This is a genomic window from Bifidobacterium sp. LH_424 (assembly GCF_056356895.1).
Genome location: NZ_JBKEVC010000005.1, coordinates 57672 through 115342 on the forward strand (window position 1 = coordinate 57672; position 57671 = coordinate 115342).

At 65.5% G+C, this 57671-nt stretch carries 39 protein-coding genes, 1 tRNA gene and 1 pseudogene (1 of these 41 only partly in view); 16 read left to right on the forward strand and 25 right to left on the reverse strand.

The genetic code is table 11. From position 1 onward, the window contains the following. Positions 1-223 precede the first annotated feature (223 nt). Both AC1AYP_RS05835 and AC1AYP_RS05840 read left to right on the forward strand, forming a co-directional pair. Positions 224-1798: a glycoside-pentoside-hexuronide (GPH):cation symporter gene (locus AC1AYP_RS05835; protein ID WP_476547108.1), complete on the forward strand. Its 1575-nt coding sequence runs from the start codon at positions 224-226 to the stop codon at positions 1796-1798. A gap of 255 nt (positions 1799-2053) precedes the next feature. Next, positions 2054-3070: a LacI family DNA-binding transcriptional regulator gene (locus tag AC1AYP_RS05840; RefSeq protein WP_101622142.1), complete on the forward strand. Its 1017-nt coding sequence runs from the start codon at positions 2054-2056 to the stop codon at positions 3068-3070. A 224-nt stretch (positions 3071-3294) separates the two neighbouring features. On the opposite strand, the gene AC1AYP_RS05845 is transcribed toward AC1AYP_RS05840, so the two are convergent. Beyond that, positions 3295-3963 (reverse strand): endonuclease III domain-containing protein, encoded by a 669-nt coding sequence (locus AC1AYP_RS05845; protein WP_101622143.1) that lies wholly within the window; start codon positions 3961-3963, stop codon positions 3295-3297. Positions 3964-4423: 460 nt separating this feature from the next. On the opposite strand from AC1AYP_RS05845, the gene AC1AYP_RS05850 reads away from it, so the two are divergent. Next, the gene (locus tag AC1AYP_RS05850; RefSeq protein ID WP_476547110.1) at positions 4424-5005 is read left to right on the forward strand and encodes an IS607 family transposase; all 582 of its coding nucleotides are present in this window, start codon (positions 4424-4426) and stop codon (positions 5003-5005) included. Then, on the forward strand, positions 4998-6296 hold the full coding sequence (gene tnpB / locus AC1AYP_RS05855) for an IS607 family element RNA-guided endonuclease TnpB (RefSeq protein WP_476547168.1): 1299 nt from the start codon (positions 4998-5000) through the stop codon (positions 6294-6296). The genes AC1AYP_RS05850 and tnpB overlap by 8 nt, the downstream gene beginning before the upstream one ends. A gap of 489 nt (positions 6297-6785) precedes the next feature. Here tnpB and AC1AYP_RS05860 read toward each other — a convergent pair whose 3' ends face one another. Then, positions 6786-8057 (reverse strand): VanZ family protein, encoded by a 1272-nt coding sequence (locus tag AC1AYP_RS05860; protein ID WP_101622146.1) that lies wholly within the window; start codon positions 8055-8057, stop codon positions 6786-6788. A gap of 189 nt (positions 8058-8246) precedes the next feature. Here AC1AYP_RS05860 and AC1AYP_RS05865 point away from each other — a divergent pair, with 189 nt between their 5' ends. Next, positions 8247-9446, forward strand: a complete 1200-nt coding sequence (locus AC1AYP_RS05865) for a LacI family DNA-binding transcriptional regulator (protein ID WP_476547112.1) — start codon at positions 8247-8249, stop codon at positions 9444-9446. Positions 9447-9688: 242 nt separating this feature from the next. On the opposite strand, the pseudogene AC1AYP_RS05870 reads toward AC1AYP_RS05865, so the two are convergent. Further along, positions 9689-11023: pseudogene (locus AC1AYP_RS05870) on the reverse strand (ABC transporter substrate-binding protein). Between the two features lie 165 nt (positions 11024-11188). On the opposite strand from AC1AYP_RS05870, the gene AC1AYP_RS05875 reads away from it, so the two are divergent. Further along, positions 11189-12217 (forward strand): LacI family DNA-binding transcriptional regulator, encoded by a 1029-nt coding sequence (locus AC1AYP_RS05875; RefSeq protein WP_476547114.1) that lies wholly within the window; start codon positions 11189-11191, stop codon positions 12215-12217. Positions 12218-12824: 607 nt separating this feature from the next. Here the strand turns inward: AC1AYP_RS05875 and AC1AYP_RS05880 are convergent. From AC1AYP_RS05880 to dnaA, 8 genes are all read right to left on the reverse strand, one after another. Then, positions 12825-16100 (reverse strand): bacterial Ig-like domain-containing protein, encoded by a 3276-nt coding sequence (locus tag AC1AYP_RS05880; protein ID WP_476547115.1) that lies wholly within the window; start codon positions 16098-16100, stop codon positions 12825-12827. Between the two features lie 913 nt (positions 16101-17013). Further along, positions 17014-17604 carry a DUF3566 domain-containing protein gene (locus tag AC1AYP_RS05885; protein WP_476503284.1) on the reverse strand — a complete coding sequence of 197 codons (591 nt, stop codon included), beginning with the start codon at positions 17602-17604 and terminating at the stop codon, positions 17014-17016. Positions 17605-17660: 56 nt separating this feature from the next. After that, a complete protein-coding gene (gene gyrA, locus AC1AYP_RS05890) occupies positions 17661-20387 on the reverse strand; it encodes a DNA gyrase subunit A (RefSeq protein ID WP_476547117.1) in 2727 nt (908 codons plus the stop codon). A 203-nt stretch (positions 20388-20590) separates the two neighbouring features. Continuing rightward, the gene (gyrB, locus tag AC1AYP_RS05895) at positions 20591-22693 is read right to left on the reverse strand and encodes a DNA topoisomerase (ATP-hydrolyzing) subunit B (RefSeq protein ID WP_420796381.1); all 2103 of its coding nucleotides are present in this window, start codon (positions 22691-22693) and stop codon (positions 20591-20593) included. A gap of 262 nt (positions 22694-22955) precedes the next feature. Continuing rightward, a complete protein-coding gene (locus tag AC1AYP_RS05900; RefSeq protein ID WP_034525641.1) occupies positions 22956-23426 on the reverse strand; it encodes a DciA family protein in 471 nt (156 codons plus the stop codon). Continuing rightward, complete coding sequence (gene recF, locus AC1AYP_RS05905) at positions 23423-24691, reverse strand: DNA replication/repair protein RecF (protein ID WP_476547119.1); 1269 nt, start codon at positions 24689-24691, stop codon at positions 23423-23425. The genes AC1AYP_RS05900 and recF overlap by 4 nt, the downstream gene beginning before the upstream one ends. 272 nt (positions 24692-24963) lie before the next feature. Next, positions 24964-26088 (reverse strand): DNA polymerase III subunit beta, encoded by a 1125-nt coding sequence (gene dnaN, locus AC1AYP_RS05910; RefSeq protein ID WP_476503279.1) that lies wholly within the window; start codon positions 26086-26088, stop codon positions 24964-24966. 822 nt (positions 26089-26910) lie between these two features. Beyond that, on the reverse strand, positions 26911-28485 hold the full coding sequence (gene dnaA / locus AC1AYP_RS05915) for a chromosomal replication initiator protein DnaA (RefSeq protein ID WP_476547120.1): 1575 nt from the start codon (positions 28483-28485) through the stop codon (positions 26911-26913). A gap of 315 nt (positions 28486-28800) precedes the next feature. On the opposite strand from dnaA, the gene rpmH reads away from it, so the two are divergent. The 8 genes from rpmH (at position 28801) to AC1AYP_RS05955 (ending at position 34562) form a co-directional block, all read left to right on the forward strand. Further along, the gene (gene rpmH / locus AC1AYP_RS05920; RefSeq protein WP_034525651.1) at positions 28801-28935 is read left to right on the forward strand and encodes a 50S ribosomal protein L34; all 135 of its coding nucleotides are present in this window, start codon (positions 28801-28803) and stop codon (positions 28933-28935) included. A gap of 37 nt (positions 28936-28972) precedes the next feature. Beyond that, entirely contained in the window at positions 28973-29347 is a 375-nt protein-coding gene (gene rnpA, locus AC1AYP_RS05925; RefSeq protein ID WP_476503277.1) for a ribonuclease P protein component, read from the forward strand. A gap of 25 nt (positions 29348-29372) precedes the next feature. Further along, positions 29373-29672 (forward strand): membrane protein insertion efficiency factor YidD, encoded by a 300-nt coding sequence (gene yidD / locus AC1AYP_RS05930; protein ID WP_476547170.1) that lies wholly within the window; start codon positions 29373-29375, stop codon positions 29670-29672. After that, complete coding sequence (gene yidC / locus AC1AYP_RS05935; RefSeq protein WP_476503276.1) at positions 29669-30682, forward strand: membrane protein insertase YidC; 1014 nt, start codon at positions 29669-29671, stop codon at positions 30680-30682. The genes yidD and yidC overlap by 4 nt, the downstream gene beginning before the upstream one ends. A gap of 132 nt (positions 30683-30814) precedes the next feature. Next, positions 30815-31330, forward strand: a complete 516-nt coding sequence (locus AC1AYP_RS05940) for a Jag family protein (protein ID WP_034525659.1) — start codon at positions 30815-30817, stop codon at positions 31328-31330. Between the two features lie 67 nt (positions 31331-31397). Continuing rightward, positions 31398-32066, forward strand: a complete 669-nt coding sequence (rsmG, locus tag AC1AYP_RS05945) for a 16S rRNA (guanine(527)-N(7))-methyltransferase RsmG (RefSeq protein WP_476547122.1) — start codon at positions 31398-31400, stop codon at positions 32064-32066. 260 nt (positions 32067-32326) lie between these two features. Beyond that, the gene (locus AC1AYP_RS05950; protein ID WP_476547171.1) at positions 32327-33271 is read left to right on the forward strand and encodes a ParA family protein; all 945 of its coding nucleotides are present in this window, start codon (positions 32327-32329) and stop codon (positions 33269-33271) included. A 1-nt stretch (position 33272) separates the two neighbouring features. Further along, a complete protein-coding gene (locus tag AC1AYP_RS05955; protein WP_476547124.1) occupies positions 33273-34562 on the forward strand; it encodes a ParB/RepB/Spo0J family partition protein in 1290 nt (429 codons plus the stop codon). Between the two features lie 317 nt (positions 34563-34879). On the opposite strand, the gene AC1AYP_RS05960 is transcribed toward AC1AYP_RS05955, so the two are convergent. The 6 genes from AC1AYP_RS05960 to AC1AYP_RS05985 form a co-directional block, all read right to left on the reverse strand. Continuing rightward, positions 34880-35251, reverse strand: a complete 372-nt coding sequence (locus tag AC1AYP_RS05960; protein WP_476547126.1) for an endonuclease domain-containing protein — start codon at positions 35249-35251, stop codon at positions 34880-34882. 334 nt (positions 35252-35585) lie between these two features. Then, complete coding sequence (locus AC1AYP_RS05965; protein ID WP_476547128.1) at positions 35586-36920, reverse strand: NAD(P)/FAD-dependent oxidoreductase; 1335 nt, start codon at positions 36918-36920, stop codon at positions 35586-35588. A gap of 255 nt (positions 36921-37175) precedes the next feature. Further along, a complete protein-coding gene (locus AC1AYP_RS05970; RefSeq protein WP_476547130.1) occupies positions 37176-39167 on the reverse strand; it encodes a protein kinase family protein in 1992 nt (663 codons plus the stop codon). 230 nt (positions 39168-39397) lie between these two features. Then, on the reverse strand, positions 39398-41044 hold the full coding sequence (murJ, locus tag AC1AYP_RS05975; RefSeq protein WP_476547132.1) for a murein biosynthesis integral membrane protein MurJ: 1647 nt from the start codon (positions 41042-41044) through the stop codon (positions 39398-39400). Continuing rightward, entirely contained in the window at positions 41041-43320 is a 2280-nt protein-coding gene (locus AC1AYP_RS05980; protein WP_476547134.1) for a DUF6049 family protein, read from the reverse strand. The genes murJ and AC1AYP_RS05980 overlap by 4 nt, the downstream gene beginning before the upstream one ends. Further along, on the reverse strand, positions 43317-44393 hold the full coding sequence (locus AC1AYP_RS05985) for an NUDIX hydrolase (RefSeq protein WP_476547173.1): 1077 nt from the start codon (positions 44391-44393) through the stop codon (positions 43317-43319). Before AC1AYP_RS05985 ends, AC1AYP_RS05980 begins: the two co-directional genes overlap by 4 nt. Before the next feature lie 34 nt (positions 44394-44427). Between AC1AYP_RS05985 and AC1AYP_RS05990 the strand changes: the two genes are divergently transcribed. Beyond that, positions 44428-45837, forward strand: a complete 1410-nt coding sequence (locus tag AC1AYP_RS05990; protein WP_476547136.1) for a CCA tRNA nucleotidyltransferase — start codon at positions 44428-44430, stop codon at positions 45835-45837. 194 nt (positions 45838-46031) lie between these two features. On the opposite strand, the gene AC1AYP_RS05995 is transcribed toward AC1AYP_RS05990, so the two are convergent. The 7 genes from AC1AYP_RS05995 to AC1AYP_RS06025 form a co-directional block, all read right to left on the reverse strand. Further along, positions 46032-46664: a LytR C-terminal domain-containing protein gene (locus AC1AYP_RS05995; RefSeq protein ID WP_476503266.1), complete on the reverse strand. Its 633-nt coding sequence runs from the start codon at positions 46662-46664 to the stop codon at positions 46032-46034. Positions 46665-46711: 47 nt separating this feature from the next. Continuing rightward, positions 46712-47614, reverse strand: coding sequence for a 4-(cytidine 5'-diphospho)-2-C-methyl-D-erythritol kinase (locus tag AC1AYP_RS06000; RefSeq protein ID WP_476547138.1), 903 nt, complete (start codon positions 47612-47614; stop codon positions 46712-46714). After that, on the reverse strand, positions 47611-48558 hold the full coding sequence (gene rsmA / locus AC1AYP_RS06005; protein WP_476547139.1) for a 16S rRNA (adenine(1518)-N(6)/adenine(1519)-N(6))-dimethyltransferase RsmA: 948 nt from the start codon (positions 48556-48558) through the stop codon (positions 47611-47613). Before rsmA ends, AC1AYP_RS06000 begins: the two co-directional genes overlap by 4 nt. A gap of 37 nt (positions 48559-48595) precedes the next feature. Next, on the reverse strand, positions 48596-50137 hold the full coding sequence (locus tag AC1AYP_RS06010) for an aggregation-promoting factor C-terminal-like domain-containing protein (RefSeq protein ID WP_476532559.1): 1542 nt from the start codon (positions 50135-50137) through the stop codon (positions 48596-48598). Between the two features lie 268 nt (positions 50138-50405). Then, positions 50406-50479 (reverse strand) — tRNA-Thr (locus AC1AYP_RS06015). A 228-nt stretch (positions 50480-50707) separates the two neighbouring features. After that, complete coding sequence (locus AC1AYP_RS06020; protein WP_476547141.1) at positions 50708-51685, reverse strand: DsbA family protein; 978 nt, start codon at positions 51683-51685, stop codon at positions 50708-50710. Between the two features lie 126 nt (positions 51686-51811). Then, positions 51812-54199: a protein kinase domain-containing protein gene (locus AC1AYP_RS06025; RefSeq protein ID WP_476547143.1), complete on the reverse strand. Its 2388-nt coding sequence runs from the start codon at positions 54197-54199 to the stop codon at positions 51812-51814. Between the two features lie 204 nt (positions 54200-54403). Here AC1AYP_RS06025 and AC1AYP_RS06030 point away from each other — a divergent pair, with 204 nt between their 5' ends. Further along, positions 54404-57283: a glycoside hydrolase family 3 protein gene (locus AC1AYP_RS06030; RefSeq protein WP_476547145.1), complete on the forward strand. Its 2880-nt coding sequence runs from the start codon at positions 54404-54406 to the stop codon at positions 57281-57283. Between the two features lie 215 nt (positions 57284-57498). Here the strand turns inward: AC1AYP_RS06030 and AC1AYP_RS06035 are convergent, their stop codons facing one another. Further along, positions 57499-57671 carry the end of a hypothetical protein gene (locus tag AC1AYP_RS06035; protein WP_476512127.1) on the reverse strand. It continues 1429 nt past the right edge of the window, so 173 of the gene's 1602 nt are visible here — the last part of the coding sequence; its start codon lies beyond the right edge, outside the window; its stop codon occupies positions 57499-57501.

Below are 57671 nucleotides of genomic sequence, written 5' to 3' on the forward strand. Positions count from 1 at the left end.
CCAACGCAACATCACACACGACACCGCACACGACACCACACACCGCACCACCAACACCAACCTCCGGCAGCACGCCAACACACTCGCGACACGCCTTACCGACAGCCGTTTTTATAACGATATTTAGTTATGATTTTACTTATTCCAAGTAATGCGATACACTCAATCGCATCTGTCCGGACAACAACGTCCGGGCGGCTTCACCGTCGAAAGAAGGCACAGGATGTCCGCCACGCCCACGGAACCCACGCATACGCCATCAACCCAGCAATCCGATCCGCAACGACCGGCAGCACCGAACCCGAACCAATCCGCCACGACCGCCACGACCGCCACGACCACCGCGCCAACGATCCACAAAGGGCGTCTCGCCGCCTACGCGTTCGGCAACTTCGGCCAAGCGCTCTTCTACAACGCGCTGAGCACCTACTTCGTGGTCTACGCGACCACGTCGCTGTTCGCCGGCATCGACAAGGCCCTCGCGGCCAAACTCATCGGCGTCATCACCTCGCTCGTGATGATCATCCGCATCGCCGAGATCTTCATCGACCCGCTGCTCGGCAACCTCGTCGACAACACCACCACGCGGATCGGCCGGTTCCGCCCATGGCAGTTCATCGGCGGCACCGTCTCCGCCATCCTGCTGCTCATCATCTTCACCGGCATGTTCGGCCTGGTGAACGTCAACACCACCGCGTTCATCATCACGTTCGTCATCGTGTTCATCGTGCTCGACGTGTTCTACTCGCTGCGTGACATCTCCTATTGGGGCATGGTGCCGGCCATCTCCTCCGACTCGCACGAACGCTCCGTCTACACCGCCGCCGGCACGCTGTTCGGCTCGCTCGGCTACAACGGTCTGACCATCGCCGTCATCCCGATCACCACGATGTTCGCGATGGACCACACCACGCAGACGCAGGGCGGTTGGACCGCGTTCGGCGTCATCGTCGCGCTCATCGGCATCCTCACCTGCTGGACCGTCGGCTTCGGCGTCAAGGAGAACGACAGCGCGCTGCGCAGGAAGGCCGAGGCGAACGGCAACCCGCTGCAGGCGTTCAAGGCACTCGGCCGCAACGACCAGCTGATGTGGACCGCCCTCGCCTACCTGTTCTACTCGTTCGCGAACGTGGCCACCGGCGGCGTGATGGTGTACCTGTTCAAATACGTCGTCAACCGTTCCGACCTGTTCTCGATCACCGGCATCATCCCGTTCGTGGCGGGCATCCTGCTCGCGCCGCTGTTCCCGATCGTCACGCGCCGCGTCCCACGCAAGGCCGTGTTCCTCACGGGCGTCGCGATGATGGGATGCGCCTACGTGCTGTTCATCATCGCGCCGACCAACATCACGGTCGTCATCACCGCGCTGGTGCTCTTCTACGCGCCGCAGACGCTCATCCAGATGACCGGCATCCTGTGCCTCGAAGACTCCGTCGAATACGGACAGCTCAAGACCGGCCGCCGCAACGAGGCCGTGACGCTCTCCGTGCGCCCGATGCTCGACAAGATCGCCGGCGCGTTGTCCAACGGATTCGTCGGCTTCGTGGCCGTCGCCGCCGGCATGATCGGCACGGCCACGGCCGGCGACATGACCCCGGCGAACATCGCCACGTTCAAGGGGTTCGCGTTCTACATGCCGCTCGCGTTCATCGTGATCAGCTTCCTCACGTTCCTGTTCGGCGTGAAGCTCAGCGAGAAGGCGCATGCCCGCATCGTGCGCCAACTCGAGGCCGGCATGGGCGGCGACGGCGAGCCGGAATACGGCAAGGAGATCGCCAAGGCCGCGTTGCTCGGCTAGCGAGGTACCTACCGTCAAGGCCGCGTGACGTCGGTTCGATCCCCGTCGATCACGGTCGGTTCCCAGACTCTCACGGTTCCCTCCTTGGTGTGCCACGGTTTTCCGTTGCACACCAAGGAGGGAACCGTGCTAACGAGGGAGGGAACCGTGACAATCGATGAGCCCGGTGCGCCCGCGCGCGACGCCGTGCGATATGATGGGATTAGTAAACGAATTTACCTGTGATTCCGCAAGGGAGCGTACTGAACAACCATCATGGTCACGATCAAGGAGATAGCGAAGCAGGCCGGCTTCTCACCGGCGACGGTCTCCCGTCTGCTCAACGGCGACCCGACGTTCTCCGTCAAGGAGGAGACCCGCCGACGAATCCTCGAGGTGAGCGAGCGCCTCGGCTACGACATGCAGGATCGCCGCGGAGGCATGCCGGCGCTGCGTGACGTGGCCGTGCTGTCCTCGCTCGCCGACGACGAAGAACTGCAGAACGCCTACTTCGCCGAACTGCGCGACGTGCTTCTCGCCGCCGCCGAACAGCGCCGCGTCACGCTCACGTTCCGTTCCGACATCGACCGGCTCATCGAGGAGGCGGACCAGTACGACGGATTCATCTCCATCGGACCGGAGATCCACGCCGCCGAAAGCCTCTCCCGATTGCATGACGCGTTACCGCACGGCGTGTTCATCGACGTGAATCCGGCCCCGAACCTGTTCGATTCGGTACAGCCCGATCTCGCGCAGACCGTACTCGACGCGATCACCGAGGCGCGCCGGCGCGGCATGACGCGCATCGGATTCATCGGCGGCGACGGCTATTCGATGGGCGACTACGAGTATCCGGAGGATAGCCGTTCGATGGCCTACCGCAACTGGTGCGAACGGCTCGGACTTGACACGACCGGATTGTATTTCGTGGGCGGCAAGACCAGTGTGACCACCGGACGCGAGCTCGGACGACGGATCATCGCACAGGTTGGAGACCTGCCCGACTGCTTCATCGTGAGCGCCGACCCGATCACCGTGGGCGTGCTCCAGGAGTTCACGCAGGCCGGCATCGTCGTACCGCGCGACGTGGAACTCATCTCCATCAACAACCAGTCGATCGCCCGCTACACGTCACCGCCGTTGACCACCTATGCCATCGACCTCAAGGCCATGGCGCACACCGCGCTCAGCCAACTCGTCGAATCGGTGAGCTACGGCGGCGACACCAAGCGCCACACGTTCCTCTCCACCAAGCTCGTGGTCCGGGGCAGCTTCACCCCGGCAGGGAAGTGAGACTACATGTTCAAACCTTCGGGGCATCTCAACAGCAGTTTCACCCCGGCGGGGAGTGAGGGCACGCGGGCACGCCCCGCTCTGTAGCGAACGACACGCATAGGCCCGTCTTTCGCTACGGAATCGGCGGCGCACTCCACCCAGCGGGTGCACCGCTCCACGACTCCGCATACAGATCGCCCGCGGCGATATGGGCGCAGGGAACCGACAAACCGCGGTCGGCTCTAACGCCAGCCGGCAAGGAAGGAAGCGGCCTTTGCCCGGTCATCACGGTAGGCCTTGCCGAACTCGTCGATGAGGCCGTGGAACTCCTGAAGCTGTGCGACGTCGAGCCCGGAGGCGAGCACCACGGGCGAGAACGCCTTGTGGAACGCCGGATACCCGGCCGGCACGGCGAACCCAAGGAAGGCGAACAAACGCCGAGCATAGGTGTCGGCGACGAACGCGCGTCGGGAGAACACGTAGAGCATCAGGTCGTCGGCGGTCTCACCCCCGATGCCGAACAACGACAGCAGCTCGGCGCGCAGCGCGTCGTCGGGCACGCCGGCGACGCCACCCGGATCGGCGCCGCACCGATCGACGTACCAGCGGCTCAGCGACCGTAGCGTCCGGGCCTTGTTCCGGTAGAAGCCGGACGAACGGATCAGGTCCTGCAACGCCTGAGAATCCGGTTCCACAGCAGCGATGGCGTGCGGCTCCAGCATGCCCGCCGCCTTCAGCGCCTTCAACGAGCGGTCGACGTTGCCCCATGCGGTGTTCTGCGTGAGCACCGCGCCCACCATGATCTCGAACGGCGTATCCGCCGGCCACCAATCAGTGGGACCCAGCTCCCGTTCCATCACCGCGTACAGCCGCCCGATATCTTCGGGATCCGGGCAACGATAAGACGTCATGATCTGACCGCCATTTCATTTGCAGGAACGATCCACAGGAATATGGCCATGTGGATAGGTGATCCTGTAGGTGATCTTGACTTCGTCTCCGATCATACGGCAATTACCGGGGCCGGTTTGATACCGCGCCCGACATCATGATTCTCGATCGGGGACCGCATGGACTTCGCCCTGCGGCTCTAGGCCCTCACATCCACCGCCGCTGTCGCGGCATGACACCGGCACCGTGACCGCGGCAGCCCCTCGCCAAGGCAATCTTCCCATAAAGGCAGCTTCCCCATAGAAGCAGCCCCATAAAGACGGCATCCCCCATAAAGGCATTCCCCATAAAGGCAACCCCCATAAAGGCATTCCCCATAAAGGCAACCCCCATAAAGGCATTCCCCATTCTCCTATAAGGGTTGTGAACTGCTGAGGCTTTGGTTTGTTTTGCCTTGTTGGTGTGTGGTATGATTTGCCTGTGCGTGCGAAGGAATGGGCGGCTCGTGAGGGTTTGAACGAGCAGACGGTGTGGAAGTGGTGCCGTGAGAACCGTATGCCTGTTCCCGTGGAGAAATCCGGGAGCGTGTGGCTGGTCCACGACCCGAAGTATGAGAAGACGGATATGCCGGCGACCGGTTCGCGCGTCGTGTGCTATGCGCGTGTCTCGTCCTCCGATCGGAAAGCCGACTTGCAGCGTCAGGCGGACCGGTTGAAGGCGTTCGCCATCGATCTGGGGGCAGGGGACATCGAGGTCGTGTCGGAGACCGGTTCCGGCATGAACGACAAACGTCGCAAATTGAACCGCATCCTCGCCGACCCGACCGTGGGCACGATCATCGTGGAGCATCGGGATCGTCTGGCCCGTATGAACGCCGGACTGGTCGAATCCGCGTTGAACGCGCAGGGACGACGACTGATCGTCGTGGACGATTCGGAGCTTGACGACGACTTGGTGCGTGACATGACCGAGGTATTGACCTCGTTGTGCGCCCGACTGTACGGGCGGCGCGCGGCGAGGAGCAAGGCGAAGGCCGCGTTGAAGGCGGCGCATGATGCTTGAGGCCGTCAAGGTGGCGTTGGACCCGACGCCCATACAGGAACGGTTGCTGTCGTCGCACGCGGGAGCGGCTCGGTTCGCGTACAACGCGGGCCTCGCCCACGTCAAAACCGCCATCGAGGCCGGGGAGAGGCCGGAATGGTCCCTGTATGCGCTGCGCCGCTGGTGGAACGCGAACAAGGACAAGCTGGCCGTGGATGCGGACGGGAGACCGTGGTGGCGGGAGAACTCGAAGGAGGCGTACAGCAGCGGGCTTGAATCGTTGGCGGACGCCCTGTCGAACTGGTCGAAAAGCCGCAAGGGCGAACGGAGGGGACGCAGGGTCGGCTTCCCGAGGTTCAAGGCGAAGGACCGCGCCACGCCACGGTTCGCGTACACGACCGGCAGCTTCGGCCTCGTCAAGGACGACCCGAAAGCATTGCGACTACCGCGTATCGGCCGCGTGCACTGCATGGAGGACATAATGAGACGCGTGGACGGGGCCAGAGTGCTGCGCATGACGGTCTCGTGCCGCGCGGGACGCTGGTACGCCTCATTGACCGTCGAACGCGCCGACCCGACGGCGAAACGAACCCCGCAGGGAGGGGCGGTCGGCGTCGATCTGGGCGTCAAAACGCTCGCCACGCTCTCGGACGGCACCGTCATCGACAACCCGCACACGCTCAGAACGGCCGAACGCCGGCTGAAACGCGCGCAGAGAGCGTTGAGCCGCAAGACCAAGGGGTCAAAGCGACGTCTCAAGGCGCGAAACAAGGTCGCCCGCATCCACGCGCGCATCACGAACCAGCGGCGCGACCTGCTGGACAAGCTCACCACCTGGCTCGCCGGAACATACTCGGACATCAGCATCGAGGATCTGAACGTGACGGGCATGGTCCGAAACCACCGGCTCGCCAAGGCCGTCGAGGACGCGTCCTTCGCCGAACTGCGACGCCAACTCGAATACAAGACCGCGAGAACCGGTACAAGACTGCATGTGATCGACCGCTGGTATCCGTCCAGCAAAACGTGCTCGGACTGCGGGAGCGTGAAAGCCAAGCTCTCCCTCGCCGAGCGCACCTACCACTGCGAGAAATGCGGTCTGACCCTGGACCGTGACCTGAACGCGGCCATCAACATCATGGTCGCCGGGAGTGCCCCGGAGACCCTAAACGCGCATGGAGGGGACGCAAGACCCGCCGTCCATCAGGATGGAAGGCAGACCCCCGCGAAGTGCGAACCAAGCAGCCGGGCGACCGGCGTCAGACTTGGAGCGGACGGCCGCAAGACCGTCCTGCAAACTAGAACAAACTAGCTTGCAACGGCAACCTCCCCCAAACGCGTTGGTTCCGTGCCAAGCTTGGCACGCATATGATGCTGACGGAGCGTTGGCGGCGGAAGCATGCCAGCCTTGGCACGGAACCAACGCGTAAGAGGGGCCATCCGGCACCACCGTGCCAAATTTGGCACGGAATCAACGGCGAGAGCCTTCCAACGAGGGGAGCGTGCCAAGCTTGGCACGGATGCGACGGTAAGACGCCTTTCAACGAAGGAAGCATGCCAGCCTTGGCACGCAAGCAACACAACCGGCACAGAACCAACGGAGACGGCACGGAGCCAACGGACGGGTACGAAACCGACGGAGACGGGTACGAAACCGACAGAGGTGGTACAGAACCGACGATTCCGATCATCACGCCGGTATGGCGCCGCAGCCGGGTCACCCATGTCAAATCAGCGCCGTCAATCCCACCCGTTACGGTATGGCGCCGCAGCCGTATCTCCCGCCGAGCCACCAGACATATCACCCAGTCGTATCACCCGCCGAACCGCCAGCCGTATCGCCCGGAATGAGGTCCCACGGCATACGACGGAAAAGTACGGCGAAGGCGAACAGGATGATGAAGCCGATCATGGAGGTGCGCAGCAGCCCGTTGCCGGCCATCAACGAACCGGATGCGGCGGCGGCCACGGCCGAGGCGCCGTCCGAAGCCAACGCCCCGGAAGCACCATCCGTCCCGGAGACTCCAGAGACTCCAGAGACTCCAGAGACTCCAGAAACCCCGGACATATCCGCCGATCCGGCCGCCACGAACCCGGTGATCGCCATGACCGTCAGCACGCCGAGCACCACCGTGCGCACCGCATAGAACGCCACGCGAAGGCCGCCATGCCGCGGCACCGTCTCGATGGTCATATGCGTGAACATGCCACCGAGCGTGGCTCCGCGGTGCGCGAGCGGCACGAGCAGCTCGAACACGAGGAACGCGAGCGCCGCCGCGGTCGGCGCGATCGCGTTCATCCAGCCGATGCCCACCGTGATGCGCCCGCCGAACAGCGCGAAATCGCCGTTCGCGAGCGGCGTGGCGAGCGCGTGGAACAGCAGCACGACGGCCATCGTGAGCGGGAAGTACGCGGCCACAACGAGCATCATGTCGATGACGAACGTGACGGCGCGGTGCAGCGCTCCCGGCCGCGTATTCACCTCGTCGCGGCCCGGAAGCGCGGCGGCCGGCACCCATGCGCCGAACAGTTTCGCGATGCCGAGGCCGACGATCGCGCCGAGCGTGTTCGTCATCAGATCGTTGACGTCGAACTGGCGGTAGGCGCACGGGTAGAGTCCCCAGAATCCGGTGAGCTGCGATGATTCGATGAACAGCGACATGGCGAACCCGCCGCCGACCACCGCCCACCAGCGCCAGCGCAGCCAGCGGGCGAGCACGAAACCGAGCGGCACGAAGAACACGACGTTCATAACGAGCTGGAGCAGCCCGTACAGGCCTCCGTACTGGAGGTCCTCAAGGAAGCGCAGCGGGTTGAGCTGCGGCGCGTAGTCGCCCACGTGCGCCACGCAGAAGGCGTCCGGATCGTCGGGCATCGGGTAGAGCGTGAACGCGATGAGACCGGTGAAGTACAGCACGCTCAGATAGGACGCGCCGACCGACAGCGCGCGCAGGCGATGGTATCGGTGGTAGAGGCCGGCGAGAATCGGCAAGGTGAGTACAAGCGCGACCAGCGGCCACAGCAGCAGCGCGATTGCGAACGACGTGGAGAAATAACCCAAATAGCCAAGCATCGCGCCCCACTATAGCGGTTCCGCTTCCTCGAACGATGGGAACCGCCCGGCCACACGCGCGGGATGACAACGGTTTCACCCCATCGTTATCATGGGCGGCAGCGGCATGATTTCCCGTATGCGAGACGCACAACCGACGCCCACGCGGACCGAGACTGCCGCGATGACAACCGAGACGCGAGGAGCAGTATGAGCGCGAAACGGAATGATTTCAATCACAGGCCCACTATCTACGATGTGGCCGAGCGCGCCGGAACCTCGTATGCGACGGTCTCCCGCTATCTCAACGGGCGCAGCGGCGTGGCCGCGAGCACGGCGAAACGCATCGAGCAGGCGATCAAGGACGTCGACTACACGCCGAGCGCGGCCGCGCGGTCGCTCGCGCAGCAGCGCACGCATCTCATCGCATTGATCATCCACGCGCGATCCGAGGACATCATCACCGATCCGAACATCATGCAGATCATCGCCAGCGCGAATGCGCGCGTCACGCGTGAGGGATGGCAGATGGTCACGTTGATGAGCGAGAACGACGGCGAGTCGCGCGCCAATATCGAACGGCTGGTGTCCGGCGGATTCGCGGACGGCTACCTGCTGTACACGATGGAGGAGGATGACCCGCTTCTCCCGCTGTTCGAACGCCGCTCGATGCACGCGGTGATCTCCGGCACCGGATACCGTCAACAGCCACCGTTCGTGTCGGTGGATGTCGATAACGCCGCCGCGATGAGCGAGCTCATCCGGTACGTGTTGACGGGGGAGACGCACTCCACCGGCGGTGACGCGGATGATGCGGACACCACGGACACCACTGCCGGCGACGCGACGGCGGCATTGCGCCGCACACGCCCCGCCTACATCTGCGGCCCGTTGAACATGCCGGGCGCCCCCGAGCGTCTCGCCGCGTTCCGAGCCGTCACCGGCGAGCTGCTGCCGGACAGCGCCGACTCCCTGCCCGTCCACTACGCGGCGGACTGGAATACGACGAGCGCCGCCGCGGCCGTCCGCGCATGGGCGGAGGACGGCACGTTGACGACGCGTGACGCGATCATCTGCGCGAACGATACGCTCGCTGTGGGCGCGATCGAGGAGCTGCACCGGTTGGGGTACGACGTGCCCGGCGACGTGGCGGTGTCCGGGTTCGACAACAGTTCGGCGGCCACGTCGATCACGCCGCAGCTGACCACGGTGGATCAGCATATGGAGCGTCGCGGATGGGTGATGGCGGGACTGGTCATCGACCAGATCCGCGATGCCGACAAGAACGGTGACAGGAACGGTGACAGGAACGCGAGCGCGGATGACGCGGGGAACACGGATGATGCGGGCGCTGCACCGTCGAAGACCGTGATGCTCGCCACCGATCTGGTAATCCGCGAATCCGCGTGAGCCTCGCGCGTGACAATCACGGACGGTCCACAACCGTCACGGTTCCCTCCACAACCATCACGGTTCCCTCCTTGGTTTGGCTCGTTGTTCCGCGACCAACCAAGGAGGGAACCGTGATAACGAAGGAGGCCGGACCCCGGAGGAATGGGACCCGGCCTGATGTGAAGGAGCTTCAGGAGAAGTCTGGAGGGGGAGCGGCGCCGAGGCACCGCCCCGGTTGAACCGGACGGGCGTGACCGGCGTCAGCCCTGCTTGACGGTGAAGCCCTGATCGCTGCCGTACTTGGCGAGCGCCTTCTGGAAGGCCGCGAGGCCCTTCTCCAGCGTGGTGGACTTGTCCGTGTAGGCCTTGCCGACGTAGTCGCCGTAGATGCTGTTGGCCTGGCCTGCGTAGGGGAGGAACTGGAAGGATTCGGTCACCTGGTCGGCGGCCTCGGCGAGCACCTGGTTGTAGTCCTGGTCGCCGAAGTAGGCGCGCACCTCATCGGAGCCCTTGAGGAAGTCGGCGTCCTTGAGCGTGACCTTGTCGGCCGGGAAGGCGCCGCCGTCGGTGCGGATCTTGATGCCTTCCTTGCTGTGGTTGGCGAACTCGATGAACTTGTACGCGGCGTCCTGGTTCTTGGAGGCGGCGGTCACGGCCAGCGCAGAGCCGCCGTTCTCGCCGTTGGACGGCTTGGAGGCGTCCCAGTTCGGCTGGAGGGCGACGCGCATGTTGCCCTTGGCGGCCGCGGAGTTGGAGACCAGGTTGGCGGGCATCCACGCGCCTTCGAAGATGGTGGCGATGGTGCCGTCACCGATGCCGCGGTTCCATTCGTCGGCCCACGTGGCGACCTTCGTGTTGATGAGGTCCTCGTCGATCATCTTCTGCCAGAAGTCGGCGACGGTCTTCACCTGCGGATCGGACGTGAAGTTGATGGTGACGTTCTCGCCCTTGGACTCGTACGGCTTGGCGCCGGCCTGCCACAGGAACGCGGTCATCACCTTGATGTCGCCGGCGTCGGCGGTGATGTAGTAGTCGTCGCCGAGGGCGCGGATCTTCTTGGCGTCCTGGTAGTACTCGTCCCACGTCTTCGGGGCCTCGGTGATGCCGGCCTTGTCGAACGTGGCCTTGTTGTAGAACATGGCCTGCGGACCGGAGTCCATCGGCAGCGCGTACACGCCGTCGTTGAGGCTCACCGAGTTCCAGGTGCCCGGCGTGTAGAACTTGTCGTAGCCGGAGGTCTTGTCCTTGATGTTCGCAAGCTGGCTCTGCTCGCCGATCACGAACTGCGGGACGGTCATGTATTCGAGCTGGACGACGTCGGGGATGCCGCTGCCGGCCTGGATCGCGTTGTTGAGCGAGGTGACGGTGGTGTCCGCCTTGCCGGTGTTGTTGAAGTCGATCTTGATGTTCGGGTACTTCTTCTCGAACGCCTTGATGACCGGCTTGAGCGTGGGCTCCCACGCCCACAGGTTGAGCGTGACGTCGCCGTTCGCGTCGCCGGCGGAACCCTAATCGGAGCCGCCGCACGCGGCCACGGAAACCAGCATCGCCGCGGCGCCAACCACCGCCACGGTCTTCTTCAGCGAAAACTTCATGTCAATCGCCTTTCTCTTCCTTGAGGCTTCGGCCGACACTCTCGTGTGACCGATTACGCTTCCGTAGTATACACTGAAGTGTGACCGGTCACACGTGCGTGCGTGTCGCATCGACGAGGAGCGAGAGCGCGCGGGAGCGAAGGCGCAGGAAAGGAATCACCTACGATGGCTTACATGACAACAGCACCCAAACGGGCCACCATCCGCGACGTGGCGCGGATCGCCGGCGTCTCCTACGGCACGGTCTCACGCTACCTCAACGGCAACGAACACGTCTCCAAGGACGCAGCCGCGCGCATCTCGGCCGCCATCAAGGAGGCGCATTACGCGCCGAACAACGCGGCCCGCTCGCTCGCCCAGCAGCGCACGCAGACCATCGCGCTCATCATCCAGGTCGAGGCGAACGAGACGCTCGTGCAGGCCAGCGTCTCCGAGGCGATGGCCGGCGCCAACCAGGTGCTCGGCGACGCCGGTTACCAGATGGTCACCCTCATCGCGAACTCCGCGGACTCGACGAGGCGCATCACGCAGCTCGTCAACAGCGACTTCGCCGACGGCTACCTGCTGTTCTCGCTGAGCGAGGACGACAGTCTCGCCAACGCCTTCCTGAACGTCCGGCGGCCGGTCGTGCGCGCCGAGGTGAGCGACCGCGGCGACCTGCCGTACCCGGCCATCGACTTCGAGAACAGGGAGGGCCAGCGCGCGATCACGCGCTACGTGCTGGAATCCGGGCGCAACCGTCTCGTCTACGTGTGCGGCCCCGGCTATTCACCCACGGCCGGCAACCGTCTCGACGGGTTCCGCGACGCGGTGGGCGACGCCTACGACGATCGCCGCGTGTACTACGCCGACGATTGGGAGATCACCAGCGGCGAGATGGCGGCCGTCGCGTTCCAGCCGATGCTGGACGACATCGACGGATTCGTCTGCGCCAACGACAGCATCGCCATCGGCGTCATCAACCAGCTCACCCGTCTCGGACGCCGCGTGCCCGACGACATCGCCGTCACCGGATTCGACGATTCGCCGCTCGCCCTGCTCACCAATCCGAAACTCACCACGGTGCGGCAGGATTCGCAGCTGCACGGCCGCGAGATGGCCGAGACGCTGCTGCGCATGCTGCACGGCGACGACGTCCCGTCCTACTACGTGAAGCTCCTCCCCACCTCGATCGTCACCCGCCAGTCCGCGTGACGAAACCCCCTCAGTCCGGCCTGCGGCCGGCCAGCTCCCCCTAAAGGGGGCGCAGAGAGATGGCCATGCGCTTCATCGCATGTCGCTTTCCCTTGCGCCCTTGAGGGAGAGCTGTCGCGCAAAGCGCGACTGAGGGGGTTCACCCCGACTACGCCCGACATCTAGACGACGCACCCCTCGACGCAGGAAGAGCCTGATTCCGCATCGAGGGACAACGAAACGTGCCCCTCGACGCGGAATCATGTGAGATTCCCGTCGAGGGGCAATATTCTTCCGGCGAGCGCATCGACGCGTCACCGAAAACGTTGATATTCCAACATTTGAAAATCAATGCCGTCAGTCGCGTCGACAGAACGTGCCCCTCGGCGCGGAAAAGACTCGATTTCTCGTCGAGGGGCAAGAAAACTCGTCCCTCGACGCGATATAGTCCCGATTTCCCGCCGAGGGGCACGCCATACCCACGCAAGACCCCCTCAGTCCGGCCCGAGGCCGGCCAGCTCCCCCTGAAGGGGGCGCAGAGAATCGAGCATGTCGGTTTTCCTTGCGCCCCCTTGAGGGGAAGCTGTCGCGCGAAGCGCGACTGAGGGGGTCATCGCGTCATCGTCGGTCAGTCGCGACGACGGAGGGCGAACAGCGCGACGGCGGCGAGCGCGAGCAGCGCGGTCACGCCGGCCGCGAGCGCGACGGCGGAGCCGGTCGCGGAGAGGCCGGAACCGGAGCCGTTGGAGGCGTTGCCGGATGTCGCGGAATTGCCGTTGACGGAACCGGAGCCGGAACCAGCGTTACCGGAACCATTGCCCGCGTTACCGGAGCCACCCGCGTTACCGCTGCCGCCGCCCTCACCGGACGACTGCGCCTTGACCTTGACCGTGAAGGTGGCGGGCTTGAGGTTCTTGCCCGCGTCCTTGCCGGTGTAGGTGACGGTGACGGTCACCGCGTCCGCGGCCTTGGCTGAGCTGAAGCCGGTGAGCAGGTACTCGTCGGCGGTCAGCACGCGCGTGGTCTTGTCGGACAGGGTGGCGGTCACTTCGAGGCCGGCCGGGTCGAACGCGTCGCCGACCGTGTACTCGGTCTTCGCGGGCTTCCTGGTCACGGCGATGGACGTGACGGTGGCCTGCTCGGGCGTCACCGCCTTCGCCTTGACGGACACCTCGAAGGAGGCGGTCTTCGTGGCGTCGTCCTTGAGGGCGACGGTCACGGTGACCTTCCTGCCGGCGAGCGCCTCGGCGAACGGCTTGGTCAGGTCGACCGCCTTGCCGTCCGGGTCGGCGCCGGTCAGCGTGTAGCCGTCTTCCGTGACGTCGGCCGTCTTGCCGTCGGACAGGGTCTTCGCGACCTTGAGGCCGGACGCGGAGAAGGTGTCGCCGACCGCGTAGTCGGTCTTGGCCTCGCCGGCGTCCACCGTGATGCCGGTCACGGTCGGCTCGGGTTCGGGCTCGCCCTTGGCGGTCACCGTGGTGCCGTCGAAGATGGCGGTGTAGTCGCCGCGGCCGTTGTTCGACGTGGCGAAGACGCCCACGTCGAGCTTGTCGGCTGCGTCGGAGCCAATCGTGGCCGTGCCGAGGCTCGTCCACTCGGACGCGGACGCGCCGGCGAGACGGTAGAAGCCCTCGATCTCGGTCGCGCTGTTGCGCACGAGCTTGAGCGCGATCGGGGTATCGACCGAGGTGACGGCGTCGGTCGCCTTGGCGGATTCCTTGTCGATGTAGCCGTTGTCGTCCGAGTCGGTCTGGAAGTAGCTGCCCTTGAGGCTGGCGACGAGCAGCGCGTAGCCGTGGGCCGTGCCGCGGCCGGACGCGCTCAGATCGTTGCGCACGATGATGCCGGCGCGCGGGTCCTCGTTGTTGCCGGCCTGGGACGAGACGATGGTCGTCTCGATGGAGTCGCCGACGCCCAGCTTGGCGGGCTGGTAGATGGTGGACAGGTTGTCCTTGTTCGTCCACGCGCCGGTGTTGGAGGCGTCGGTGATGCGGAACAGCCCGTCGGTCTCGCCCTGCGCGAACGCGCCGGCGTTGCCCCAGCTCGTGGTCTTCCACGGGTCGGAGACGGCCTTCGCGCCCTCGGTGGTCGAGGTGTAGCGCACCGTGTACACGCGGGTCTTGGCCGGGTCCGTCTTGGAGGCGACCGTGATGATCGCGCGCGCGATGTTCGCGTCGACGCTCACCGTCGTGTCGGCGGCGTTGGCGGCGACCGCCTTGACGGTCGGGACCTTGCCCCACACGCCGGTGTCGACCGTGTAGGAGGTGGTGCCGCCGTTGAACCCGTCGATGGCCTTGCCGTCGATGGTGATCGAAGCGAGGTTCAGCGGGTTGTCGGCGGACTGCTCCCAGTAGCTCACGTCCCAGCCGTCGCTGTACGTGGCCGGATCCTGGGTGGCGGGGTTCTGCATGGTCAGCGCGCCGGTGGTCTTGTCGATGGTGATCGGCAACCACACGTACGTGGAGTCGGACTTGCCGGAATCCCAGCGGTCACCGATGTAGATGAACTTGCCGGGCTGGATCTGGAACACGGAGGCGGTCTGCGAGCCGAACGTCGTGCCGCGGGTGTCGCCCACGGAGAGCAGGCCGTCCGCGCCTTCCGGCAGGTTCGCGAAGTTCGTGTTCTCGTACTGGTCGTCGGCCTTGACGCCGCGGATCCAGGATCCGAACACCGAGTCGGCCGTGTAGTAGGTCTGCTTGTTCGGGGCCCAGCCGGTGGCGCCGGAGGCGATGATGTAGTACTTGCCGTTGGCCTTGAACATGGCGGGGGCCTCGAGCATGCCGCGGTCCTTGACGATCACGAAGTCCTGTCCCGCGACCGGGGCGCCTTCGCCGCCGTCGGCCAGCGTGTACGGGTATTCGCCGTTCTCGGAGTACTGCAGGTCGATGTCCTTGACCTTCGACGTGTCCTTCGTGGTCTTGACCACGTTGGTGTAGTCGTCGTTCAGCTTGGCGATGTACAGCGTGCGGTTCTCCTCGGAGGAGTACACGAGGTACGCGGTGCCGTCGGCGTCCTGGAACACGGTCATGTCGCGCGAGCCGCCGGGCACGGCCGCCTTGTGGCCGGTCGTGTAGTCCTCGCGGTTCGGCAGACGGAACGCGCCGGTCAGCTTGAACGGGCCGGTGGGGGAGTCGGAGACGGCCACCGCGGCCAGCGAGCGCGCGTAGTTGGAGGTCGATTCGACGGTCGGGGAGCCGTCGGCGTGCCACCACATCACGTACTTGCCGGTCTTCGCGTTGTACAGCACCTTCGGACGTTCGAAGATGGCGTTGGCGGTGTCCTTGACGCCGTCGCCGTCCTCGTCGGTGTTGGTGTTGAGGTAGAACGCGATCTTCTTGGCCTTGGCCTCGTCGAACGTGCCGTCGGCCTTCTTCAGGCCGTACAGGTCGGTGAAGTAGCTGTCGTCGGCGAGCTCGCCGTCATAGTAGATGGATCGCATCGCGACGCCCTTGTCCACCCAGTTCATGCCGTCGGTGGAGCGGTAGACGTGCACGCCGTGCGAGTTGTAGTAGCCGGAGGAGCGGTCCTCGCCGTACCAGTAGTAGACGGTCCGGCCGTTCTCCTGGACGGGCACGACCTGGCCGCCGTGCGCCTGGATGTGGTGGCCGGTGGTCGACTCGTCGGAGTCCTTCGCGTACCAGAGCGGCTGGAAGTAGTTCTTGTCCTTCGAGCCGGGATCGGCGATCGCCTCGAACTTCGTGTACGTCGGCACCTTGTCGGTGGCCGGCACATCCGTCGCCGGCGGGTTCGGCTTGGTCGTCTCCTGCGCTGCGACCACGGTCTCCGCAGACACAGCGGCAGGTGCGGTCTGCGCCGCCTGGGCGCTCAGAGGCAGGGCGAGCACGCCGGCCGACAGCAGTGTGGCCGCCGCGATTCCCCCTCCGAACAGTTTTCTGATGATCATGAAAGATCCTCCTTGTTCCTTCCTCGTCATCGAATCGTGCCGGCACCGGACATATCCTTCCCATGTCCGCGTTGATACCGCGCGAATGATAACGCAACCAACAATGGTTGCCCTTATCATAACCCAAGATTGTGACCGCTTACAACCCTGCTATTTCGCCGAATCACACATCCCCATACCTTGTTCTCCTTCAGGGGGAACCGTCCGGCTTCGCCGGGCTGAGAAGCGTCCTCGGAGGAGGACACCCCTCGATAGCCGATTCGTCCTGATTCACGCCGAGGGACAGGCATCTTGCCCCTCGGTGAAGAATCGTTTCGAATCTCCGTCGTCGAATCTCCGTCGAGGGACGCGTTTTCTTGCCCCTCGACGCGAAATCACATGTCATTCACGCCGAGGGGCAAGAATCGCCGGCGATGCCGATCGCCACGAATCACCAAAACCCTTGTTTTCCAACGATTCTGCGCACCACCGATACCGCCCACGCCGCCGGGCGCCGCCCCTCGACGCGAAATCACCTGCGAATCGCGTCGAGGGGCAAGAAAACTTGTCCCTCGACGCAAGTTCAGACCGATTCCTCGCCGAGGGGCAGGATTTCGGCTGAACGATTGTCCCTCGACATGGAAACACCCCCGGTTCTCATCGAGGGACGAACGGACAGGCTGCACCATGCCGCGGAGGAGCGATCGGCGGACTTCCTTCCGCAATTTCGAGCCCCCCCTCAGTCGGCTTCGCCGACAGCTCCCCCAAGCATGGGGGAGCAGGCATCCCCGCCCCCTTATGCCCAATACGACCCCGCATACGCACACACTCCACACGCTCTCCCCACACAGCCTGCATACGACGAAGGGCCCGCCGAAGCGGGCCCTTTGCGTTGCGAAACCGGTCGGATACCGGCCTATCCGTCAGCCGGCGATCAGTCGTCGCCGAGCGTCACGTGGACGCCTCCGACGAGGGAGCTGACGACGTTGTAGATCGCGGCGACGACCACGGTGAGGATCGTGACCAGCACGATCTCGACGATGGAGAAGATCGTCACGGCGGACAGGACGGTGGGCAGGGAGAACACCTGCGCCAGGTTGAAGCCGTCCGCGTTGAGGCCGGTGGAGGCGACGATCTGCGTGATCTGGTCGAACACGCCGACCACGTTGAGCAACAGCCAGACGAGGGCCGCGGCGATGATCTGGATGAGCGCGCCGGCGATGGACATCATGAACGACACCTTCGCCACGCTCCACACGTTGAGTCGCGTGAGGGACAGGTTCATGCGGCGGGCGCGCGGGGTGCCGCGGCGCACGGCCGGACGGACCTTGATGCCGCCGGAGACGCCGGCGGACGGCTGCGCCTTGGATTCGGCGTGCTCGCGTGCCTGGGATTCATCGATCAGCGGCTTGTTGGATACGGAACGGGCCACGCGCGGCGCATGCTCCTGCTCGGCTTCGGGCCGCTCGGGCAGCTTCACTTCCGGCACGCGCTCCTCGTGCAGCTCTTCTTGGTTGTCGCTCATGTTGCTCCTTCACGATTCGCTGAATCTCTAGAGAGACTAGCAATCTTCGCAGACGATTACGCCTGCTCCGGCCCGTTGTTCACAGTCTCCGCGCCGGCCGCCTCGACGGCGGCGCCGGCGGCGGAGTCGGCGGTCGTTTCCGCGGCGTCCGTCGCGTCCGCGCCGGCGGGCGTCTGTCCGTCGGCGGGCTGCTCCTCGTCGTCCGTCTCCTCGTTGCGCGCGATGGAGATGATCTCGTCGCCCTTGTCGGGCTTGGCGAGCGTGACGCCCTGCGTGTTGCGGCCGGTGCGCTTGACCTCGGCCACGGCGGAGCGGATCACCTTGCCGGACTTCATGATGGCGAGCACCTGGTCGTCCTCGGAGACGACGACCGCGCCGACCAGAGAGCCGCGTCCCTCGGCGAGCTGCACGGCCTTGATGCCGAGGCCGTTGCGGCCCTGGAGACGGTACTCGGAGATCGCGGAACGCTTGGCGAAGCCCTCGTTCGTGACGACGAGCAGGTCCTTGTCGGTCTCGGACGGCACGACGTCCATCGCGAGCAGCTCGTCACCGTCGCGGAACTTCATGCCCTGCACGCCGGCGGTCTGGCGGCCCATCGGGCGCAGCTGGGCGTCGTCAGCCTGGAACTTGAGGCTCATGCCGAGCTTGGAGACGAGGATGATGTCGTCCTCGGCGTTGCACAGCGCGGCGCCGATCAGCTCGTCCGCGGCGTCGCCGTTCTCGTCGGCCATGAGGCGCACGGCGATGAGTCCGCCCTGGCGCGGCGAATCGTATTCGGACAGCGCGGTCTTCTTCACCTTGCCGGAACGCGTGGCGAGCACCAGGTACTTGGCGACCTCGTAGTTCGGGATGGACAGCACGGCCTGGATACTCTCGTCCGGGCCGAACTGCAGCAGGTTCGCCACGTGCTGGCCCTTCGAGTCGCGCGAGCCCTCGGGCAGCTCGTACGCCTTGAGGCGGTACACGCGGCCCTTGTTCGTGAAGAACAGCAGCCAGTTGTGCGTGGACGTGAGGAAGAAGTGGTCCACCACGTCGTCCTCGCGCAGCTTGGCGCCCTTGATGCCCTTGCCGCCGCGGTGCTGCGCGCGGTATTCGTCGGCCTTGGTGCGCTTGACGAAGCCGGAGTGCGTGACGGTGACGACCACGTTCTCCTCGGGGATCAGGTCCTCCTCGGTCATGTCGCCGGAGAACGGCAGGATGCGCGTGCGGCGGTCGTCGCCGTACTTGGCGACGATCTCGTCGAGCTCGTCGCCGACGATCTTGCGCTGGCGTTCCGGCTTGGCGAGGATGTCCGCGTAGTCGGCGATCTTGCGCATGAGCTCGTTGTGCTCGTCGAGGATCTTCTGCCGTTCGAGGGCGGCGAGGCGGCGCAGCTGCATCGCGAGGATCGCGTCGGCCTGCACCTGGTCCACGTCGAGCAGCTCCATCAGGCCGGTGCGCGCGGCGTCGGCGTCGGGGGAGCGACGGATCAGGGCCACGACCTCGTCGATCATGTCGAGGGCCTTGAGGTAGCCCTGCAGGATGTGGTCGCGCTCCTCGGCCTCGCGCTTCAGGTACGCGGTGCGGCGGGCGATCACGTCGAGCTGGTGGGCGACCCAGTGGCGCACGAACGCGTCGAGGGAGAGCGTGCGCGGCACGCCGTCGACGAGCGCAAGCATGTTCGCGCCGAACGTCTGCTGCAGCTGGGAGTGCTTGTACAGGTTGTTGAGCACGACCTTCGGCACGGCGTCGCGCTTGAGCACGAGCACGAGGCGCTGGCCGGTGCGGCCGGACGTCTCGTCGCGCATGTCGGCGATGCCCTGGATCTTGCCGTCGCGCACGGCCTCGCGGATGGACACGACGAGACGGTCCGGGTTCACCTGGTACGGCAGTTCGGTGACGACCAGGCACATGCGGCCCTTGATCTCCTCGGTGTTCACGACGGCGCGCATCGTGATCAGGCCGCGGCCGGTGCGGTACGCCTGCTCGATGCCCTTGTGGCCGAGGATCGTCGCGCCGGTCGGGAAGTCGGGGCCCTTGATGCGGGCGATGAGCGCGTCGAGCAGCTCCTCGCGGCTCGCGTCCGGGTGGTCGAGCGCCCAGTGCACGCCGTCCGCCACCTCGCGCATGTTGTGCGGCGGGATGTTCGTCGCCATGCCGACGGCGATGCCGGACGAGCCGTTGCACAGCAGGTTCGGGAAGCGCGCGGGCAGCACGGTCGGCTCCTGCGTCTTGCCGTCGTAGTTGGGCACGAAGTCGACGGTCTCCTTGTCGATGTCGCGCACCATCTCCATCGAGAGCGGCGCCATGCGGCACTCGGTGTAACGCATGGCGGCGGCCGGGTCGTCGCCGGGGGAGCCGAAGTTGCCCTGGCCGTCGACGAGCATGTAGCGCATCGACCACGACTGGGCCATGCGCACGAGGGTGTCGTAGATCGCGGAGTCGCCGTGCGGGTGGTACTTGCCCATCACGTCGCCGACGACGCGGGAGCACTTGTTGTAGCCGCGGTCGGGGCGGTAGCCGCCGTCGTACATCGCGTAGATCACGCGGCGGTGCACGGGCTTCAGGCCATCGCGCACGTCCGGGAGGGCGCGGTCCACGATGACGCTCATCGCGTACGCGAGGTACGACTCGCGCATCTCGACCTGGAGGTCCTTGCGCTGGATGCGTTCGCCGGTCATCAGGCCGTAGTCGGTGTTGTCGGCCTCCTGCGGGCTCAACGGCTCCATCGAGCCGTCGCCGGTCGGCTGGCCGTCGATCTGGCCCTCGTTCAGGCCGTCATCGTTGTTGTTCTCGTCTGCCACTTACGTTTCCTTTGTCTTCGATTCGCTCCCGTGAAGGAAGCTGTCAGCTGCCCTGCGATTTGCTCCCCCTTTGAGGGGGAGCTGTCAGCGAAGCTGACTGAGGGGGTTTCGGCGTGAGCCCCGCGGACGGACCCCCTCAGTCCGCCTGCGGCGTCCAGCTCCCCCTAAAGGGGGCGCAGAGTTGCGGGGATTCAGTCCCCGCGCTACGCGTCGATCCAGGCGGCGTTGCGGGCGTTGCGCTGGATGAAGAGGCGGCGGGGTTCGACCTCGTCGCCCATGAGCATCGAGAACGTCTCGTCGGCCGCGGCGGCGTCCTCGATCTGCACCTGCTTCAACACGCGGTGTTCCGGGTCCATGGTCGTCTCCCACAACTCCTGGTAGCTCATCTCGCCCAGACCCTTGTAGCGCTGGATGCCTTCGCCCTTCGGCAGCTGGCGTCCCTTCGCCTTGCCTTCGGCGAGCACGCGGTCGCGCTCGGAGTCGGTGTACACGAAGTCGTGCGGGCCCTTGGTCCACTTGAGGCGATACAGCGGCGGCATGGCCACGTACACGTATCCGGCGGTGATCATCGGGCGCATGTAGCGGAAGAACAGGGTGAGGTTCAGCGTGGCGATGTGCGCGCCGTCCACATCGGCATCGGCCATGATGATGACCTTGTGGTAGCGCACCTTCGACAGGTCGAAGTCCTCGCCGTAGCCGCCGCCGACCGCGGTGATCAGCGATTCGATGGTGTCGGACTTCATCATGCGGTCGAGGCTGGCGCGCTCGGTGTTGAGGATCTTGCCTCGCAGCGGCAGGATGGCCTGCGTGATCGGGTTGCGCCCCTGAATCGCGGAGCCGCCTGCGGAGTCGCCCTCCACGATGAACAGCTCGCACTCCTCCGGGTTCGAGGACTGGCAGTCCTTGAGCTTGTCCGGCATGCCGGCCGACTCGAAGATCGACTTGCGGCGCGTGTTCTCGCGCGCCTTCTTCGCGGCCAGACGTGCGCGGGACGCCTCGATGGCCTTCTGGATGATGTTCTTCGCCTCGCCCGGATGCGCGTCGAACCAGTCGCCGAGCTTGTCGGTCATGACGCGCTGCACGAAGGTCTTCGCCTCGGAGTTGCCGAGCTTGGTCTTCGTCTGGCCTTCGAACTGCGGGGTGGTGAGCTTGACGGACACCACGGCCGTCAGGCCTTCGCGCACGTCGTCGCCGGACAGGTTCTCGTCCTTGTCCTTGAGGATGTTCTTCTCGCGCGCGTAGCGGTTGACGAGCGAGGTGAGCGCCGCGCGGAAGCCCTCCTCGTGCGTGCCGCCCTCGGTGGTGGAGATCGTGTTGGCGAACGTGTGCACGGCCTCGGAGTAGGCGGTGGTCCACTGCATCGCGATCTCGGCGGAGATGCCGAGCTTGAGGTCCTCGGCGTCGAAGTTGATGACCTCGTCCTCGACGGGCGTCGCCTTGCGGGACTTGACGAGGTAGTCGACGTAGTCCTTGATGCCGTTCGCGTACTGGTAGGTGACGCTCTGGTGCAGCTCCTCGGCCACGTTGTCGCCGTCGCCGGCCACCTCGTCGCCCGCCTGGTCGACCTGACGCAGGTCGGTCAGCGAGATCTTGAGGCCCTTGTTGAGGAACGCCATCTGCTGGAAGCGGGAGCGCAGCGTCTCGAAGTCGTAGACGGTGGTCTCGAAGATCGCCGGGTCCGCCCAGAACGTGACGGACGTGCCGGTGGACTCGCCCTCGGCCATCGGCTCGCCCTTGGCGAGGCGGTCGGTCGGGTGCTGGTTGATGTACGTCTGCGTCCAGTGGAAGCCCTGACGGCGCACCTCGACGTCCACGCGCGTGGAGAGCGCGTTGACGACGGAGATGCCGACGCCGTGCAGGCCGCCGGAGACCGCGTAGCCGCCGCCGCCGAACTTGCCGCCGGCGTGCAGCTTGGTCATGACGGTCTCGACGCCGGAGACGCCCTCGCCGGGCACGATGTCGACCGGGATGCCGCGGCCGTCATCGACGACGCGGATGCCGTTGTCCGGCAGGATCGACACCTCGATGTGGCTCGCGTAGCCGGCGAGCGCCTCGTCGACGGAGTTGTCGACGATCTCGTACACGAGGTGGTGCAGGCCGCGCGGACCGGTCGAGCCGATGTACATGCCCGGGCGGATGCGCACCGCCTCCAGGCCTTCGAGCACCTTCAGGTCGGAGGCGTCGTAATGCTCGGGGGTCATCGACTCGTCGAGCTCGCCTTCCTGCAGTTCGGTGGTGTTGATGTGTTCGTCCGCGGCCTTGAGCTGTTCTTCCTTGCTCTCGGCATTGTCCAACGAATCCGCCACAGGGCTTCCTTCCTACATGTTCCCTGCATGTTCTTCACGCGAAGGGTTGTTTCGCGGGCCTATGCCCCAAAATCGCCCGTTACGGGGTCATGGAGCGTTTCGGCCATACTGCGGGTAATTCTACTCGTTTTTGCCGACGAACGCCATAGCACCCCGTAGAAACGCGTTTAGGGGCATATCGGAGACGAAGTCCCTTCCTGTCCGGTCTCTCCCCCACCCGCTTCGCGGGAGCCCCCCCTCGTCAGAGGGGGCCGAGATTTGCCTACCGCCGCCGCGCCCACTTGCGCGTGTATCCGGCGGCCGGGCCGACCACGCGGATCCGTTCGACCGTCAATCCCTCCAGATTGCGCCGGATCGTGCTTTCCAGCTGCGGGATCAGGTAGGTGAGCTGCGTCGCCCACACCTGCGATTCGGTGCCGATCGTGAGCACCCCGTCGCGCAGGGCGATCACGTGCGAGTGCTGCGCGATGGCGGGTCCGACGACGCGGTCCCAGTGGTTGTTGAGTTCGGAGAGCTTCAAATGCGGAATCCAGTCGCCGTTGCGCGCGATCAGGTTCGCGACGCCGCCGAGCCGCGCCGGGTCGCGCCCGGGCTTGCCGAAGCTCTCCCACGCGGCCTCGGCGCGTGCGGCGCGCGCCTTGCGCGACGATTCGCGCGCCGCGTAGCGCTCGAACACCTGCGCCGGCAGTTCGCGCGGGTCGAGTTTCAGCGTCACGGCGATCGGCGGCTTCATCGCGTCGCCGCCGCTTCCGGCGTCGCGCCTGCCGCGGCGTCGCCGGCCTCCGCCGCACGCCGCAGCTCGTCCACGTCGATGACGTTCACCGTGCGTCCGGCCGCGCTCTCCGGCATCGCTGGGATGTCGCCAGCCGCGGCCACGGTGATGAGCACCTGGTCCTGGTGCATCGCGAAATCGAGGATCTGCTCGCGCCGCGACTCGTCCAACTGCGCGAACACATCATCGAGGATGACGACGGGCTTCACGCCGCGCTCCTCGGTGACCGCCTCGAACAACGCCATCTTGAGCGCCAACGCCATCGTCCACATCTCGCCGTTCGACGCGAACTCGCGCGCCGGGACGCCGTCGAGCGTGACGGCGAGGTCGTCGCGCTGCGGCCCGATGAGGTTCACGCCGCGCGCCACCTCGCCCGCGTACAGGCGCTGGAAATGGGCGGCGATGGCGGGACGCGGGTCGAACGCGGCGTCGCCGTCGTGGCCGGCCGGAACGGCCGTCGCCTCGGCGAACGACGGCGCGTAGGCGAGGCCCGCCTCGCCGCGCCCGGACGCGAGCCGCGCGTAGATCGCGGCGAACGGGCCGGCGAGACGGTCGACGATGCGCGCCCGCACGCGCGTGAGCTCAAGTCCCGCGTCGATGAACTGGCCGGTCCAGATCTCCAGGCCGCTCAGGGCCGCGTCGAACGCGCCCTCGCGGCTCTGGAGCTGCTTGAGGAGCGTCGCGCGCTGCCGGGCGATGCGCGTGAAGCGCTGCTGGCGTTCCGCGTACCGCGGGACGAGCAGCGCGCCCGCCTGGTCGAGGAAGTTGCGGCGCGTGGCCGGGTCGCCGGCGACGAGACGCTGGTCGTCCGGCGTGAACGCGACGGACGGCACCTCGCCGACGATGTCGCGCAGGTAGCGGGAGGGACCGGCGTCGACGCGTGCGCGGTTCGCGCCGCGCGCCGCAATCGTCGCCTCGTAGGTGACGGTGCGCGCGGGCGTCGCGGCGGCGGTGCCGGCGTCGGCCGCAGCCGCGCCGTCCGCCGCGCGCCCGTCGCCGTCCGTCACGTTCGCGCGGATCGTGGCCTTCGTCGCGCCGCGCTCGACGAGCGGCAGCGACGACGACGTGCGGTGGCTGGTTCCGGTGGACAGCACCTCGACCGCCTCGACGATGTTCGTCTTGCCCAGACCGTTCGCGCCGTGGAGCACGTTGACGCCGGGCGCGAAGTCGACCACCAGCTGCCCCCAGGAGCGGTAGTGGTCGAGCGCGAGGCGGGAGACGTACATGGGATTGCGGCCTTTCGGTGTGGGGTGATCGGCGGGGATTCGGCTGGAATCGCGGGTGATTGATGGGCGATTGGCGGATGATTGACGGGGACGGGGGAGTGGGGCGAAGTGGGGCATGCGCCAGGATGTTCGGTTTTGTGCGTTTCGCGGGGACTTGTGCGGATTGGGAAGGCCGGAGCGTGGGGCCCCGGCCGTGGTATCGATGATGATATTTGTTACGGCGGGCGAATTTGCGATATCGCTAACGCTACCGCAAGCGCCGCCGTTTCCGGTCAGCTGTTGAAGCGCATCGGGACGAGCAGGTAGCGGTAGTCCATCGACTCGTCGGAGTCGGCCTCCTGCTGGCCGTTGAACTCGACCGGCTTGACCGCGGTCGTCATCTTCATGCGGATGAACGGTTCGGTGATCGCGCTCAGACCCTCGATCAGGTAGGACGGGTTGAACGCGACGGTGATGTCGTCGCCGTCCATGTCGATGTCGAGCACCTCGGTGGCCTGCGCCTCGTCGATCGCGCCAGCGGACAGCGTGACCTCCTGGCCGGAGAACACCATGCGGATCGGGGCGTTGCGCTCAGCGACCAGCGCGACTCGCTTGATCGCGGCGATCAGCGACTGGCGATCGACCACCGCCTGAATCGGGTAGTCGTCGGCGAACAGTCGGTCGACCGCCGGGAACTCGCCGTCGATGAGCTGCGAGGTGGAGGTGCGGCCGGCGTTCTCGAAACCGAGCAGCGAGGGGGAGTCCACGTCGAAATCGACGACGACGTTCTGGTGCTCGTCGAGCGAACGGGCGATGTCGCGCAGCAGCGAACCGCGCACCAGCGTCGTCGTGTTCACGTCCATGTCGTTCGGAGTCCAGGTGAAGCTGGCACGCGACAAGCGGAAGCGGTCGGTCGAGGTCATGATCACCTTGTCGCCGTCGAACTGCATGCGCACGCCGGTCAGGACCGGGCGGTTCTCCTCGCGGGAGACCGCGACGCACGCCTGGGCGACCGCCTGCACGAAGGTCGGGGCGTCGACCTGGCCGAGTTTGCCCGGAATTCCAGGCAGATCCGGGTATTCGGCCTCGGGCATGAGCTGCAGCGTGAAGGTCGACTTGCCGGAGGTGATCGTCATCGTCGAGCCGTCGGTGGCGAGGTAGGTCTTCTCGCCGGGCAGCGACTTGGTGATGTCGGCGAGCAGCTTGCCGAGCACGAGCACCGAACCGGCCTCGTCGACGCCGGCCTCGATGTGGTGACGGGCGGAGATCTCGTAGTTGAACGCCGACAGCTGTAGCGTTCCGTCGACCGCTTCGAGCTTGATGCCGGCGAGGATCGGGTTCGACGGGCGGGCGTCGATGACCCTGGTGGTCCACGCGACGGCGTCCGCCAGCGCAGAGGAGTTGATTTCGACCTTCATGGTGCCTGCTTTCGTTTCGTTTTTCGTCGTTTTCGTTCGTCACACGCGATTCTCCCGGACGGCTCCTTGCGCGAATCCCGCACGATGCGTTGTGGCGAACGATTTTCGGCTTTTTCCTGAGCTGGGATTCATTCTAGGCGATTGCGCCCCGCGCTTCGCTTCGCTCGCGCGGAAGGTGACGTTCCCACTATGGTGAGTCAAGAGAACACGTAAGTAGTAGTCGTAATAAGGCTTGTGGATAGTGTGGAAAACCCTCGCTGAGGGCTTGTGGCGTCTCGTTTCGGCGGCAGTGGAAAAATGTGGATAACTCATCGAGATATTGTGGATAAATCGGCGAGTTATCCACAGGCTTCGGGTCTCTTTTCGGTTTTCCACATTCGATGCGGGTTCATCCACTGGTTATCCACATGAAAACGGGCGGTCATCCACCGGTTTTCCACTGAGGTTACCCACATTTGTGAATAAGTATGTGGATAACTTTACCCCACTTTTTCTCGTGCTACGGAGTGTCGCGGGGTGATTTCGGCCGAGAGAATCGATTCTGGCGAACGTTTTCAATGCATTTTTCGGACGCGTCTCGACGGATCGCGAATTCGTTCGCCACACGCGATCGAGCCAGCCAAAGGTCGACGATGACCTTCGTCGGAACACTGCGCGCAATCCATCTTGGCCCCCTCTGACGAGGGGGCTGTCGGCCGAAGGCTGACTGGGGGAGAGACCCCCGTATCAAGGTGAGAAACCCCGCGCGATACAGCTCCGTGAACTACCCCTCAGTCGCGCTTCGCGCGCCAGCTCCCTGACAAGGGGAGCCGAGAGCCGATCCTACTTCTGCTTGAAGTCGGTGTTTCCCTGTTTCAGCCTGACGGTCAGTTCCATCACGTAGTTGTAGATCTCCTGACGGTCCTGCATGCCGTTGGAGATGCGGTCGCAGGCGTGCATCACCGTCGTGTGGTCCTTGCCGCCGAACACCTTGCCGATGTCGACGAGGCTCAGACTGGTCATCTCGCGCGTGAGGTACATGGCCACCTGCCGCGCGATCGCGATGTTCTTCATGCGCGACTTGCCGACGATGTCGTCGAACGACAGATGGAAGTACTTCGCCACCTGGCTGATGATGTCGGTGGGCTTCACCTCCACGTCGGTGGTGAAGAAATCCTGCAGCGTCTGCTCGGCCATCGTGCGCGTGACCGGCTGGTTGCTCAAGCTGGCGACGGCGGTGACGCGGGTCAGCGCGCCCTCCAGCTCGCGGATGTTCTCCGTGAAGCGTTCGGCGATGAGATCGAGCACATCGTTGGGGATGTTGCTGTGGTTCATCGAGGCCATCATGCGCAGGATCGCGATGCGGGTCTCGAGGTCCGGCGGCTTCACGTCGACGGTCAGACCCGAATCGAAGCGCGAGATCAGTCGCGCCTCGAAGCCCTTGAGGTTCTTCGGCGCGACGTCGGAGGCGATGACGATGCGCTTGTTCGCCTGATGCAGCGCGTTGAACGTATGGAAGAACTGCTCCAGGGTGGCCTCCTTGCCGCCCAGGAACTGGATGTCGTCGATGAGCAGGACGTCGACCTCGCGGTAGCGCCGGTTGAATTCGGCGATCTGGCCCTGGTTCTGGGTCGTGTTCTGCAGTGCCTCGATGAACTCGTTCGTGAACTCCTCGGAATTCACGTATCGCACCTTGAGGCTCGGGTCCTTGACGAGCGCGTAGTTGCCGATCGCGTTGAGCAGGTGGGTCTTGCCCAGACCGGAACCGCCGTAGATACACAGCGGGTTGAAGTCGCGGCCCGATCCCTCGGCCACGGCGAGGGCGACGGTGCGGGCGAAACGGTTGGAATCGCCGGGGACGAACGTGTCGAACGTCGCGTTCTTGTTGAGGTGGGTCTCCGGATCGCGGGCCACCTTGTTGCGGCTCATCGGGTATCCGGCGGCGGTCGCCATGTCAACCGGGGTCGGAATCGTGGCCGGCATCGAGGTCGGCACGTTCGGCACCGGACCGCGCGAACCGAACGGCTCCTTGCCGAGATCGGCGATGGACGGCGGGTTCTCGGCGTCCATCGCGCCTCCCCGCTTCGATGCGGAGGCGCGGCGCGACGGCGCGATGTTCTCCGTCTTCGGTGTGGACGGTCGTCGCGGCGCGATCTTGAACGCCGGCGTCATGTCCTGACCGGTGACCATGTTCATCGCCTCGAGCAGCGGGCGGCGCAGTTCGTTCTCCAGCGCCTGGCGGGTTCCGGCGTTCTCGACGCACAGCACGATGGTCGTGCCGAACACGCCCTCCGGGTACACGCCTTCCAGCCATCCCTTGTCGCGCGGGGAAAGCGAGGAATTGTGCTTGAGCAGCGTCAGCGTGTCGGACCAGATATGGTTGGCCTCGGTCACCGGGTCGCGGGGTTCATCGGCCATGCCGGTCCTCCTTCCACTGCTCGAACGAATAAAGTGCGCACACCATTGTTACTCATAGCTTGGAAGTTATCCACAGGCTTGCGTGTTGCAATCATTGGATTGTGAATAACATTCCTGTAATTTGTGGATAACTCGCGGCTTCGGAACGGCGTCATATGGCGCTTTCGGCGTGTCGCGGCGTGTCGTGTCGGAACGGTGAATTGTGAATGAAATGCACCTGTGTTGACGTTGGGGGAGGGGTGAGGGTAGTTTGGTATAGCTTGACTCACGTGGGAGCCGCGCGTCAGCGTGGCCGAAAGACTTAGGAGCACAACTATGAAGAGGACCTTCCAGCCCAACAACCGCCGTCGTCACATGAAGCACGGCTTCCGTCAGCGCATGCGCACCCGTTCCGGCCGCGCCCTGATCAACCGTCGTCGCGCCAAGGGCCGCAAGACCCTGGCCGCCTGATTCAGACGGTCGGCGTCTTAGACTTTTCAAGACGGTCGTGGAACGGCTGAAAAGCCACAGCGAATTCGTCGCCGTGCTGAAACGCCGTCACAAGGTTTCGCGCAACGACATCGTCGTGCACTATCTGGTGCGCGACGATTCGCATACGCGTACCCTGGTGGCGCCCGAAGCGCGGCGCATGGGTCTCGCCGTATCAAAAGCGGTCGGGAACGCCGTCACGCGCAATACGGTCAAACGTCGTTTCCGCGTGCTCGCGCGCGCGTATGAGGACCGGCTGCCCGAGGGGTGCGACATCGTGATGCGCGCCAAGCCGAGCGCGGCTTCGGCTCCGTTCGAGTCCTTGGACGGGCAGGTGGCCTCGGCGTTCGCGAAGATCGCCGAACGGATCGATCGGGATATCCGGGAACGGTGACGCGATGAACGGCATGGCCGCCATGATGATCCGCGGGGTGCGCTGGTATCAGCGCACGTTCTCCGCGCATCGTGCGGTGCCGTGTTGTCGGTACTATCCAAGCTGCTCGAACTATGCCATCCAAGCGGTGGCGCGGTTCGGCGCCCTGCGTGGGGGAATGCTCGCCGTGCTGCGCCTGCTGCGGTGCCGGCCGTGGAGCCGCGGCGGCATCGACGACGTGCCCCGACGTTTCTCGTTGTTCTATCGTTTCCGATGGTCGAAGGCTCACGAGGAACCTCGATTGACGCCGTTGCCGACTGACGAATGGGGGAATCCCTTACCATGAACCAAAATCAATTCCTGCTGGACAGCGGCTTCTGGGGTTGGCTGTACAAGATCCTGACCCCGGTCGAGTGGCTGATGACGCAGATCATGAAGGTCGTCCATGACTTCTTCGTCATGCTCGGCATGAACCCGGTCGGCGTCTCGTGGGTGCTGTCCATCATCGTGCTCGTGCTCGTCGTGCACGCGTGCATCCTCCCGATCTTCTACAAGCAGATGCTGTCGATGCGCAAGATGCAGGCGCTGCAGCCGAAGATGCAGAAGATCCAGAACAAGTACAAGGGCAAGACGGACCAGGCCAGTAAAGAGGCCCTGAGCCGCGAGATGATGAAGCTCTATCAGGACAACGACGCGAACCCGGCCGGTTCGTGCCTGCCGATGCTCATCCAGGGCCCCGTCTTCATGTGCATGTTCTACGTGCTGTCCGCCATCCCGTACATCGCGCGCGGCAAGCGTGCGGCGCTCGGCGCCTTCGACGTGGAGACCGCGAAGCAGTTCTCCGAATCCAAGGTGCTCGGCCTGGTGAACACCACCAGCACGTTCGGCAACGGCGATATGACGGCCAAGGCGATCATCGTGGTGTTCGTGGCGCTCATGTGCGGCTGCATGTTCTTCATGCAGTGGATCAACATGAACAAGAACATGAACCCGGCCACCATGCAGGGCCAGGCGGCCACGATGCAGAAGACCATGCTGTGGATCTTCCCGGTCATGTACATCTTCTCCGGCATCACGATGCCGTTCGCCGTGCTGGTCTACTGGCTGACGAACAACGTGTGCAACCTGCTGCGTACCTTCTGGCAGATGTACGCCTTCCCGACTCCCGGATCGCCTGCGGCCGACGCCAAGGAAGTCCGCGACCACGAGAAGGAGAACGCCCGCCGCGCCAAGGCCGGCCAGCTGTCCCTCGAGGATGAGGCGCTGGAGAAGGCCAAGGTCGAGGCGCAGCAGAAGGAATCGCGCGGCTATCAGCGCCAGCAGCCTCAGCGCAAGAACAAGAACAAAAAGAAATGATGAGTAAGTAAGGCCCGGTGTTTCACGTGAAACCGTGAAGCACCGGGCCGAGCTATCCCGGCTCGCCTACGTGGCTGGAGCGGATGGCTGGTTTAGACTATTCCCATAGACCCATGATCGAAGGAGGACCTCATGGCCCAGAATGACGACAAGACGGTGGATCAGCTCAACGACGAAGCCGACATCGCCGCCGACTACCTGGAAGGACTGCTCGACATCGCCGACTACGAGGGCGACATCGAGATGGGCGTGCGCAACGGCCGCCCGATGGTGCAGATCGTTGCCGACGACGACACCGACATCAAGCATCTCATCGGCCGCAACGGGGAAGTGGTCGACGCGCTCCAGCAGCTCACCCGTCTCGCCGTGCAGCAGAAGACCGGCGAGCGTTCCCGGCTCATCGTCGACGTCGACGGATTCCTCAAGCGCAAGCGCCAGCGTCTGCACGACATCGCGCTCGACGCCGTCGACGAGGTCAAGGAGACCGGCGAGCCGGTCGACCTCAAGCCGATGAACTCCTTCGAACGCAAGGTCGTTCACGACGTCGTGCGCGAGGAGGGGCTGAAGTCCCGCTCCCACGGCGAGGAACCGCATCGTTACGTCACCATCTACCTGCGCGCCAACGCGGACGACTCCGACGAGGAGTGACGTCCGTCCGGTCCGTGTGACGATCGATTGAGACTGCAGGAAACCGCAGAGAGAAGAGGGGAGTGGTATGGCCGACCAGCTGGACGGTTCGCCGGTGCTGCGCGATGTGCTCGGCGACGCCTATGAGCCGTTGCGCGTGTTTCACGTGAAACTCGCCGAGGAAGGGGAGCCGCGTGGGCTCATCGGCCCGCGCGACGTCAACATCATCTGGGAGCGGCATATCCTCAACTCGGCGGCGATCGTGCCGTTCGTGCGTGAGGCGACCGAAGGCGAGCGGTTCAAGACCGTGGCCGACGTCGGCAGTGGCGGTGGATTCCCCGGTCTGGTGGCAGCAGCGTGCCTGCCTGACCATGAGTTCACGTTGATCGAGCCGATGGAACGTCGCGTGGAATGGCTCAAGGAATGTCGTGACGCGATGGGGCTCAAGAACGTGAGCGTGTTCCGTGCCCGCTCCGAAGAGGTCATCGACGCCATGCGCCATGACCGCGACCTGCATCCGTACGCCGTGGTGACCTGCCGCGCCGTCGCCCCGATGACCAAGCTCGCCGGGTGGACGCTGCCGCTGCTGAAGCCCCACGGCAGGCTCGTCGCGCTCAAGGGACGTTCCGCCCAGGCGGAGATTGACAAGGCCGCCAAGGAGATCGGCAAGCGCCGCGGCGTGAATCCGAGGGTCGTCGAGGCCCAGGTCGGACCCGGTCTGGAGCCGACGCACGTGGTGCTGGTCGATAAGCGATAGGGGTGCGGTTTTCCACATTTCCACAGGTCGAACAAAGTTATCCACATTGTCAACCGAACGGTGGCTGTGCCGAAGAACGTTGATATATTGAGGATTTGAAACCAACGAAAACAGTCCGTCCACAGCCAGAGAATCGAGTTATCCACACTTATCCACATTTTTGTGGATAAGTGGGCAGTGCTGGAATCCGATCCCGAATGGGGTCGGATTCCAGCATGTTGTGTTGTCAAGGAGAGGTCATGGCCGATAATCAGAATCCGATGGAGTCCGCCGAACAGACCATCAGGCGCATCTTCGCCGAGGGGGAGTCGCCGGTCGGTGCGGAGATCGCATTGGAGTCCAATCGTTACGCCAAGCTGCAGCAGCAGAAGTTCCCGAAGCCGTCCCGGACGCGTCTGATCGCCATCGCGAACCAGAAGGGCGGCGTTGGCAAGACCACGTCGACGGTGAACCTGGCGGCCGCGCTGGCCGAGCACGGGATGCGCGTCCTGGTCATCGACATGGATCCGCAGGGCAACGCCTCCACTGCATTGGGTGTGAGCCACGCCTCGGGGGAGCCGTCCGTGTACGACGTGCTCGAAGGCCGTCTCACGCTGGCCGAGGCCATGCAGCCGTGCCCCGACTTCGACAACCTCGACGTGGTGCCTGCCTCCATCGATCTGTCCGGCGCGGAACTCGAGGTCGCCGACCTGCCGAACCGCAACTCCCTGCTCAAGGAGGCCGTCGACAAGTTCCTCGGGGAATCCGAGAACCACTACGACTACGTGTTCATCGACTGCCCGCCGAGCCTCGGTCTGCTCGTCATCAACGCGATGTGCGCCGTGCACGAGATGCTCATCCCGATCCAGGCGGAGTACTACGCGCTCGAAGGCCTCGGCCAGCTCATCAACACGATCGGCCTGGTCCAGGACCACTTCAACCCGAGTCTGACCGTGTCCACGATGCTCATCACGATGTTCGACCGTCGTACGCTGCTGAGCCGCGAGGTGTACAACGAAGTGAAGAAGCACTACCCGTCCATCGTGCTCGACACGACGATTCCGCGCACGGTGAAGATCTCAGAGGCGCCGAGCTTCAGCAAGAGCGTCATCGTCTATGACCCGCACGGCATGGGTGCCATCTCCTACGGCGAGGCCGCGCTGGAGATCACCCGCCGTTCCGAAAACGTATTGGAAGCCATCGCGACCAGGATGAAGGAGGCCTGATATGTCATCGAAATCCCGTCTCGGCAAGGGCCTCGGCGCGCTGTTCCCCGAACTGCCGGGGGAGGACTCTCCGGAGGAGAAGCCCAAGCATGACATCCCCCAGCGCAGGAAGCTGGAGGTGAAGCCCGTCTCTGTTTCACGTGAAACCAAGAAGAAGAGCGAGCCGAAATCCTCCTCCAAGCCGAAGAAGCAGCATCGCGCCGCGATGCCGGCACTGAGCGACATCGCCCATCCGAGCGACATGTTCTTCAACGACACCGTCACCAGCGCCGTCGTGGAGAAGCCGATCCAGTCGTCGATCACCTCCCGCCAGTCCCCGCTGGAGAAGGCGACCGAGCAGCATGTTTCACGTGAAACCGTGAAGAAGGAGGCCGACGAGAAGCCGGAGCTGAAGCCGGTCGAGGGCGGCTACCTGGCCGAGCTCAAGTTGTCCGACATCGGTCCGAACACCCACCAGCCGCGTACCGTCTTCGACGAGGACGATCTCAACGAACTGTCCGCCTCCATCAAGGAAGTCGGCGTCCTCCAGCCGATCGTCGTGCGGAAGCGTCCCGCCGCCCAGATCGAGGCAGCCCGCAAGGCGCAGGAAGGCCACGAGCCAGCCAACCAGTTCGATGGCCGCATGGACAGCCCGTACGAGCTCATCATGGGCGAACGCCGTTGGCGCGCATCCCAGCTCGCCGGACTCGAGACAATCCCCGCCATCGTCAAGACGACCGCCGACGACGATATGCTGCGCGACGCCCTGCTGGAGAACCTGCATCGCGTCGCCCTGAACCCGCTCGAAGAGGCCGCCGCCTACCAGCAGATGATCGACGAGTTCGGTCTGACGCAGGCGCAGCTCTCCAAGTCGGTCTCCAAGTCGCGCCCGCAGATTGCCAACACGCTCCGACTGCTCAACCTTCCCGCCGGCGTGCAGAAGAAGGTCGCCGCCGGCATCCTCACCGCCGGCCATGCGCGCGCCCTCCTCGGACTCAACGACCCCGAGGCGATGGACAAGCTCGCCGTCCGCATCATCGCGGAAGGCCTGTCCGTGCGCAGCACCGAGGAGATCGTCGCGATGGCGAACCTCGACGACAAGGAACCGAAGAAGCCGAAGGCGCGCAAGAACGATCCGTGGGCCGGCTCGCCGATCAAGAGCAACCTCGAGGACCGCTTCGACACCAAGGTCTCAATCAAGGGCACCCCGAAGCACGGCCGCATCGAGATCGTCTTCTCGTCCCCCGAAGACATGGACCGCATCCTAGGCCTCCTCATGCCCCAAGACAACAAAAAGGACGACTGGCGCTAACCTCGGACACGCGCTATCGCGCATGCCAGCATTCTCGGCCCCCTCTGACGAGGGGGCTCCCAGCGGAGCCGGGTGGGGGAGAGACCCGTGGCCGCAGGCCGCAGAATACGGAATCAGCCTACGGCCGATACAATTTCTCCGCGGCCTACGGCCGCTTTTCTTCTCTCCCTCCGGCCGCCTGCGGCGGCCACCTCGTCCGTAACAACGGACAGCCTGCGGCTGGCCTCATATCGGCTCGCCTGTCGGCTCGCACATCGCCTACAAACGCCTCCGGCGTTTGCTTTACGGCGATGTCCCGTCAGAGGGAGGCAATCGGGTTAGCATCTTCCTAATGCGGCAAGACGCTCCTTTGTCGGGCGGTCGATTACCGTGCATACTTCGTAGAATCGTGTGTCCACATCGTGATTGCTGAATCTGACGACCTGTATTCCCTGTTGGTTCAGCAATGCCGTGCGTTGATTATCCTGATTACGTTGGGATTGCGCGTAGTGTCCACCGCCATCCAATTCGATGGCCAACTGGGCTTTGGCGCAATAGAAATCGACGATGAAATCAGCGATAGGCTTCTGACGTTGCCATCGGACAGGCTGACCTCGTAGAAATTCGTACCACAGCTTCCGCTCCCACGGCGTCATATTGCGACGCAGGGAACGCACATTGGCCACATTGCCGCGATTATATTCCTTCACACGATTCCAGCGTAGTCATTCTCAGCAAGCAGGAGAGGATTATCCATCACGCGTAATCCGATATGCCTCCCTCTGACGGGATATTCATCGCCGTAAAGCACACGCCGGAGGCGTGTGTAAACGAGCTGATGAAGATTTGCCTCCCTCTGATGAGGGAGGTGTCATCGCGAAGCGATGACGGAGGGAGAGAAGGGGAGCGGCCGTGAGACCGCGGGGAAATTGTATCGGCCGTAGGCCGATTCCGTTTTCGCGGCCTGACGGCCGCGGTCTCTCCCCCACCCGGCTTCGCCGGGAGCCCCCTCGTCAGAGGGGGCCAAGTGGTTCGGTTCTTGCCTCAGTCGGCGAGATAGTCTTGGGCGTCGAGGGCGGCTCGGCAGCCCATGCCGGCGGCGCTGATGGCCTGGCGGTAGGTGCGGTCGACGCAGTCGCCGGCGGCGAAGATGCCGGGCGTGGACGTGCGCGTGCTCGCGCCGTCCACGAGAATGTAGCCGTCGTCATCCTTCTTCACCACGTCACCGGTGAACGCGGTCGCGGGGGAGTGCCCGATCGCGACGAACACCGCCGCCGTGTCCAGCGTGCCGGTCTCGCCGGTCACCGTATCGCGGATGTCGACGGACGTGACGCTGCCGGCCGCCGGCGCGGCCGCGGGCAGCGTCACGCCGCCCAGCGCGTTGCCCAGCTTGAGCGAGAATCCTGCCGTGCTGGCGTTGGTTACGCTGGCTGCGGCGAGAGTGGGTGCGGCACCGGTCACGCCGTTCGTGGCGGAAGCGGATAGTGCGTTGGCCACCGCGCCGGCACCGGCGCTATCCGCGCCACCGGCGAGACCGAGGCCTCCCGTTTTGCCGGCGTTCAGGGTGATGCCGCCGATCGGTTTGAGGGAGAGCGAGGTCGGGAGGGAGGACGTCGCCGGGGAGGTGGCGTTAGCGCCGATTGCGGTACTCGCGTTCGCGGCGCCCGCACCAAATCCCGCAACATCTGCGCCGACGGCCGCGGTACCGGAATCCGCATTTCCGCCGTGGATGGTGGTGACGACGGTGTTGGTGAGGAGGGTGAGTTTGTCGTTTGCGCGGGCGCGTTCCACCATGATTGCGGAGGCGCGGAACTCGTCGCGACGATGGATCAGCGTGACCGACGAACCGAATCGCGTCAGATACAGCGCCTCCTCGAACGCGGAATCACCGCCGCCGACCACGATGATCGGCTTGTTCCTGAAGAAGAACCCGTCGCAGGTGGCGCAATAGGAGACGCCGTGACCGGAATACTCCTCCTCGCCGGGCACGCCCAGCTTGCGGTAGGACGATCCGGTGGCGACGATCACCGCGCGGGATTCCAGCACGTCGCCGGAATCCAACGTGACGCGCTTGATGCTACCCGTGGCATCGTTCTCGCCGTCGGTCGTGTCACCGAGTGCGATCGACGTGACGTCCTCATGAATGAACTCGGTGCCGAAACGCTCCGCCTGGGCGCGCATCGCGTCCATCAGATCGGGGCCGAGAATACCGTCCGGGAACCCGGGGAAATTCTCCACTTCGGTGGTGTTGACGAGTTGGCCGCCGGGGGCGAGGGCGCCGGTGACGAGCACCGGGCGCAAGCCGGCGCGACCCAGATAGATGGCCGCCGTGTAACCGGCCGGCCCCGAACCGATGATGATCACGTTATGCACAGTCATACTGACAGCCTAGCCAAGGGGGTTCTCTCCCTCAGTCGGCCAAGAGGGGCCGATAAAGAAAGCCTCCCTCTGAGGAGGGAGGTGTCATCGCGAAGCGATGACGGAGGGAGAGAAGAAGAGCGGGCGTCAGGCCGCGGAGAAATAGTATCGGCCATAGGCCGATTTAGTTTTTCGCGGCCTGCGGCCGCGGTCTCTCCCCCAGTCAGCCTTCGGCTGACAGCCCCCTCGTCAGAGGGGGCCGAAAACCGGGGTCACTCAGCGGTAGTAGGCGGCGGTGACGTTGATGTATTCGATGTCGGATTCGGCGGAGCCGTTGGTGGAGGCGCCGTTGGAGTCGTTGGACGTCTCGTTGTTGGACGTGTCGCCGAACGGCACGTTCTCCAGGTTCTTCTGGCTCGGCCACTGGTTGTTCTTGTCGACGCCGCTGTCCGCCGGGTTGGTGTTGCTGTGCATGAACGTCAGCACCGCGAACACGAGTGCCGCGACGATGAGCACGCTGGCGACGATGACCACCACCACCGTCGTGGTCATCTTGCCGAACAGACGCTGCTTCGCGAGATTATCGCCGTCGCCCTGGGCGGCATCGGCCTGCACCGGAGACTCCTTCGGGGTGAAGCTCGGCGGCTGCTGCATCGACGCGTCCGGCATGGCGACGCCGCGCGCGTGCGGCGCGGGCGCGAACGCCACCGGCGTTCCGGCCACACCGTCATGGCCGATCGGCGCCATGTCGACGATCGTCGCGTCGGCGTCGGGAATGGGAATGCTCGGCGGAACGGCACCGGCGTTCGCGCCGGCAACGCCGTTCCCGGCCTGCGTTCCGATCGTTCCGTTCGCACCGTTCGCACCGGATGCACCGTTCGCACCGGATGCACCGTTCGCACCGGATGCACCGTTCGCACCGGACGTCCCCGCCGCGGCAGGCGCGCCCGCGCCGCCGGCGACGGCGACGGCCGCACCGGCCGCACCCGCGCTCGCAACCGGGGCCCCCGCACTCGCCGCACCGGACGTCGCGCCAGCGGCGCCGGCGGCCGGAGCCGCGGACTTCGCCTTCATCTCGTGACGCACCGACGACACGTCGATCGCCTCGGTGGCCATGTTCGGATCGACGAACACGGGGATGCGCGTGGTCTCCTCGCCGGGATTCGCGCCGGACGGCATCGTCGGCAGCGCCTGCGTCTGGAACGAGAACTCGTGGAACAGGTCGTCGCCCTGATAACCCTGGTACCCCTGATAGTTCTGATAACCGGAGTCGTCGGAAGCAGGACGTTCGGGCAGCGCCGGCATGCGCATCGGCTTGCCCTTCGCGTCGGTGGGCAGACGGCCCGGCTGGTCGCCGAGCACGCGCGGCGAATAGTTGTCGAACGCGGCCTGCATTTCGGCGAACGTCTGCTTGTTCTGCTCGGCCACCACCTGTTCGGCGTGACGTGCGGCCTCCGCCTCGGTGAGCGGGCGGTGGATGGTGAGGTCCGGCAGCTTCTCGGTCGTGACCACGTGATGCGGCAGGCTGGTCAGATGCTCATTGCGCATGTCGCGCACATGCACGGTGGCGATCGAGCCGGCGCCGGCATCGGACGGCAGCGCGATGTCCTGATCGGTCAGGTCGGTGAGCGGCTTGCACTCGCCCAGCAGCGCGGTCAGCTCGCTCAGCGTGAGCATAGGCTCGCTGCGGCGGCCGTCCTCCTTGGTGAGCTCCAGACCGCGGGACAGAATCACGTGGAATTCGCCGGGGATGTCGCCGATCGACGCGAGATCGTACGTCGTGTTCAGCGAGGTCGGGCGGCGCGTCAGCATCGCGTACAGCACGGACGCCAGCTGACGGATGGCGAGCTGTTCGCCCTGAATCGTCTTGGGGGCCTTCGTCGGCTCGACGAGCAGGCCGGCCAGCGGCGCATCTGCGATCTCGATGCCCTGCACGGAGATGCGGATCGTGTCGGTGGACAGACGCGGCTGTTCCAGCGCGGTCGCGATGGTCGCGGTTTCGGCGATGATCGAACGCATCGCCTCGAAGCTGATCGTGCCGCGGGCCGGTCCGTTCAGATATTCGGTGAGGGACAGGCCGCTTTCCACGCGCGTGACGAGCACGGCGGCGTCGCCCGAACGGCGGAACTGCAGCACCGGCGTGATGCCGCTCTTGCGGCCGAGCTGCGTGGCCAGGGACGACACATCCTCAAGCGTGCCCGGATCCGTGAGCACGAACAGCTGGCAATCGTGGGCGAGCACGCGGTCGTTGGCCCTCCAAGCCTGCACACCGGGCTCGTCACGAAGCAGCGTGACCAGGGTATAGCGGTTGAAAAGCGTGTCTCCCAGCTGAGGCTTCATAGTTTCTTCGACTCCGTAATGCGTAAGCGCTTCGACGCCACCATACGAGTCGATGGCGCTGCTGTCATTCTAATCATGGGGATGGTCGAAAAGGAAGGCGTCATCACGGCATCATCGCATCACGTCGCCGTCGCCATCGCCGCAACGTCGCCGGACCATCACCGGCGACGCAGCACGCGCGCGGATGCCGACCGCACGATTGCGGTGAACTCCTCGCAACGTAGCACGACGAGCATCACCGCGTACACGACCGCCGTGACCACCGTCGTCAGCGCGCAGAAGCCGAACGCCTGGAACCAGTTGAGACGGTCGTCGCGCATCGACGCGCCCAGCAGCGCCATGGTCGGATCGGTGAGCAGCCACGCGACCAGACCGGCGACGACCGCCGCCAGCAGCGCCTTCAGATACGTGACCGCGATGCGCCGGCCGTCCAGACTGCCGGCGAAACGGCGTCGCAGCATCATGACCAGCGACGGGAAGCTCAGCAGGTAGCCGACCGTCATCGCGAGGCCCACGCCGGCCGTCCAGTAGCGCGCGGGCGCGAGCAGCATCACGGCGACCTCGAACACGACCTGGATGACGCTCACCTGCAGCTGGAACAGGAACGGGTGGCGGCCGTCCTCGAACGCGAAGAACGTGCGCTGGATGAGCAGGTACGCGCTCGTAAGCGGCAGGCCGAGCGCCAGCGCGACCATCGGCCCGGCGATCAGCTTCGCCTCGGGCACGTTGACGCTGGGCAGCAGCGCGATCGTGATCGGCACCGGCATCACGACGATCGCCATCGTGAAGTACATCATCATCACGCCGACGTTGCGCAGGGCACCGCTCAGGTCCTCGCGCGCCTCGTCGAGGTTGTGCGCGGCGACCGCGCGCGAGATCTTCGGGAAGATCGCGGTACCGACCGACACGGCGATCAGCGAGTACGGCAGGATGTACAGCGTGAACGCGTTCTGATAGGAGCCGTTGCCGGCGATGCCGTACAGGTCGTTGCCGGCGAACGGGGCGCCGTTGGTGATGCGCGCGTTGACGATGTTCGCGAGCTCCTGCACGCCCATCACGCCGACGCTCCACGCGGCCACCGGGCCCATCGCCTTGAGGCCGATGCCGCTCACGCCCCACTGCGGACGGTAGTGCAGGCCGAGGCGCATCAGCGGGACGAACAGGATCACCGCCTGGAACGCGACGCCCAGCGTCCACGTGCCGGCCGTGAGCATCACCTTGCCGGTGGTCCAGAACTCGAGCGGCGCGCGGGAGGCGGGGCCGAACAGGAACAGGAACATCGTGAAGCCGGCGCAGCTGATCACGTTCGCGCCGACCGAGCTCCACGCGTAGGTGACGAAGTTGTCCTTCGCGGCGAGGATCTGGCCGAGCACCGTGTACAGGCCGTAGAAGAAGATCTGCGGCATGCACCACAGCGTGAACGCGTTGACGAGCGCGCGCTCCGCCGGGCCCCAGCTGTTGTCGAGGTACAGCATCGTGAGCAGCGGGGTGGCGAGCATCATCAGCAGGGTCATGCCGGCGAGCATCGCGATCGCCAGGGTGATGAGCTTGTTGAGGCGGTCCTGCGCGTCATGCTCCTTGAGCGTGCGCACGATCTGCGGCACGAGCACCGCGTTGAAGATGCCGCCCGAGATCACGGTGAACAGCACCTGCGGGATCATCGCGCCCGTCTGGTAGGCGTTCGCCGCGATGCCGGTCGTGCCGAGGCACGCGGCGAGCAGGATTGTGCGGATCTGGCCGGTGATGCGTGAGGCCATCGTCCCCGATGCCATGATCAGGGAGTTGCGGCCGACGTTGGAACTCATTCGTCGGGGTCCTTCTTACGGTTGAACTGTCGCCACAGGCCGAGCGCGCCGAGCGCCACGGCGAGGCCGATGATGATGAAGCCGGTCTTGTCGCTGATCTTGAGCACGCAGTTGATCGCCGTGTCCTGCGAACCGCCGAACGTGCCGCCATTGCGGTCCTGCAACGAGACGTGCGCGGTGGCCGAACCGGAGGTCGCGGCGCGCAACGTGAACGTCACCTGCGCCTCGCCGCGCGCCGGGATCGTCACCGTGTTGCGGCGCGACGTGACGATTTCCGGCGAATCGGTGATCGAGAAGACGCGGATCGTGACCGGGTAGGGGGTGGCGTTGCTGACGGTCACCGGCATCGTCGCGGTTTCCGAGACCATCGTCACCGTCTCGGACGGCGTGAGGCTCACGCCGCCGAGCACGTCGTTGGCGAGCTGTTGCGCACCGCCCACGGCCGTCATCGATGTGGTCGTGTCGACGCCTGCCGAGCCGCCGTCGATGGAGAGGGCGTGCAGCGCGAGTTCCGCGTGCGCGGCGAGCAGCCGCTTGACCCACGCGTTGGCCGCCGTGCCGCCGGCGGCCGCGCGTGAGGCCGTGCGTTTCGCGTCCTGCCGCGCCAGCGCCTGCGCGTCGTCCGTCGCGTCGCCGCCGTCGAGGATGCTGTCGCGGAAGCGCGTGATGTCGCCGCGTCCTGCGGACAGCGAGGCGATCACGTTCGTCACGTCCGAGGAGTCCGCCGCGGACATGCCCGATTCGGCGGGCACGGCCGCGCGCGCGTCGTCGCCGGTCACGTAGGGATCGGCGTGCTCCAGCGCGTCGAAATCGGTGGTCTTGAGCCAGGACGCCGATTCGACGGCGCTCATGAACGCGTCCACGGTGGAGGCGTCCGTGTCGGCGGAGAAGCAGACGAGCAGGTTGCGTTCGTTGTACGGCTGCTCCATCTGGTAGAACGCGCTCTGCGCGACGAAGCGGGCGAGACGGCCCGCCATCGTCGACTCGGCCGTGGCCTTCGCGTTCGTGGCCTTGCCTTTGGCGAGGTTGCTCAGTTCGCGCTGTTCGACGAGCACGGTCACATCGCCGGCGTCGGTCGGCACGATCGCGGTGCCCGTGTGCACGGTGTCCGTTTCGGACGATTCGAAGTCATGCGTGGAGATGACGGTCGTGTAGCCCTGTCGGCGGGCGGCGGTGAGCGCGTCGAGCGTCCACTGGCCCTGGCCCTGCCAGGCGATCGTCTGCGACGTGGCCTTCTGGTCGCCGAGCGCCGCACGGTAGTCGGCGAGGGCGGCGTCCGCGTTCCACGCATCGTCGGTGATGCCGGCGCTCGTGTAGCGTGCCGCGGCGTTCTCCTGCGCCGCGTAGGCGGTGATGTCGAAGCTCGCGGGCTGCATGATCGCCTTCGTCTGCGGCGGCATCGCCAGCGCGTCCAGATACGTGGGGTCGGCGATGGTCTGCAGCGAGGAGTGCTTCGAGATGGCCTGTTCGAGCGCATGGTCGAAGCGCGTGTGGTCGCCGTCCAGCACGGCCGCGCCGGTGGAGGTGGCGGAGGAGTTCGTGGAGCCGTCGGTGTCGGCGTCAGCGTCGGTGACGAGCTTCGTGAGCGTGTCCGCGTCGGCGGTCCAATGGTCGCTGGTCAGCGGCATCGCCATCGTGATGTTCATCGCCGGCGTGTTCGCGTTGTCGAGTCCGGCGGCCGAACGCGTCAGGAACGTGTGGACCTCGACGTTCGCGTCGTCGTGGCTGTACGTGACGAGCAGCGGCTTCGGACCCCAGTTGAGCATCTGCGTGAGGGCGTCCGCGCCGGCGTCCTGATCGATCGTGACCGTCGCGCTCTGCTTCGGCTGCAGCGCGGGCACGGACGCCGAGCCGAGACTCGCCGGCGCGGGGATCGGACTGTCGGACTGCGCCCACTCCTGCATGTCGGTGCGGGAGGTGAACGTGAACATCGGATTCGTCTCGAGCGTGACCTCGCCGGCCGCCCACGCGGAGTCGCCAGTGTTCGTGACGGTCGTCTTGAGGTGGAATCCGGACGTGTCGGTGACGACCGCGGTCATCTCGGTCAGCGCGAGCGTCTGCGTGGCGGTCGCGTCGGAGTTGTCGGTCGTGCCGGAGTTGTCGGTCGTGCCGGTGCTCGCCGATTGCGCGGATTGCGTTGCGGTGCCGTTGTCGCCGTCGGCGGCGAAGGCTGTGGCCGGCGGCAGCACGGCACCTGCCACGACCGCCACGGCGATCAGCAGACCCGTCAGAATGCGCCATGCCTGGATGCGTCGTAGGGGGGCGTATGGAATCACTCGTTTGCCTGCCTGTTCAGTTTCCGGGAGTAGAGCCATGCGATCTTGCGCTCATTAGGGTAGCTGAGCACATCGTCCAAGTCCTTGAAATCCACCCAGATCGCGTCCTCCGCCTCATGGTCGGGGTCGCCTTCCACGGTGAGGTCGCCGCCGATCTGCTTCAACGCGAAATGGTGGACGAGCTTGTGCACGCGCTGCGTCGTGCCGGTGAACCAGTAGTCGATCGTCGCGATCGACTCGACCACCTCGCCGAGGATGCCCGTCTCCTCGTGCACCTCGCGTACGGCCGTCTGCTGCGGCGTCTCGCCCTTCTCGATATGGCCCTTCGGCAGGCACCATTCGAGATGGCCGCTGCGCGAATGGCGGGCGATGATCGCGACCCGGCCGCGCTCATCGAACACGAGTCCGCCGGCCGAATACTCACGCACGACGGGCAGCTCCTGCGCGTCCAGCGAGGCGAACGTCGTCGGGCCGTCGGACGTGCGTTTGCGCGGCATCATCGCCGGTGTCGGGATGCGCGGGTTCGTCGCGGCCGCGCCCGGCGTCGCGGCGTCCACGGTGGTCACCGTGACGCCGCCCGCCGGCTCGACCGTGACCGACGCCGTGACCGACGTCTCGACGCGCGTCGTGATGCGCTGGCCGCTGGGCGTCGTGTCGGAACCGGTGACGCGCACGCGCGCGAACACGGTCGCCGGAGTCGGCGTCGACATCGGCGTCGCCTTCGCCGCCTCCCGCGCGACCACCGACGCGACCGTCTGCGCCGTGTCGAGCGTACCGGCGGTGTCGATGATGTCGCTCACCATCGGCGGTTCCGGCGTGGGTTCCGGCGTGGGTTCCGGGGATTGCGCGACGGGCGCCGGGACGGGCTTCGGACGGGACTCCGACGTGTACATGAGCACGTCGTCGTCATGGCCGTTTTGGGTATGGTTGACCGCGGCATCGTCGGCATGCTCCAGCATGCGCGCAAGGTCCGCGGGCGTAATCATGCCTTCCACCTTACTCAAGTCCCTGTGCATGTCGAGTAACGGTATGCTGGTAGCGACAGATACCAAGACGGATGCACCGTGACCGATGCGCGGCGTATGAACCGTGTCCGAAAGGATTGGCGTGGATTTCGAAGTTTGGCCTGAAGCCATTGAATTGGGTCGCATGTTCGCCGCCGAAGGCTACGAGCTGGCGTTGGTGGGCGGCCCCGTGCGCGACCTGCTGCTGCATCGCCGCAGCCACGACCTCGACTTCTGCACGTCGGCGCGCCCCGAACAGTTCGAGCCGATCCTGCGCCGCTTCGGCCACGACGGCTTCTGGGACATGGGCCGCAAGTTCGGCACGCTGGGCGCGATGCGCCGGCGCGAGGACGGCACCGAGGTCAAGGTGGAGGTCACCACCTACCGTTCCGACACGTACGATCCGGATTCGCGCAAGCCGGAGGTCCAGTACGGCGACACGTTGGAAGGCGACCTGTCCCGCCGCGACTTCACCGTCAACGCGATGGCGCTGCGCGTGCCCGACCTCGAATTCGTCGACCCGTTCGGCGGCGCGAACGACCTCGCGAAGGGCGTCCTGCGCACGCCGGTCGACCCGCGCCAGTCGTTCGACGACGATCCGTTGCGCATGATGCGCGCCGTGCGCTTCGTCGCCCAGCTCGGCTTCTCCATCGAACCGGAGACCGCCGAGGCGATCAGCGCGATGACCGAACGCATCTCGATCGTGTCCGCCGAACGCGTGCGCGACGAGCTCACCAAGCTGCTGCTCTCCGACCGCCCGCGCGCCGGCATCGAAGCGCTCGTCGAATCGGGGCTCGCGGACATCGTCCTGCCGGAGATCCCCGCGCTCGAACTGCAGATCGACGAGCATCACCGCCACAAGGACGTGTTCGAGCACACGATGATCGTGCTCGACCGCGCCGTCGCGCTCGAAACCGGCGAGGACGGCCCGGTGCCGCGCCCCGACCTGACGCTGCGTCTCGCCGCGATCATGCACGACGTCGGCAAGCCGAAGACGCGCCGGTTCGAACCGGGCGGCAAGGTGAGCTTCCACCATCACGACGCGGTCGGCGCGAAGCTGACGCGCAAGCGCCTCAAGGCGCTGCGTTTCGACCACCACATCGTCGACGACGTGAGCGAGCTCGTGAACCTGCACCTGCGCTTCCACGGCTACGTGGATGAACCGTGGACGGACTCCGCGGTGCGCCGCTACGTGAAGGACGCCGGCCACCTGTACGAGCGCCTCAACCGTCTGACCCGCGCCGACGCGACCACGCAGAACCGCCGCAAGGCGCGCATCTTCGCCGAGGCGATGGACGAGATGGAGGCGCGCGTCAAGGAGCTCAAGGAGAAGGAGGACTTCGACGCGATCCGCCCGGATCTGGACGGCAACGAGATCATGGAGATCCTGGGATTGGAGCCCGGTCCGATGGTCGGCCAGGCCTACCGCCACATGCTCGAATACCGCCTCGATAACGGCCCCGTAGACCACGATGTCGCCGTGGCCGAACTCAAAAGATGGGCGAGTGAGTAGACTCGGCCCCCTCTGACGAGGGGGCTCCCGGCGGAGCCGGGTGGGGGAGAGAAAGAAGAGCGGCCGTAGGCCGCGGGAAACATGGAATCGGCCTTTGGCCGATACGTTTTCCCCGCGGCCTACGGCTGCTCGTGTCTCTCCCTCCGGCCACCTGCGGCGGCCACCTCCCTCATCAGAGGGAGGCAGATAATCAATCAGTTGATCTCGGTGTGCTTGTCGGCTTTTCTCAGGCCGGCCTGCTGCATGGCCTCGACGGTCTTGCAGCCGTCGAAGTCCTTGATCGTGTCGCCGTGCTTCTTGACTTCCTTCTCGGAGTTCAGGTTGTTGAACGTGGCGCCGATCACCACGTCGACGAGACGATCCTGACGGTCATCCATCACGAGCACCGCATCCGGGATGTACTCCTTGACCGTGTACGCCGGGTTGATCGCGTTCACGCCGAAGTAGATGGTCGTGCGGGTCACCTTGGCGCTCGTGTACGAGTCGATGGTGCGCACGTCGAACTGGCGGTCCTTGAGCGCCTCGCCGACGGCCGCGCCCAGGCCGGTGAACTCGGTGCCGTTGCGCACGCGCAGGATCACCGAATTGTTGTCCGCCCACTTCATCGCGGTGCCGTCCTCGTTCTTCGCGGCGCACGGCACGGCCACGCCGTAGTTCGGCTTCGTGGCCTTCTTGGCCTGCTGGTCGACCTGGATCACGCCGGTGAAGAACAGCGTCGCGACGATGAGCACGACCACGAGAATCGCGCCGGTGATGGAGAACACGATCTTCTGACGGCGTAGCACATACGCCTTGCGTGCCTCGCGCTCGTCATACTCTTCGGCCATTCGGTTCCCTTTCCTTCGCTGCCTGACTTACGCAGTGCCTATTTACCTTAGCGTGCAACCGTGACGCTGACCGACGGGACGGCGGGCGCTTCGGCCGCGATGATGCGGTCCACCGCCTTCGACCGTTCCCATGCGGCGATCACGTCGCGGCGGATGGACGGCGTGGGCGTGAACGCCACGACGGACGGCCCCGATCCGGAGACGAACGCGTGCCTCGCGCCCGCCGCCAACGCCTCGCGGATCGCCGCGCCGGAGCGCGGATGCAGGCTGACCGCCGCCTTCTGCAGGTGGTTCCGGTCGCCTTCGCCGGCACCGACCACGTCGAATTCGCCATACACTTCGGGCGTGCTCAGCTGCGCCTGGTAGGCGCCGACGAGCAGCGATCCCGTGTACCCCTGTTCGCGCAGTTCGCGCGCCGCATCCGAATCGTCGGGAATCGTCTCGATGATCTCGCCGTATCCGGTGCCGCGCGCGTAGCCGCCGGCCACGCAGAACGGCATGTCCGCGCCGAGCGTCGCCGCGACCTCGCGCAGCCGGTCGAGCGGCCAGTCGAGCTCCCACAGCGCGTTCAGCGCGAGGATCGTCGCCGCGGCGTCCGCCGATCCGCCGGCGAGACCCGCGCCGACCGGAATGCGTTTCTCGATCGTCAGCGCGACGTCCGGTTCGCGGCCCGCCGCCTCGGCCATCGCGAACAGGGCGAGCACGGCGTGATTGCGGCGCATGTCCGCCGACGATGACGCGAGATCGCCGAGATGCTCGCCGCCCAGGTCGAGCGAGAATCCGGCGCCGGCCGGTTTCGTCGTGGCGGTGACCGTGTCGGTCAGATCGACCGCGCAGTAGATCGTGTCGAGCTCGTGGCGTCCGCCCCACTCGGCGTGGGAGGGGCCGACCTCGAGCGTGAGATTCGTCTTCGCCGGACAGTCGACGCTCACCGTGACGGGCGTGCTCATCGCGACGCCTCCGCCGCGTCGCCATCGCCGGAAAGCCGCATGACCGCCTCGGCCAACGCGGTGAACTCGTCGATGGTGAGGGTCTCGCCGCGACGTGTCGGATCGATGCCGGCCGCCTCGAACGTGCCGGCGGGAACCGTCTTCTTCAACGCGGCGTGCAGGGTCTTGCGACGCTGGCCGAAGGCCGCGTCGATGAGACGGAACGTCTCCTTACGCAGGGACTCGGCGTGCGCCGCGACCTCGTCGCCGGCGACGCCGTCGTGCCGCGTGCGCCTGAACGCGACCAACGCGGAGTCGACGTTCGGCGCCGGCCAGAACACGTTGCGGCCGATCGTGCCGACGCGCGAAGCCTCGCCGTACCAGGCGAGCTTCACGCTCGGCGTGCCGTAGATCTTGCTGCCGGGCGTGGCGGCGAGACGGTCGGCGACCTCCTTCTGCACCATCACGAGGAACGATTCGAGGTTCGCGAACCGTTCCAGCAGCGTGAGGATGATCGGCGTCGCGACGTTGTACGGCAGGTTCGCGACGAGCGTGAACGGCTCGTCGCCGGCGAAGTCCGGCAGGTTCGCGGGATCGACGGTGAGCGCGTCACGGTTGACGACGGCGAACCGGTCCGCGGCTTCCGGCATGAACTCGGCGATCGTGTCCGGCAGACGCTCGGCCAGCGGCGGGTCGATCTCGACGGCGGTCATGCGCGCGCCGGTCTCGAGGATCGCCAAGGTGAGCGAGCCGAGACCGGGGCCGACCTCGAGCACGTGGCTTTCCGGGCCGACGTGCGCCTCACGCACGATGCGGCGCACGGTGCCCGGATCGATGACGAAGTTCTGGCCGAACTTCTTGGTGGGGCTCACGCCCGCCTCGGCGGCGATGCGGCGGATGTCGGCGGCGCCGAGCAGATGGCCCGTGGCCGTCTCCTCGGCGGTTGCGGTGGGTTCAGTCGTCACGTCGTTCAATACACCTTCCGAAATGGGATTCACGATATCAGTACCAGCCCTGCTGCTCCCAGATGCGCTTGCAGTTGGTGGGCGTGCCGTAGCGCTGGGCGATGTAGCTCAGACCCCAGTCGATCTGCACGGCGCCGTCGTCCTGCCAGCCGGTGCCCATCTTCGAGCCGGGCAGCGCCTGCGGGATGCCGTAGGCGGAGGAATACGGGTTGGCGGCGTTCCAACGCCAGCCGGACTCCTTGTTCCACAGCCAGACGATCGCGTCCCATTCGGCGCCGGTCCAGCCGCGCTGGGCCGCGGCCGCGGCCGCGTAGGTCTGCGCTTGGGCGACGCTCGGGTGCCACAGGCGGCCCGAACCGGAGCTGGAGCCGCCGGAGTTGCCGCTGTTGCCGGAATTTCCGGAGTTTCCGGAATTTCCGCTGTTGCCCGAATTGTTCCCGGAGTTGCCGGAATTCCCCGAGTTGTTGCCGCCGGAGTTGTTGTTTCCGGAGTTTCCGCTGTTGCCCGAGTTACCGGAGTTCGAGCCGGAATTGTTGGAGTTGCCCGAGTTCGAGTTGCCCGAGTTGTTCGAGTTGTTGCCGGAGTTCGACTCGTTCTTCTTGTCGGAGGAATCGTTCTTGTCGGACTTGTCCTTGTCGTCGTTCTTGTTCGACGTGTTCGGCTTCGTGGACTGGTTCGAACCGGAATCGGCCTTGCCGCTGCCGGTGTCCTCCTTCGGCTCCTCGACCTTCTCCGGACCGACCGCGATGATCTGGTCGACCGCGGCCTTCGTCGTCGTCTCGCTGGCGAGCGTCTCGCTCTCCGCGACGCCGTCCACATAGGTCACGTCGAAGACCTGCTGGATCTCGCCGTTCTGGCCCTGCTGGCGGATTTCCGTCTGGCCGGATTCGAGTGAGGAATCGATGATCGTCTGCGTGGAGTACGGCACCGACTTGGTGCGCGTCTCCTGGCCGTGGGTCACGCGCCTGACGCGCAGGATCGTCTCGCCGCCGTCCTCCTCGACGCTGACGCGATCCTCCTTGCCCACGTTGATGCCCTTGGAATCGAGGATCGAGGCCGCCGGAAGCTTGCCGTTCGGCGCTTCGGACGATTTGCCGTCCGCGATGACCGTGACCGGGCCCTCCTTGTTGATGACGAGTCCGCCGGTCAGCTGGTTGTAGATGTTGTCGATGTCGACGGTGATCTTCGAAGCCTGCTTCTCGTTCGCCTTGAAGAATCCGATGAGCTGGTCGGCGCTGTCCGCCACCGTCCAGAACGGGATCTCCTCGCCGTCCACGTTCACGGTGGTCTGGTAGGCGCTGCGCACGGTGACGACCGCATGGTTGGCGAGCGTGCTACCGGACGAGGACTGCACGAGATCATGCGTCTTGACGCTGACGCCCTGCTCCTCGAGCAGACGGTCGACGCTCATCGCGTAGGTCTGGACGGTCGTCGTCTTGCCGTTCACCGTCAGCGCCACCGACTTGCGCGCGGAGAACGCGAACGTCGCCACACACGCCGCGAGCACCGTCACGACGCACACGGCCACACGGATACGACGCAACATCACGAATCGTTGCGGGGTCCACCGCCGTGCCATGCCATTACCTCGTTTCCCGCCCGCGATCGGTCCGGGCGCACTCGGTGCCCATCGTAGCGCACCATCTGCAAAGAAAAAGAAAAAGGGGGCGGGAGAGAAGGGGAAGTTCCCGCCCCCTATTATCAAGGCAAGGAGATGGTTGGGGGACTCTCCTGCCCTGTCCAGGAAGCCATAATCGGGGGAAGGCTCCTAGACGACTTACCCGTGTTAAGTATTTCCTGCGCGCCCCCGGCGCATCACACAGTATACGCCTTTTTCACGCATGACGAGCCTCTTGTCGGGATCGAACCGACGACCTGCCGCTTACAAGGCGGCCGCTCTGGCCATCTGAGCTAAAGAGGCGTGGCACGCAACAGTGTGTCGCGCACGCGGAAACCCAGCATAGCAGTTACCAGCGGACGAGCGCCAGCCCCCTCAGTCGGCCTGCGGCCGCCAGCTCCCCCTGAAAGGGGGAGCAAAGAACAACGGATGCACTTCGTGCACTCGTCTCCCTGCGCCCCCTCAGGGGGAGCTGTCCCGCGAAGCGGGACCAAGGGGGTGCCGGAAGCGGCCCGCCCTAGTCCTCTTGGCTTACTTGCCGGTGGTGATGGAGATCGGCTTGCCGCTGGCGCCGATCGAGGGGAGCTGGCCTTCGACGCCGACCTGGTCGTCGGTGAGGCCCAGAGCGGTGACGAGGCCCTCGTTGGAGGTCATGCCCGCGGTGGACAGCTGGTTCATATCCCAGTAGTTGCCGTTGATGCGCACGGTCGGCGTGGTCATCTGGCCCTTGTAGCTGCCGGACACGTTGAACAGTTCGGAACGCTTCGGGTTGTACGTGTCGATCGCGTCCAGCCATGCCGTGTACTTGTCGACGCTCGCGGCGTTCGCGACCTTCTTGGAGACGCCCGCCTTGATCGCCTGCTGGCGCATCTTGTCGTCGGAGGTCTTCACGCCGGAGTTCTCGGCCGGCTGGAAGTCGGCGGCGTACATGTTCTGGATGAAGCCGAGGATGTGCGAGGCGTCCTTGTCCTGCTCGGCGATGGTGAGCAGCAGGTTCGCGGCGCGCGTCGAGTACTTGTCGGGGCTCCAGGTGTCGCCGAACGACATCGGGTGCAGGTCGAGGTTGATCTGGCCGGCTTCGACGAGCTTCTCCAGCGTCGCGCCGGACGCACGCTCGAAGTTGCCGCAGCCGGAGCACATGAAGTCCATGTACACCTCGACGGTCGGCACGCCGTCGATCTTCTCGCCCACGCCGTCCTTCGAGACGATGACGCCGCCCTTCTCATCGGCGACGGATGGCTTGTCGGAGACCTCCTGCAGCTTCGAGTACGCCTGGTCGACGGTCAGGTTCGCGCCGGAGTTCTGCGAGGCGACGTGCGAACGCCAGATCGCGATGCCGGCGACGGCGATGAGCGCGACGACCACGGCGATCACGATCGCGCCGATGATGGTCTGCTGCCTGCGCTCCTTCGCCGCCTGCTCGGCGCGCGCCTTCGCCGCGGCCTCCTCGGCTGCGCGACGGGCGGCGCGGGTCTTGCGCTGTTTGGTGTTGTTCGCTTTCGTGGCCATGCGAGACGATCCTTTCCCAACCACTGAATGACTGATCTCTGATGACTGATCTGAGGGTCAGTCTAGCCCACGAATCGACATATACGCCCGTCGCTGATTGAACTCCATATGAACTGCGGGACCGCGCTACCGCCGTATCGCGCCCGCGCCGAGGCGCAGCATGCCGCTGCTCGGCCAGAGCGTGGTGAGGATCCACGCGATCGCGGCCATGCCGGCCAGCGCCAATCCGGTCGTCGTGAACGGTCCGTCGGTGAGCCACGGCAGTTCGTACGGCCACATGCCGTCCGGCAGCGGTGTCATCGCCCACGGCAGCTGCAGCGCGGCGGTCGCGGCGACCACGCCGACGAGGTCGATGATCGCGAACTGCACGGATCGGCCGAGCGCGGCGAGCAGCCCTTTGAGCAGATGCCACGGCAGCTGCACGACGCGCAGCGCGGAATCCGATCCCTTGCGCATGCCGCCGCGGCGGCTTTCGCGCTCGATCTGCGCCTCCGTGCTGTACCCGACGGTGAACAGCAGCCACATCAGCGCCGCCGCCACGGCGAGGCCGATTAGCGGTTGGAACACCGCGGCGACGGCCGGCACGACGGCCATCATGCACAGGACGGCCACGCCCTGCTCGAGGTACTGCGCCCGCCGCGAGTCGGCGGTGTTGCGATGCTGCGGCGCGTTCGGATTCGCTGCGTTGCGGCCGTACTGCGATTGGGGCGTCTCGTACCCCGGCTGCGCGAAATCCGGCTGGACGTATTCCGGCTGCGGCGGTTCGTACTGCGGCGGCAGCAGCTCGGCCGGCGGCCGCGGCGGTTCCGGCGGCTGCATGTTCTGCGGCATCACCGCCGTCGCGTCCGGCTGGTCGCGCAGGAACGCCGGGACGTCGCCCTTCGGCTTCGGCGTCACGATCGGAATGTCGCGCGAGGAGGTCGGCACGTAGGCGGGAGGCAGGGAGGAGCCGGTACGGTTCGAGGCGTCCGCCACGCGCTGCAGCGGCGACTGGTCGTCGCCGGCCGCCGCCTCGCGCGCCGGCGTCGCGCGGCCGGTGGCCGTGCGCGGCGTGCGGTTCTGGTTCGTGTTCTGGGTCGGATTGTTCGGATTCGCGTTGGTGGCCGCGCCGGGAACCGCGGCGGAACCCGCGCCGGCGGCCGGGATGAGCGGCGGAATCGCCGCGTCGCCCGGACCGAGCACGTCGCTGGGCAGCGTGACTGTGCACTGGTCCGGCGTCAGCGCGCGCGTCGCGTCGATGCCGTCGTCCGCGTCGTCGCGCCATGCCGCGCGGCCGGTGGCCGTGCGTGGCATGGCCGGCGTGGACGGCACGACCGGCATGCCTGCGCCTGAGCTGCGCATCGACGACGGAATCACCGACGTCGCCGGCAATGCGGCGGTCGCGCCGGGCGTTCCGGCCGCGTTGCTTGCGTTACCTGTGCTGGCGGCGTTGCTTGCGTTACCGGCACCGGTGCCGAGCACTCTCGTCGCCGCGTTGGGGCCGCCGTCAAAAGGGCGCATCACCTCGGTCGCGCCGTTGCCGGTCGCGCCGGTCGCATCGGTCGCGGAATCGCCGCCGAAGCCGTCGTCATCCCAATTCACGGGATTGAGCGCGTCCAGCGCGATCGCGTGGAGCAGCTGGTCGGGAGTGCAGCGGCGGCGCGGATCGGGATTGAGCGCGCTGCGGAACGCGGTGAGCGTGTGCGCGGGCAGCCCGGCGAGGTTCGCGTTGCCGCTCGCCTCGCGTTCCAGCACGGCCATCAGCGGCTTCGTGCCGAACACCGGTTCGCCGGTCGCGGCGAACGCGAGCACGGAGGCGACCGACCACCAGTCCGTCGCCTCGCTCGAATCGGCGCCGTCGATGATCTCCGGCGCGATGAAGCCGGGCGTGCCCATCACGAGGCCCGTGCGCGTCACGTGGCTTTCGCCTTCGCCCATCGCGATGCCGAAGTCGACGAGCACCGGACCGGACGCGGAGACCATCACGTTCGTCGGTTTGATGTCGCGGTGCACGATGCCGGCCGCGTGCACGGCCTTGACGGCCTCCATCAGCTTGCGCGCGAGCCGTTCCAGATCGTCGCCCACGTATTTGCCGTTCGCGGCGACGTCGTCCTTGAGATTCCTGCCTTCGATGAGTTCGGTGACGATGAACGCGAGGGCGTCGTCGAGCTCCATGTCGACGATGCCGCACACGCCCGGATGATTCACCTTCTTCAACGCGAGGGCCTCGCGGCGCAGACGCTCGCGCGGCGTCACGTTCTCCTTGAGGTTCGGGTCCTGCGCGGGGCGGCGGGAGGCGGGAGAACCGGGAACTCCCGGACCGCCGGCCGCGCCATCGCCGGAGAGATCATCGGACGAACCGTCCTCGGCGAGCGAATCACGCAGGATCTTCATCGCGTACACCTGACCGCCGTCGTCGAGCACGCGCCATACCGAACCCATCGCGCCGGAACCCAGGCGGGAGACGAGCGTATAGCCGCCCACCACTTCGCCCGGTTCCAGATTCAACGCCGTCAGATCACTCATACCGCCCATCCTATCCTTGGGCCTGGCATGCCGGTATATATGTGCCGGTCGGCCGTGCCGCCCATGTGTGCGGGGAATGGGCGGGCGTGCAGAATATGCATGCGAAACGACAGGATGGGGTGAGCGGGCGATGCGGCCTGCGGCGGTCGTGCACAATCGGGGATAACGACATCGACGACGTGTCGGATGAAAGCAGAATCAAGGAGGAGAACGATGCTGAGCATCAACTGGAGCGACGTGATGAACGTCATCGCTTCGATCGCGCCGCAGCTGATCGCCATCGGCGTGGTGTTCGTGCTGGCGCTCGCGCTGACCATCGGCGTGAACAAGAAGACGGTGAAGAACGTCGCCACCCGCAAACTCGTGCATTCCGAATCGTGGATCGTGTTCCTGGTCGCCGTGGTCGTGGCCGTGTCCATGATGCTGTTCGGCCCGCTGGCCTCGCTGCTCAACAGCGCGACCGCCACCAAGTACACGCTGTCCGAGACCACGATCTCCAACGCGAACAAGCTCGCCAAGGAGATCCAGTCCGAGGCGATCACGATGCTGAAGAACGAGGACTCCAACCTGCCGCTCGCCTCGAAGAAGGTCAATGTGTTCGGCTGGGGCTCCACGAACCCGGTCTACGGCGGCACCGGCTCCGGCTCGATGAACCAGTCCTACAAGACCACCTCCATCCTCGACGGCCTCAAGCAGGCGGGCGTCGAGACCAACACCGAACTGAGCAAGCTGTACACCGGCTACCGCAAGGACCGTCCGGTCGTGGCCATGGCCGAGCAGGACTGGACCCTGCCCGAAGTGCCGGCCAAGCAGTACTCGAGCAAGCTCATCTCCGATGCCAAGGCCTTCTCCGACGAGGCCGTGGTCGTCATCACCCGCGTCGGCGGCGAGGGCGCCGACCTGCCGAAGGACATGACCGCCAAGGGCATCACCTACCACGACAACTCCAAGGACTACAAGGACTTCCAGAAGGGCGGCAGCTTCCTCGAGCTCAGCCAGACCGAGAAGGACATGATCGACCTGGTCACCAAGAACTTCGACAAGGTCACCGTCGTCTACAACGGCGCCAACACCTTCGAGCTCGGCTTCGTCGACAACTACCCGCAGATCAAGTCCGTGCTGTGGTGCCCGCCCGCCGGCCAGACCGGCTTCTCCGCGCTCGGCGAGGTGCTCGCCGGCGACGTGAACCCGTCCGGCAGGACCTCCGACACCTTCGTCAAGGACCTCACCCAGCAGCCGAGCTACAACAACGCCGGTGATTTCAAGTACGACAACATGAAGGAGTTCGCCACCGAGAACTTCGAGGAGGGCAAGACCTCCCCGGCGTTCGTCAACTACGTCGAAGGCATCTACGTCGGCTACAAGTACTGGGAGACCGCGGCCGACGAAGGCGCGATCGACTACGACGACTACGTGCAGTACCCGTTCGGCTACGGCCTGAGCTACACCACCTTCGACCAGAAGATGGGCGACGTGACGTACTCCGACGGCAAGGTCTCCTTCGACGTGACCGTCACCAACACCGGCGACAAGGCCGGCAAGGACGTCGTCGAGACGTACTTCGACCCGCCGTACACCAACGGCGGCATCGAGAAGGCCAGCGCCAACCTGGTCGCCTTCGAGAAGACCAAGGAGCTCAAGCCCGGCGAATCCGAGACCGTGAAGATCTCGTTCGACGATGACGACATGGCTTCCTACGATTCCAAGACCGCGAAGGCCTACGTGCTCGAGGCGGGCGACTACGGCATCTCCATCCAGTCCGATTCGCACACCACGATCGACGAGAAGACCGTGACCGTCGACAAGACGATCACCTACGACTCCAAGTCCAACACGCACTCGGGTGACAAGACCGTCGCGACCAACGTGTTCGACGACGCCGAGGGCGAGGAGCAGGGCATCACATACCTGTCCCGTGCCGACCACTTCGCCAACTACAAGCAGGCGACCGCCAAGCCGACGAACTACACGCTGTCCGCCGACCTCAAGGCCAAGTTCCGCAACCTGTCGAACTACAAGCCGTCCGAGACGAACGACGACTCCGACCAGATGCCGACCACCGGCGCGAAGAACGGCGTGCGTCTGGCCGACCTCACCGGCAAGGACTACGACGATCCGCTGTGGGACAAGCTGCTCGACCAGCTGACCTTCGACCAGATGGACAACCTGATCGCCTTCGGCGGCTACGGCACGCAGGCCGTGAACTCCGTCGGCAAGATCGCCCTGACCGACGTCGACGGCCCCGCCTCCCTGAACAACAACTTCACCGGCGTCGGCTCCATCGGCTTCCCGTCCTCCACCTCCGTGGCGTGCACGTGGAACAAGGATCTGGCCCGCCAGTTCGGCGACGGCATCGGCGACATGGCCCACGACATGCACGTGGCCGGCTGGTATGCCCCCGCCATGAACATCCACCGCAACGCGTTCGCCGGCCGTACCTTCGAGTACTTCTCCGAGGACGGCTACCTGTCCGGCGTGATGGCCTCCCAGCAGGTGGCCGGCGCGCAGGCCAAGGGCGTGTACGCCTTCATGAAGCACTTCGCCCTGAACGACCAGGAGACGAACCGACTGAGCGAGCTCAACACCTGGGCCAACGAGCAGTCGATCCGCGAGATCTACCTGAAGCCGTTCGAGATGAGCGTGAAGGAAGGCGGCGCGGGCGCCGTGATGAGCGCCTTCAACTACATCGGCACCGAGTGGGCCGGCTCGCACTCCGGATTGCTCAACACCGTCCTGCGTGACGAGTGGGGCTTCCGCGGCATGGTCCTCACCGACTACTTCGGCGGCTACGGCTACCAGAGCGGCGACCGCGCGATCCGCGGCGGCAACGACCTGATGCTCGCCACCACCGACGTGACGAACCATATCACCGACAAGTCCGCCACCTCGGTCAAGGCGATGCGCACCGCCTCGCACAACATCCTCTACACGGCTGCCAACAGCTGGCTGTACGAGAACGGCGAGCCCGACGTCGCCACCCCGATCTGGAAGACCATCTCCTACGTGGTCTGGGGTGTGACCGCCGTCCTCGCGATCGGACTCGAGGTCCTCACCATCAAGCGCTACCTCGCCCGCCGCAAGGCCACGAAGTAGCCCCGCCTCCCGGCCTCCTCTGATAGGACATCGCCGTAAAGCAAACGCCGGAGGCGTTTGTAGGCGATGTGTGAGCCGACAGGCGAGCTGATGTGAAGTCAGGCTGACTGGGGGAGAGAAGCGGCCGCAGGCCGCGGGTAACCGCATCATCCAACCGATGCCGTTCCCGCAGCCTGCGGCCGCTTCGCTGTCTCTCCTGATTCCCTGTTCCCGTCTCACCAGTCCGTTCGCCGGCGCACGATCATGATCGCCACGATCAGCAGCGCCGCGACGGCGGCGACGATGGCGATCGTCGGCGTGCTGAGCTCCCGCCGCCCGTCGTCTTCCGTAGTCGACCGGCTCACGGATTCCGCGGTGAACGGGGAGACGTCCACCGCGAGCAGCGCGG

What these genes read in the sequence shown, in the direction of transcription:
- AC1AYP_RS05835 (WP_476547108.1), top strand. Translation starts at nt 224, where the DNA reads ATGTCCGCCACGCCCACGGAACCCACGCATACGCCATCAACCCAGCAA.
- AC1AYP_RS05840 (WP_101622142.1), top strand. Translation starts at nt 2,054, where the DNA reads ATGGTCACGATCAAGGAGATAGCGAAGCAGGCCGGCTTCTCACCGGCG.
- AC1AYP_RS05845 (WP_101622143.1), bottom strand. Translation starts at nt 3,963, where the DNA reads ATGACGTCTTATCGTTGCCCGGATCCCGAAGATATCGGGCGGCTGTAC.
- tnpB (WP_476547168.1), top strand. Translation starts at nt 4,998, where the DNA reads ATGCTTGAGGCCGTCAAGGTGGCGTTGGACCCGACGCCCATACAGGAA.
- AC1AYP_RS05860 (WP_101622146.1), bottom strand. Translation starts at nt 8,057, where the DNA reads ATGCTTGGCTATTTGGGTTATTTCTCCACGTCGTTCGCAATCGCGCTG.
- AC1AYP_RS05865 (WP_476547112.1), top strand. Translation starts at nt 8,247, where the DNA reads ATGAGCGCGAAACGGAATGATTTCAATCACAGGCCCACTATCTACGAT.
- AC1AYP_RS05875 (WP_476547114.1), top strand. Translation starts at nt 11,189, where the DNA reads ATGGCTTACATGACAACAGCACCCAAACGGGCCACCATCCGCGACGTG.
- AC1AYP_RS05880 (WP_476547115.1), bottom strand. Translation starts at nt 16,100, where the DNA reads ATGATCATCAGAAAACTGTTCGGAGGGGGAATCGCGGCGGCCACACTG.
- AC1AYP_RS05885 (WP_476503284.1), bottom strand. Translation starts at nt 17,604, where the DNA reads ATGAGCGACAACCAAGAAGAGCTGCACGAGGAGCGCGTGCCGGAAGTG.
- AC1AYP_RS05900 (WP_034525641.1), bottom strand. Translation starts at nt 23,426, where the DNA reads ATGAAGCCGCCGATCGCCGTGACGCTGAAACTCGACCCGCGCGAACTG.
- recF (WP_476547119.1), bottom strand. Translation starts at nt 24,691, where the DNA reads ATGTACGTCTCCCGCCTCGCGCTCGACCACTACCGCTCCTGGGGGCAG.
- dnaN (WP_476503279.1), bottom strand. Translation starts at nt 26,088, where the DNA reads ATGAAGGTCGAAATCAACTCCTCTGCGCTGGCGGACGCCGTCGCGTGG.
- dnaA (WP_476547120.1), bottom strand. Translation starts at nt 28,485, where the DNA reads ATGGCCGATGAACCCCGCGACCCGGTGACCGAGGCCAACCATATCTGG.
- rpmH (WP_034525651.1), top strand. Translation starts at nt 28,801, where the DNA reads ATGAAGAGGACCTTCCAGCCCAACAACCGCCGTCGTCACATGAAGCAC.
- yidD (WP_476547170.1), top strand. Translation starts at nt 29,373, where the DNA reads ATGATCCGCGGGGTGCGCTGGTATCAGCGCACGTTCTCCGCGCATCGT.
- yidC (WP_476503276.1), top strand. Translation starts at nt 29,669, where the DNA reads ATGAACCAAAATCAATTCCTGCTGGACAGCGGCTTCTGGGGTTGGCTG.
- AC1AYP_RS05940 (WP_034525659.1), top strand. Translation starts at nt 30,815, where the DNA reads ATGGCCCAGAATGACGACAAGACGGTGGATCAGCTCAACGACGAAGCC.
- rsmG (WP_476547122.1), top strand. Translation starts at nt 31,398, where the DNA reads ATGGCCGACCAGCTGGACGGTTCGCCGGTGCTGCGCGATGTGCTCGGC.
- AC1AYP_RS05950 (WP_476547171.1), top strand. Translation starts at nt 32,327, where the DNA reads ATGGAGTCCGCCGAACAGACCATCAGGCGCATCTTCGCCGAGGGGGAG.
- AC1AYP_RS05955 (WP_476547124.1), top strand. Translation starts at nt 33,273, where the DNA reads ATGTCATCGAAATCCCGTCTCGGCAAGGGCCTCGGCGCGCTGTTCCCC.
- AC1AYP_RS05965 (WP_476547128.1), bottom strand. Translation starts at nt 36,920, where the DNA reads ATGACTGTGCATAACGTGATCATCATCGGTTCGGGGCCGGCCGGTTAC.
- murJ (WP_476547132.1), bottom strand. Translation starts at nt 41,044, where the DNA reads ATGAGTTCCAACGTCGGCCGCAACTCCCTGATCATGGCATCGGGGACG.
- AC1AYP_RS05995 (WP_476503266.1), bottom strand. Translation starts at nt 46,664, where the DNA reads ATGGCCGAAGAGTATGACGAGCGCGAGGCACGCAAGGCGTATGTGCTA.
- AC1AYP_RS06000 (WP_476547138.1), bottom strand. Translation starts at nt 47,614, where the DNA reads ATGAGCACGCCCGTCACGGTGAGCGTCGACTGTCCGGCGAAGACGAAT.
- AC1AYP_RS06010 (WP_476532559.1), bottom strand. Translation starts at nt 50,137, where the DNA reads ATGGCACGGCGGTGGACCCCGCAACGATTCGTGATGTTGCGTCGTATC.
- AC1AYP_RS06020 (WP_476547141.1), bottom strand. Translation starts at nt 51,685, where the DNA reads ATGGCCACGAAAGCGAACAACACCAAACAGCGCAAGACCCGCGCCGCC.
- AC1AYP_RS06025 (WP_476547143.1), bottom strand. Translation starts at nt 54,199, where the DNA reads ATGGGCGGTATGAGTGATCTGACGGCGTTGAATCTGGAACCGGGCGAA.
- AC1AYP_RS06030 (WP_476547145.1), top strand. Translation starts at nt 54,404, where the DNA reads ATGCTGAGCATCAACTGGAGCGACGTGATGAACGTCATCGCTTCGATC.